Annotated in this window: 51 protein-coding genes, 2 tRNA genes and 1 pseudogene (1 of these 54 running past the window's edge); 31 read left to right on the plus strand and 23 right to left on the minus strand. The window is 41.4% G+C overall.

Annotated elements, in window-relative coordinates; all coding sequences use genetic code 11:
- The 3 genes and pseudogenes from BFP75_RS11370 to BFP75_RS11380 form a co-directional block, all read left to right on the plus strand.
- Nucleotides 1-166 (plus strand): annotated as a pseudogene (locus tag BFP75_RS11370) (IS1595 family transposase); the annotation flags it as partial.
- Nucleotides 167-209: 43 nt separating this feature from the next.
- Nucleotides 210-2,021 (plus strand): DUF885 domain-containing protein, encoded by a 1,812-nt coding sequence (locus tag BFP75_RS11375; protein WP_099545508.1) that lies wholly within the window; start codon nt 210-212, stop codon nt 2,019-2,021.
- An 18-nt stretch (nt 2,022-2,039) separates the two neighbouring features.
- On the plus strand, nt 2,040-2,462 hold the full coding sequence (locus BFP75_RS11380; RefSeq protein ID WP_123803422.1) for a hypothetical protein: 423 nt from the start codon (nt 2,040-2,042) through the stop codon (nt 2,460-2,462).
- A 91-nt stretch (nt 2,463-2,553) separates the two neighbouring features.
- Here BFP75_RS11380 and BFP75_RS11385 read toward each other — a convergent pair whose 3' ends face one another.
- Nucleotides 2,554-3,093: a DUF2911 domain-containing protein gene (locus BFP75_RS11385; RefSeq protein ID WP_099545510.1), complete on the minus strand. Its 540-nt coding sequence runs from the start codon at nt 3,091-3,093 to the stop codon at nt 2,554-2,556.
- Between the two features lie 241 nt (nt 3,094-3,334).
- Here BFP75_RS11385 and asnB point away from each other — a divergent pair, with 241 nt between their 5' ends.
- The 3 genes from asnB to BFP75_RS11400 all read left to right on the plus strand — a co-directional run bounded on the left by asnB (nt 3,335) and on the right by BFP75_RS11400 (nt 8,323).
- On the plus strand, nt 3,335-5,005 hold the full coding sequence (gene asnB / locus BFP75_RS11390; protein ID WP_099545511.1) for an asparagine synthase B: 1,671 nt from the start codon (nt 3,335-3,337) through the stop codon (nt 5,003-5,005).
- A gap of 293 nt (nt 5,006-5,298) precedes the next feature.
- Nucleotides 5,299-7,239 carry a DNA topoisomerase (ATP-hydrolyzing) subunit B gene (gyrB, locus tag BFP75_RS11395; RefSeq protein ID WP_099545512.1) on the plus strand — a complete coding sequence of 647 codons (1,941 nt, stop codon included), beginning with the start codon at nt 5,299-5,301 and terminating at the stop codon, nt 7,237-7,239.
- 70 nt (nt 7,240-7,309) lie between these two features.
- A complete protein-coding gene (locus BFP75_RS11400) occupies nt 7,310-8,323 on the plus strand; it encodes a DUF6588 family protein (RefSeq protein WP_099545513.1) in 1,014 nt (337 codons plus the stop codon).
- A gap of 125 nt (nt 8,324-8,448) precedes the next feature.
- Here the strand turns inward: BFP75_RS11400 and BFP75_RS11405 are convergent, their stop codons facing one another.
- Nucleotides 8,449-8,823, minus strand: a complete 375-nt coding sequence (locus tag BFP75_RS11405) for a hypothetical protein (RefSeq protein WP_123803424.1) — start codon at nt 8,821-8,823, stop codon at nt 8,449-8,451.
- Between the two features lie 291 nt (nt 8,824-9,114).
- On the opposite strand from BFP75_RS11405, the gene BFP75_RS11410 reads away from it, so the two are divergent.
- From BFP75_RS11410 to secDF, 3 genes are all read left to right on the plus strand, one after another.
- The gene (locus BFP75_RS11410; RefSeq protein ID WP_099545515.1) at nt 9,115-10,041 is read left to right on the plus strand and encodes a malate dehydrogenase; all 927 of its coding nucleotides are present in this window, start codon (nt 9,115-9,117) and stop codon (nt 10,039-10,041) included.
- 141 nt (nt 10,042-10,182) lie between these two features.
- Nucleotides 10,183-10,800, plus strand: coding sequence for a hypothetical protein (locus BFP75_RS11415; RefSeq protein ID WP_099545516.1), 618 nt, complete (start codon nt 10,183-10,185; stop codon nt 10,798-10,800).
- Nucleotides 10,801-10,910: 110 nt separating this feature from the next.
- Nucleotides 10,911-13,874, plus strand: coding sequence for a protein translocase subunit SecDF (secDF, locus tag BFP75_RS11420; protein ID WP_099545517.1), 2,964 nt, complete (start codon nt 10,911-10,913; stop codon nt 13,872-13,874).
- A gap of 207 nt (nt 13,875-14,081) precedes the next feature.
- Here the strand turns inward: secDF and BFP75_RS11425 are convergent, their stop codons facing one another.
- The 7 genes from BFP75_RS11425 to BFP75_RS11455 all read right to left on the minus strand — a co-directional run bounded on the left by BFP75_RS11425 (nt 14,082) and on the right by BFP75_RS11455 (nt 19,718).
- Entirely contained in the window at nt 14,082-15,302 is a 1,221-nt protein-coding gene (locus tag BFP75_RS11425) for an ATP-binding cassette domain-containing protein (protein WP_099545518.1), read from the minus strand.
- A gap of 94 nt (nt 15,303-15,396) precedes the next feature.
- A complete protein-coding gene (locus BFP75_RS11430) occupies nt 15,397-15,915 on the minus strand; it encodes a GNAT family N-acetyltransferase (RefSeq protein WP_099545519.1) in 519 nt (172 codons plus the stop codon).
- 3 nt (nt 15,916-15,918) lie between these two features.
- Nucleotides 15,919-16,410: a DUF192 domain-containing protein gene (locus BFP75_RS11435; RefSeq protein WP_099545520.1), complete on the minus strand. Its 492-nt coding sequence runs from the start codon at nt 16,408-16,410 to the stop codon at nt 15,919-15,921.
- A gap of 13 nt (nt 16,411-16,423) precedes the next feature.
- Nucleotides 16,424-17,386, minus strand: a complete 963-nt coding sequence (gene lgt / locus BFP75_RS11440; protein ID WP_099545521.1) for a prolipoprotein diacylglyceryl transferase — start codon at nt 17,384-17,386, stop codon at nt 16,424-16,426.
- Between the two features lie 88 nt (nt 17,387-17,474).
- The gene (yidD, locus tag BFP75_RS11445) at nt 17,475-17,708 is read right to left on the minus strand and encodes a membrane protein insertion efficiency factor YidD (RefSeq protein ID WP_410504085.1); all 234 of its coding nucleotides are present in this window, start codon (nt 17,706-17,708) and stop codon (nt 17,475-17,477) included.
- A gap of 101 nt (nt 17,709-17,809) precedes the next feature.
- Complete coding sequence (locus BFP75_RS11450) at nt 17,810-18,184, minus strand: DUF779 domain-containing protein (RefSeq protein WP_099545523.1); 375 nt, start codon at nt 18,182-18,184, stop codon at nt 17,810-17,812.
- 10 nt (nt 18,185-18,194) lie between these two features.
- On the minus strand, nt 18,195-19,718 hold the full coding sequence (locus tag BFP75_RS11455) for an aldehyde dehydrogenase family protein (RefSeq protein WP_099545524.1): 1,524 nt from the start codon (nt 19,716-19,718) through the stop codon (nt 18,195-18,197).
- A 204-nt stretch (nt 19,719-19,922) separates the two neighbouring features.
- On the opposite strand from BFP75_RS11455, the gene BFP75_RS11460 reads away from it, so the two are divergent.
- Entirely contained in the window at nt 19,923-20,840 is a 918-nt protein-coding gene (locus BFP75_RS11460) for an AraC family transcriptional regulator (RefSeq protein WP_099545525.1), read from the plus strand.
- 6 nt (nt 20,841-20,846) lie between these two features.
- Here the strand turns inward: BFP75_RS11460 and cysS are convergent, their stop codons facing one another.
- Together cysS and folE are read right to left on the minus strand one after the other, a co-directional pair.
- Complete coding sequence (gene cysS / locus BFP75_RS11465) at nt 20,847-22,325, minus strand: cysteine--tRNA ligase (RefSeq protein ID WP_099545526.1); 1,479 nt, start codon at nt 22,323-22,325, stop codon at nt 20,847-20,849.
- A gap of 15 nt (nt 22,326-22,340) precedes the next feature.
- Nucleotides 22,341-23,021 (minus strand): GTP cyclohydrolase I FolE, encoded by a 681-nt coding sequence (gene folE, locus BFP75_RS11470; protein WP_099545527.1) that lies wholly within the window; start codon nt 23,019-23,021, stop codon nt 22,341-22,343.
- Nucleotides 23,022-23,267: 246 nt separating this feature from the next.
- On the opposite strand from folE, the gene BFP75_RS11475 reads away from it, so the two are divergent.
- Nucleotides 23,268-24,725, plus strand: a complete 1,458-nt coding sequence (locus tag BFP75_RS11475; protein WP_099545528.1) for a T9SS type B sorting domain-containing protein — start codon at nt 23,268-23,270, stop codon at nt 24,723-24,725.
- Nucleotides 24,726-24,773: 48 nt separating this feature from the next.
- Here BFP75_RS11475 and BFP75_RS11480 read toward each other — a convergent pair whose 3' ends face one another.
- Complete coding sequence (locus tag BFP75_RS11480) at nt 24,774-26,279, minus strand: OmpP1/FadL family transporter (protein ID WP_099545529.1); 1,506 nt, start codon at nt 26,277-26,279, stop codon at nt 24,774-24,776.
- 28 nt (nt 26,280-26,307) lie between these two features.
- A complete protein-coding gene (locus BFP75_RS11485; protein ID WP_099545530.1) occupies nt 26,308-27,642 on the minus strand; it encodes a hypothetical protein in 1,335 nt (444 codons plus the stop codon).
- Nucleotides 27,643-27,737: 95 nt separating this feature from the next.
- Here BFP75_RS11485 and proS point away from each other — a divergent pair, with 95 nt between their 5' ends.
- The 4 genes from proS (at nt 27,738) to rpsT (ending at nt 29,777) form a co-directional block, all read left to right on the plus strand.
- Nucleotides 27,738-29,213 carry a proline--tRNA ligase gene (proS, locus tag BFP75_RS11490; RefSeq protein WP_099545531.1) on the plus strand — a complete coding sequence of 492 codons (1,476 nt, stop codon included), beginning with the start codon at nt 27,738-27,740 and terminating at the stop codon, nt 29,211-29,213.
- Nucleotides 29,214-29,293: 80 nt separating this feature from the next.
- A tRNA-Glu gene (locus BFP75_RS11495) sits at nt 29,294-29,365 on the plus strand.
- Nucleotides 29,366-29,403: 38 nt separating this feature from the next.
- Nucleotides 29,404-29,475 (plus strand) — tRNA-Glu (locus BFP75_RS11500).
- Between the two features lie 50 nt (nt 29,476-29,525).
- Entirely contained in the window at nt 29,526-29,777 is a 252-nt protein-coding gene (rpsT, locus tag BFP75_RS11505; protein WP_099545532.1) for a 30S ribosomal protein S20, read from the plus strand.
- A gap of 781 nt (nt 29,778-30,558) precedes the next feature.
- Here rpsT and BFP75_RS11515 read toward each other — a convergent pair.
- Nucleotides 30,559-31,200, minus strand: a complete 642-nt coding sequence (locus BFP75_RS11515; protein WP_123803426.1) for a hypothetical protein — start codon at nt 31,198-31,200, stop codon at nt 30,559-30,561.
- A gap of 122 nt (nt 31,201-31,322) precedes the next feature.
- Nucleotides 31,323-32,930 (minus strand): transcription termination factor Rho, encoded by a 1,608-nt coding sequence (gene rho / locus BFP75_RS11520; protein WP_099545535.1) that lies wholly within the window; start codon nt 32,928-32,930, stop codon nt 31,323-31,325.
- Nucleotides 32,931-33,132: 202 nt separating this feature from the next.
- On the opposite strand from rho, the gene BFP75_RS11525 reads away from it, so the two are divergent.
- On the plus strand, nt 33,133-33,543 hold the full coding sequence (locus BFP75_RS11525; RefSeq protein WP_099545536.1) for a DUF4293 domain-containing protein: 411 nt from the start codon (nt 33,133-33,135) through the stop codon (nt 33,541-33,543).
- A 52-nt stretch (nt 33,544-33,595) separates the two neighbouring features.
- Here BFP75_RS11525 and BFP75_RS11530 read toward each other — a convergent pair whose 3' ends face one another.
- A complete protein-coding gene (locus BFP75_RS11530) occupies nt 33,596-34,090 on the minus strand; it encodes a metallophosphoesterase family protein (RefSeq protein ID WP_099545537.1) in 495 nt (164 codons plus the stop codon).
- Between the two features lie 82 nt (nt 34,091-34,172).
- On the opposite strand from BFP75_RS11530, the gene truA reads away from it, so the two are divergent.
- Both truA and BFP75_RS11540 read left to right on the plus strand, forming a co-directional pair.
- Nucleotides 34,173-34,925: a tRNA pseudouridine(38-40) synthase TruA gene (gene truA / locus BFP75_RS11535; protein ID WP_099545538.1), complete on the plus strand. Its 753-nt coding sequence runs from the start codon at nt 34,173-34,175 to the stop codon at nt 34,923-34,925.
- Complete coding sequence (locus tag BFP75_RS11540) at nt 34,915-36,681, plus strand: ABC transporter ATP-binding protein (protein WP_099545539.1); 1,767 nt, start codon at nt 34,915-34,917, stop codon at nt 36,679-36,681. Before truA ends, BFP75_RS11540 begins: the two co-directional genes overlap by 11 nt.
- Nucleotides 36,682-37,128: 447 nt before the next feature.
- On the opposite strand, the gene BFP75_RS11550 is transcribed toward BFP75_RS11540, so the two are convergent.
- The 3 genes from BFP75_RS11550 to folP are packed head-to-tail and all read right to left on the minus strand — an operon-like array spanning nt 37,129 to nt 39,131.
- The gene (locus BFP75_RS11550; RefSeq protein ID WP_099545541.1) at nt 37,129-37,467 is read right to left on the minus strand and encodes a DUF3667 domain-containing protein; all 339 of its coding nucleotides are present in this window, start codon (nt 37,465-37,467) and stop codon (nt 37,129-37,131) included.
- The gene (gene cdaA, locus BFP75_RS11555) at nt 37,467-38,252 is read right to left on the minus strand and encodes a diadenylate cyclase CdaA (RefSeq protein WP_099545613.1); all 786 of its coding nucleotides are present in this window, start codon (nt 38,250-38,252) and stop codon (nt 37,467-37,469) included. Before cdaA ends, BFP75_RS11550 begins: the two co-directional genes overlap by 1 nt.
- 54 nt (nt 38,253-38,306) lie before the next feature.
- Nucleotides 38,307-39,131 carry a dihydropteroate synthase gene (gene folP / locus BFP75_RS11560; protein WP_099545542.1) on the minus strand — a complete coding sequence of 275 codons (825 nt, stop codon included), beginning with the start codon at nt 39,129-39,131 and terminating at the stop codon, nt 38,307-38,309.
- 97 nt (nt 39,132-39,228) lie between these two features.
- On the opposite strand from folP, the gene BFP75_RS11565 reads away from it, so the two are divergent.
- From BFP75_RS11565 to BFP75_RS11585, 5 genes are all read left to right on the plus strand, one after another.
- Nucleotides 39,229-39,777: a DUF1599 domain-containing protein gene (locus BFP75_RS11565; protein WP_099545543.1), complete on the plus strand. Its 549-nt coding sequence runs from the start codon at nt 39,229-39,231 to the stop codon at nt 39,775-39,777.
- Nucleotides 39,778-39,781: 4 nt separating this feature from the next.
- Complete coding sequence (locus BFP75_RS11570) at nt 39,782-40,879, plus strand: BT_3928 family protein (RefSeq protein ID WP_099545544.1); 1,098 nt, start codon at nt 39,782-39,784, stop codon at nt 40,877-40,879.
- Nucleotides 40,880-40,923: 44 nt separating this feature from the next.
- Complete coding sequence (tpiA, locus tag BFP75_RS11575; protein ID WP_099545545.1) at nt 40,924-41,673, plus strand: triose-phosphate isomerase; 750 nt, start codon at nt 40,924-40,926, stop codon at nt 41,671-41,673.
- Nucleotides 41,674-41,737: 64 nt separating this feature from the next.
- A complete protein-coding gene (prmA, locus tag BFP75_RS11580; protein WP_099545546.1) occupies nt 41,738-42,574 on the plus strand; it encodes a 50S ribosomal protein L11 methyltransferase in 837 nt (278 codons plus the stop codon).
- Between the two features lie 21 nt (nt 42,575-42,595).
- Nucleotides 42,596-42,871, plus strand: a complete 276-nt coding sequence (locus tag BFP75_RS11585) for an ATP-dependent Clp protease adaptor ClpS (protein ID WP_099545547.1) — start codon at nt 42,596-42,598, stop codon at nt 42,869-42,871.
- Nucleotides 42,872-43,205: 334 nt separating this feature from the next.
- Here the strand turns inward: BFP75_RS11585 and BFP75_RS11590 are convergent, their stop codons facing one another.
- Together BFP75_RS11590 and BFP75_RS11595 are read right to left on the minus strand one after the other, a co-directional pair.
- A complete protein-coding gene (locus BFP75_RS11590; protein WP_099545548.1) occupies nt 43,206-43,427 on the minus strand; it encodes a hypothetical protein in 222 nt (73 codons plus the stop codon).
- Between the two features lie 130 nt (nt 43,428-43,557).
- Nucleotides 43,558-44,277, minus strand: coding sequence for an NUDIX hydrolase (locus BFP75_RS11595; RefSeq protein WP_099545549.1), 720 nt, complete (start codon nt 44,275-44,277; stop codon nt 43,558-43,560).
- Nucleotides 44,278-44,690: 413 nt separating this feature from the next.
- Here BFP75_RS11595 and BFP75_RS11600 point away from each other — a divergent pair, with 413 nt between their 5' ends.
- From BFP75_RS11600 to BFP75_RS11635, 8 genes are all read left to right on the plus strand, one after another.
- The gene (locus tag BFP75_RS11600; RefSeq protein ID WP_099545550.1) at nt 44,691-46,250 is read left to right on the plus strand and encodes an alpha-N-arabinofuranosidase; all 1,560 of its coding nucleotides are present in this window, start codon (nt 44,691-44,693) and stop codon (nt 46,248-46,250) included.
- 9 nt (nt 46,251-46,259) lie between these two features.
- On the plus strand, nt 46,260-48,236 hold the full coding sequence (locus BFP75_RS11605; RefSeq protein ID WP_099545551.1) for a glycoside hydrolase family 127 protein: 1,977 nt from the start codon (nt 46,260-46,262) through the stop codon (nt 48,234-48,236).
- 18 nt (nt 48,237-48,254) lie between these two features.
- Nucleotides 48,255-49,931: a ribulokinase gene (locus BFP75_RS11610; RefSeq protein WP_099545552.1), complete on the plus strand. Its 1,677-nt coding sequence runs from the start codon at nt 48,255-48,257 to the stop codon at nt 49,929-49,931.
- Between the two features lie 2 nt (nt 49,932-49,933).
- The gene (locus BFP75_RS11615) at nt 49,934-50,635 is read left to right on the plus strand and encodes an L-ribulose-5-phosphate 4-epimerase (RefSeq protein ID WP_099545553.1); all 702 of its coding nucleotides are present in this window, start codon (nt 49,934-49,936) and stop codon (nt 50,633-50,635) included.
- Between the two features lie 29 nt (nt 50,636-50,664).
- Nucleotides 50,665-52,164, plus strand: a complete 1,500-nt coding sequence (gene araA / locus BFP75_RS11620; protein WP_410504086.1) for an L-arabinose isomerase — start codon at nt 50,665-50,667, stop codon at nt 52,162-52,164.
- Between the two features lie 12 nt (nt 52,165-52,176).
- A complete protein-coding gene (locus BFP75_RS11625) occupies nt 52,177-53,361 on the plus strand; it encodes an aldose epimerase family protein (RefSeq protein ID WP_099545555.1) in 1,185 nt (394 codons plus the stop codon).
- 24 nt (nt 53,362-53,385) lie between these two features.
- A complete protein-coding gene (locus BFP75_RS11630; RefSeq protein ID WP_099545556.1) occupies nt 53,386-55,005 on the plus strand; it encodes a sodium:solute symporter in 1,620 nt (539 codons plus the stop codon).
- A 163-nt stretch (nt 55,006-55,168) separates the two neighbouring features.
- A complete protein-coding gene (locus BFP75_RS11635) occupies nt 55,169-55,609 on the plus strand; it encodes a DsrE family protein (RefSeq protein ID WP_099545557.1) in 441 nt (146 codons plus the stop codon).
- Nucleotides 55,610-55,880: 271 nt separating this feature from the next.
- Here the strand turns inward: BFP75_RS11635 and BFP75_RS11640 are convergent, their stop codons facing one another.
- Both BFP75_RS11640 and BFP75_RS11645 read right to left on the minus strand, forming a co-directional pair.
- The gene (locus tag BFP75_RS11640) at nt 55,881-56,516 is read right to left on the minus strand and encodes an HAD family hydrolase (RefSeq protein ID WP_099545558.1); all 636 of its coding nucleotides are present in this window, start codon (nt 56,514-56,516) and stop codon (nt 55,881-55,883) included.
- Between the two features lie 49 nt (nt 56,517-56,565).
- Nucleotides 56,566-57,671, minus strand: the 3' portion of a protein-coding gene (locus tag BFP75_RS11645; RefSeq protein ID WP_099545559.1) for an alkaline phosphatase. Its footprint extends 688 nt past the window's final position; only the last 1,106 of its 1,794 coding nucleotides appear in the window; its start codon lies off the right edge, out of view — the gene reads right to left on this strand; it ends in the stop codon at nt 56,566-56,568.

Genomic DNA, 57,671 nt, shown 5'->3' on the forward strand with positions numbered 1-57,671 from the left:
GGCATGGCTTAGGGGGATGCACCACCACGTGGGGGACCTACAGGACTATCTCGACGAATATTGCTACAGGTTCAACCGCAGCTTCATGAAGGAGGGCATATTCGACAACCTGATGCTCAGGATGGTAAATACCCCGCCATGCTATATCAAAAATATTAGTGGTTAAATGCCTAAGTCAATAGATTTATATATCCTAAAATTTAAGGACAATGAACTACAAAGGAGTTATCGCAGCAATTACACTATTGTTTGCGGCTTGTACACCGGAGCACAAATCTAAAAAAAATGATATAGGTAGCATTGATAGTCTATTTGTAGCTTTTTACGATTTTCAAAATAAAATCAATCCCATAGAGGCAACAAAAGCCGGGATTGACACCTACAATGATACCATTGTCAATTATATCTCAGACAGGCATCAGGAATATCTCCGGGAATCCTATATCTCGTTTTTGTCCGAACTGGAAAAGTATCCTATATCCGAGCTTACCAAGGAAGATGCCTTGAGTGCCCGGGTAATGGAATGGGATTGCCGTATGAAATTGGAGGGGTTAAACAATTCCATTGTCACTATGGCATCTCCCATTTATAACCTGCCCAGTTTTGAACTTATGCCCTTGTTCCAGATACAGTCACTACATCTGTACGTGGCCCAGTTGGCCGGGGGCACTAGCGTACAGCCCTTCGCCACCCAGGAGGATTATGTAAATTGGTTAAACCGTTTAGAGGACTATCTCCAGTTTTTGGATACCTGTATGGAGCATATGCAGGAAGGAATGGAAAAAGAAATCGTTTTGCCTAAGGTCCTTACCCTAAAAATGCTGCCACAAATTAAGACGTTTCTTGATATTCCCCTAGAGGAGAATCTCTTCTATCAGCCGGTGCTCAATTTTCCGGAAGCGATGGATGAAGATGTCAGGGCAAGCTTGAAAAATGATTACGAACGGATGATTACTGAAAAAATTCTTCCCAAGTACCAAGAGTTGCATCAATTTTTGGAACAGGAATATCTTCCTGCCTGTAGGGATACGGATGGATTGTCCGCCTTACCGAATGGCCGTGAAACTTATAATTATTTGATTCGGTTGCACACTACTACGAAAATGACTGCTGAAGATATTCATGCCCTTGGACAGCAGGAAGTGGATCGTATTACAGGGGAAATGGAAAAGGTAAAGGATGAATTGGGTTTTAAAGGTGAATTAAAGGACTTTTTCATTGAGGTGCGTAACAAAAGGGAACTTATGCCCTTTAATGACCCAGCTGAAGTTTTGGAACATTTTAATCGTATCCATGAGCGCTTGAGCTTACAATTGGATAGTGTATTCAACCTCCGCCCCAAGGCCGGTTTTCATGTAAAGCGTACCGAAGCCTTCAGGGAGGCATCGGCCAGTGCGGAGTACGTTCCGGGTTCTAAGGACGCCAAACGGCCGGGTACCTTTTATGTGCCCATTCCCAATGTCAAAAGTTACAATGTGGTTCATGATGAAGCCCTGTTCTTACATGAGGCCATACCGGGCCATCATTATCAGTTGAGCCTACAACAGGAGAACCAAGGGCTACCAGAATTTTTACATCCTGAAAGTATGGGTGTTTTTGTGGAAGGGTGGGCCTTGTATGCGGAATCCCTAGGAAAGGAACTGGGCCTTTATGAAGACCCTTATCAATATTTTGGCATGCTCAGTATGGAAATGCACCGCGCCATTCGGTTGGTAGTGGACACTGGAATACACGCAATGGGTTGGACCCGCGAAGAGGCAATAGCTTATTCTTTGGCCCATGAAGCGGAGTCAGAGGAAGGTATTATTGCCGAAGTGGAACGATATATGGCCACACCTGGTCAGGCACTTTCCTATAAAATGGGCCAATTGAAAATATTGGAATTACGGAATAGGGCCAAAATGGAACTAGGTCCTAAATTTGATTTACGAGAGTTCCATGATCAAGTGTTGGGCACCGGAAGTTTGCCTTTAATGCTTTTGGAAGAGAAAATAAATTCTTGGATTGCGAGTTATAAGTAGAAATCCTATACCAATATTGTGAGGTACATTCCTATATTCCTATTGCTTTTGTTAGTGTTTTTCACAGGAACCGCCCAAGACGGGTTCGGAAACACTGGAAATAATAAAACCAACGATAAAACTTTAGAACTTACGGAAGTTGTAGGTGTTTGGAGCTATAGGGTGACAGGCATAAATAATGGCTATGAAGAAGGTCTTTTGATAGTTGACAAAATGGAAGGCCAGTATACGGTGCAGGTGCAATTACAAAATAGAGGGTCGCTCAATGCATATGATATTCTGGTAGAAGGTGAAGAAATGCAATTTCATGTCAACTTGGATGGTGTGGAGCGGGTTGGCGTGGTACTTGGGATAAAAGGAAAGGAACTTGAGGGACAGGTCATAACGGAAGAAGGCAGTAGGTTTTCCGTAAGAGGTACGAAACAGTTACCGGAAAATTAATAAAGGTCGATTGAAGGATATGGCCATTGGCTAAAAACTAGAAAATAAAAAAACGGACCTAAGTCCGTTTTTTTTATTGTAAAAAGTGGTATTACCATGTGATGGGAACCGCCACTCTTGTTTTGTCCCAACCCATGACCATGTGGGCACCTTTTTCAACTTCCTTAAAGGCTATGGAAAACTCTTCCAAACTTGAAGCATCGGAACCATTGGGAACCTTAATTCTTGCAACATCGCCACTTTCATCGTAAAAATAGGAACCCCATTGGTTCAAATTTTTATTTAGGATAACGGTCCATTCCTGTTCTCCTGGAATCGTGAATAAGGAATATGTCCCAGCTTTTATATCCTTGCCTCCAAAATTTACGTCTTGGTAAAAGGAAATCTCCGCCGCTTCATTGGCACCTGTTCTCCAAACTTGCCCGGTAGGGGCTAGTTCCGCCAAGGAACGGTTTTTAAGTTGAGGTCTTCCGTAGATGATTCTCACCACTTTGTCGGAAACCTTGTAATCGGTGGGGTAGGATGCCATATCCATGGGACTTTTGTCCAATCCGGAGAACTTTTGGGCGCTAAGGCCGTTTGAAAAGGATATAACAGCGATGAATAGGGATAGGGAAATAATTTTTTTCATAATCGAATTTAATTTAGTGTTTCAAAGCTAAGTACTTCACAGAGCTTATTCTTATAAAAAGTCGTTAAATTTTAACATACTTACAAAATGGTCGGGATACTTCCATTTAAAAATAAAATAGTTTATTTTTTGTATACAATAACATTATTTGATTATAAAATGTAATCATAATTATCTATTGTGTTTTATATTTTAAACAATTGGGTCATTTTTGCATCGGAATTATTATAAATAAAATAATATGTGTGGAATTGTTTGTGCATTTGATGTCAAGGAAAGTACGGAAGTATTAAGGCCTCAATTGCTGGAAATGTCTAAAAAAGTTAGGCATAGAGGACCGGATTGGAGCGGTATTTATGCGGATGAGAAGGCCATTTTGGCCCATGAGCGTTTGGCCATTGTGGATCCTGCCTCTGGAAAACAACCTCTTTTGAGTGAAGATGGAAAGTTGATTTTGGCCGCCAATGGGGAAATATATAATCATAGGGAGTTGCGTAAGCAATTTGAGGGAAAATATAATTTTAAAACCGAATCTGATTGTGAGGTCATTCTGGCACTTTACCAAGAAAAAGGGTCCCATTTCATAGATGAGATGAATGGCATTTTTGGTTTTGCTATTTATGATTCGGAAAAGGACGAATATTTTGTGGCCAGGGACCATATGGGTATCATTCCTTTGTATATGGGTTGGGACCAGAATGGAACCTTTTATGTGGCTTCGGAACTTAAGGCTCTGGAGGGCACCTGTACCAAAATAGAATTGTTTCCCCCAGGGCATTATTTGCATAGTTCCGATGGGGAATTGAAAAGATGGTACAAGCGCGATTGGATGGACTATGAAGCCGTAAAGGAAAACGAAACCAGTATCCAAGCGATCAAGGAAGCTTTGGAAGCTGCCGTGCACCGTCAGTTAATGTCCGATGTACCTTATGGCGTTTTACTGTCCGGAGGGTTGGATTCTTCCGTAACATCGGCCATTGCCAAAAAATATGCCCAAAAGAGAATAGAGTCCGGCGATACGGTGGACGCATGGTGGCCACAGCTACACTCATTTTCAGTGGGACTGGAAGGATCACCGGATTTAGCTGCCGCTCGAAAGGTGGCGGATCACATCGGCACCGTGCATCATGAAATCAAGTTTACCATACAGGAAGGTTTGGATGCCATAAGGGATGTTATCTACAACTTGGAAACCTATGACATCACAACGATTCGTGCTTCTACCCCTATGTATTTGATGGCCCGTGTAATTAAGTCCATGGGAATAAAGATGGTATTATCGGGTGAAGGAGCGGATGAGCTTTTTGGTGGCTATCTATATTTTCATAAAGCACCAAGTCCAAAGGATTTTCATGAAGAGACCGTTAGAAAGTTGGATAAACTCCATATGTATGATTGTTTAAGGGCCAACAAATCTTTGGCCGCATGGGGCATCGAGGGACGTGTACCCTTTTTGGACAAGGAATTTATGGATGTGGCCATGCGCATCAATCCAAAGGATAAAATGATCAACGGAGAGCGTATGGAGAAATGGGTGGTTAGGAAGGCCTTTGAGGAAATGCTACCCGAAAGTGTTGCTTGGAGACAAAAGGAACAATTTTCGGATGGTGTGGGTTATAGTTGGATCGATACTTTAAAGGAAATGGTGGCAAAGGAGGTTACGGATGACCAATTGGCAAATGCCAGGTTTAGGTTTCCTATACAGACACCCACAACCAAAGAAGAGTTTTACTACCGTTCCATATTCGAGGAACATTTTCCTTCTGATGCCGCTGCGTTATGCGTTCCCCAGGAACCCTCCGTGGCCTGTAGTACCAAAATTGCGTTGGAATGGGACGAAGCGTTTAAAAACATGAACGATCCCTCAGGAAGGGCCGTGGCCAAAGTACACGCGGATGCTTATGTGAAATAAGTTTTTTAAGGCAATTCTGTTTACCTGTTTCAGAGAAGCAGGGCAGTTTTTATTTTTTAATTAGTCCTTGAGAGGTGCCAACTATTGGCACCTCTTTTGTTATGGTCATTTCAGTTTTGAACCTTGTGCACTAGTTAAAAATAATTGCGCTGACCTCTTTTGTCAAATTGGTAATTTTCCACAATTTTTGTTGATAACTTGACAATGTCCAATATGGAGAAAGGGCTTATTTCATGGGGTATTCCGTATATTTGTAGGATTGCAATTTTTGAAGTAAAAACAACTTTTAATTTATGAGCGAAGAAGCAAATAAAAAGCAATATTCAGCGGATAGTATCCAAGCTTTGGAAGGAATGGAGCATGTAAGGATGCGTCCATCCATGTACATTGGCGATGTGGGTGTCCGTGGGTTGCATCACTTGGTCTATGAGGTGGTGGATAACTCCATCGATGAGGCCATGGGTGGACATTGTGATACCATAAGTGTCGTCATAAACGAGGACAATTCCATTACTACCAAGGATAACGGAAGGGGTATTCCTGTTGATTTGCATAAAAAGGAAGGTGTATCCGCGCTACAGGTCGTAATGACCAAAATTGGTGCTGGAGGCAAGTTCGATAAAGATTCCTATAAAGTATCCGGTGGTCTGCATGGTGTTGGAGTTTCCTGTGTAAATGCACTGTCCAGTCATTTAAAGGCTACGGTATACAGGGATGGTAAAATATGGGAACAGGAGTATGAAAGGGGCAAGGCGCTTTATCCCGTAAAGAGCGTTGGTGAAACTGATGATAGGGGTACGGTAGTCACTTTTAGACCGGACGAGACCATATTTACCCAGACCATTGAATATAGTTATGAAACGCTATCCAATAGGATGCGCGAACTTTCCTTTCTCAACAAAGGGGTTACCATTTCCATTACGGATAGAAGACAAAAGGATGATAAGGGAGAGTTTGTGTCGGAAACATTCTACTCCAATGAAGGGCTTAAGGAGTTTGTAAAGTTCTTGGATGGCAATAGGGAACCTTTGATTAAGAGTGTTATTTCCATGGAAGGTGAAAAGAACGATATTCCTGTGGAAGTTGCCATGGTATACAATACCAGTTATACGGAAAACCTACATTCCTACGTAAATAATATCAATACGCACGAAGGTGGTACCCATTTATCGGGTTTTAGAAGGGGGCTCACAACGACCCTTAAAAAATATGCCGATGCTTCCGGTATGTTGGACAAGCTAAAATTTGAAATTCAAGGGGATGATTTTAGGGAAGGCTTGACAGCGATCGTATCCGTTAAGGTAGCAGAACCGCAATTTGAAGGTCAAACAAAGACCAAGCTGGGTAACCGCGAAGTTTCCGCGGCGGTTAGCCAAGCCGTATCGGAGATGTTGACGGACTATTTGGAAGAACATCCAGATGATGCCAAGATAATCGTGCAAAAAGTAATCCTAGCGGCCCAAGCCAGGCATGCGGCAACCAAAGCTAGGGAGATGGTTCAGCGAAAGACCGTAATGAGCGTGGGGGGATTGCCAGGGAAATTATCGGATTGTTCAGAGCAAGACCCAACTCAATGTGAGGTATTCCTAGTAGAGGGAGATTCCGCCGGCGGAACGGCCAAGCAAGGTCGTGACAGGAATTTTCAGGCCATTCTGCCCTTGAGAGGTAAGATTCTGAACGTGGAGAAGGCCATGCAGCATAAGGTTTTTGAAAATGAGGAAATCAAGAACATTTATACGGCACTTGGCGTTACCATTGGTACCGAAGAGGACAGCAAGGCTTTGAACCTCGAAAAATTGCGTTACCATAAAGTAGTAATCATGTGTGATGCCGATGTGGATGGTAGCCACATTGAAACCTTGATTTTGACGTTCTTCTTCCGCTACATGCGTGAGTTGGTCGAAGGGGGCCATGTTTACATCGCCACACCACCACTATATTTGGTTAAAAAAGGCCAAAAAAAGCAATATGCCTGGACCGATAAGGAGCGTGATGAAATCGCAGCAAGTTTTAGTGGAGGTGTAAGCATACAACGATACAAAGGACTTGGTGAAATGAACGCTGAACAATTGTGGGACACCACTATGAACCCAGAATTCAGGACCTTACGTCAAATTACCATTGAAAATGCGACGGAGACGGATCGAATCTTTTCAATGTTGATGGGCGATGAGGTACCTCCTAGGCGGGAATTCATTGAGAAAAATGCCGTCTATGCGAACATTGACACATAAAAAAACCCTATTACACAACAAAAACCTGCGCCAAAAACGCAGGTTTTTTAGTTTTAGGAAAAATTAAAAAATGAAGAATTTACTTACATGCTTTTTACTGTGTAGTTTTAGCGCCGCTATGGCCCAGGACTTTAACGATCTTTTTGCCGCCGGTGTGGAAGATGCAGAACAATTTACCGTAGATTATTTGGAGCCGCTTTCAGAAAGTGCTATTTATAATTTTTCTACAGGATGGTACAATACGGCAGATGCCAAGCCCTTGGGCGGATTTGAAATATCCATCATCGGAAATATTACCGGCTTCAAAAATAAGTCGGATAAAAAAGCTTTTGTTTTAGATCCAAATGACTATCAGAATCTGGATTTTGTGGACAATCCCGGCATTGCCAGGGAAGTTTCTACCGCTTTGGGAGATATAAGCGGTGTAGAGGTATATGTTGAAGGACAGGTAGCGGGTGCCACTGCACGACAAACCTTTGAATTGCCTTCCGGACTTTCCGGGGAGGGCTTGGATTTTGTACCCTCTGGATACCTTCAAGGAAGTGTTGGCCTGATTAAAGGTACGGAGATAAAGGCACGGTTTTTACCCAAAATCGAATATGAGGGTGCCTCTGTGGGCTTGATTGGTTTTGGACTGCAACATGATTTCACTAAACTCCTCCCTGCGGATAAAATTTTGCCGGTCGCCATTTCTGCAGTTATAGGATATACCAAGGTGGATGGTGACTATGATCTAGAGAATTTCAATTTGGTGCAAGGAAACGACCAACGAATAGAGACGAGTATAAATACTTGGGCATTTAATGCCGTTGTTTCCACGAGACTTCCGGTAATCAATTTTTATGGCGGACTTGGCTACGTTACTGGAAAATCAGTAACGGACGTTTTGGGAACTTATATAGTGACCGCAGGACCTTTTGCTTCTCAAACGTACGAAGACCCCTTTTCCATTACCAAAAAGGTAAACGGTGTTACGGGCAATGTAGGGGCCAAGCTTAAATTGGGCTTCTTTAGGCTCAATGCCGATTATACTTTAGGCGAATTCAACACATGGACGTTTGGTGTCAATTTTGGGTTTAGATAGTCCTTAAAATAACTATGAAATAAAAAATTAATAAGCCCGGCGGATACGCCGGGCTTATTTTATACATGAAGAGCCTGCCCAGATTTCTCCGAACAGGCTCTTTCCCATGGCCCTGTGAAAATTTTCTACTCCCTAATGGCTACGTACTCGCCATTGATCTTTTCCAAAATAGTACCTTGATCGCTTTCAATAATTTTTAAACGGTCAACAGGCACATTTTCAAGTCCCCTATATTCTATGGTATAAATGTCCCCTTCCCTGTACCACTTAAAATCTGTTTGTAGGGTAATGTCGTTTCCGTTGATTTCATGATATCTACCGAGATAAACATCATTAAAAATCCACTCTTTACGGAGGGTACCTTTGGAAGAACTGTTGCTAATTTCAGTTTCGGATTGAGACCATATACCAATAATGGGGTCATTGTTCTGTTCAATGCGCGAACAATTTGCGGAAAAGATAATGGCACAAATGGCCATTAACGAGAGGAACTTTTTCATTACTAAGTAGGTTATGTTTGGATTTGGGATCCACAACTATAAACGGGGCTTCTTTTGCGATATTACTAAAAATCGATGTACGGCAACTTTTTTGCCATTTCTTCGTTGAAAGGTATCTTTTTTTAACGTTAGCTACATTTTGTCGATGTTTTTAAAAGTCAAAAGTCTGGATATATTACCGCTTTACTTCCTGTCAAATTGTTAGGAATTGAGTATTTTTGGCAAGCTAAAAAGGTATAATGAAACCTTTTGTTTTAGTATAAATAAATTAATTCATAAAAATATAGGAACATGAAAGTTACAGTAGTTGGAGCTGGAGCGGTAGGAGCCAGTTGTGCGGAGTACATTGCCATTAAGGATTTTGCTTCAGAGGTAGTCATTTTGGATATTAAGGAGGGTTTTGCAGAAGGTAAGGCGATGGATTTGATGCAAACGGCATCCTTGAACGGTTTTGATACCAAAATTACGGGAAGTACCAATGATTATTCAAAAACTGCCAACAGCGATATTGCTGTTATCACATCGGGTATTCCAAGAAAACCGGGGATGACTCGTGAGGAACTCATAGGCATAAATGCAGGAATCGTGAAGTCGGTCGCAAGTAGCCTAATCCAATATTCCCCAAATGTTATCTTGATCGTAGTTAGTAACCCAATGGACACCATGACCTATTTGGTGCATAAAACAACGGATCTGCCAAAAAACAAGATTATAGGAATGGGTGGAGCTTTGGACAGTGCCCGTTTCAAATATAGATTGGCAGAGGCTTTGGATGCGCCCATTTCAGATGTAGACGGGATGGTGATTGGAGGTCACAGCGATACCGGAATGGTTCCTTTGACCTCCCATGCTACTAGAAATAGTGTTAGGGTATCTGAGTTTTTATCCGAAGATAGATTGCAACAAGTGGCGGAAGATACCAAAGTAGGTGGTGCCACCTTGACCAAATTGTTGGGGACCAGTGCTTGGTACGCTCCCGGTGCAGCGGTATCCGCATTGGTACAGGCCATTGCCTGTGATCAAAAGAAAATGTTTCCATGTTCAGTCCTATTGGAAGGAGAATATGACCTAAATGATATTTGTATAGGCGTTCCAGTAATTTTAGGTAAAAACGGTATCGAACAGATTGTTGACATTCCTTTAAGCGATGCAGAAAAGGCCAAAATGAAGGAAAGTGCAGAAGGAGTTTCCAAAACCAATGGGTTATTGGAACTATAAATTTTAAACCTTTTTAACCCGGTATGAAAACCTTTGGAATCTTGTTCCAAAGGTTTTCTTTTTTAAAGGAATGCCACTTCGTATTGTACGTATTGTCAATTATTTACTTTCAACAATAATCTTTCTTTTTATATTTGCGCCATGAATGCAAAATGGTGCATAAGTAGTTTAATTGTAATCCTCGTTCTTTTGGGGCTCAGTCAGCCGCATAAAAGAGCTTCCAATCAGCAGATAACCCTTCAATTCACAGATGTGGAAATCGCTTCTGAAAATGGGCGTGATGAAGTGTTGTCCAACATCAAGCAAAAACTGTTGTTATTGGGTGTTGAAGGTATTGAGGTAATAGAGGATGACACCAGCCATGTAAATATTCGTTATTACAGCGATATCAATGCGAACGTTGTCAAGGAATTTCTTTCCAATGAAACCTCGAATGAATCAGGGTATAAAGATGAGCCCCCTTTTAATTTTCCAAATGAAAGTCTCCCAGAGAATTATAGCCTTGTTGTTTCAGATTTACATCAACAGGCCCATAATGGATTGAAAATTAATGGAAACCTCGTTGTGGCCCAGAAGGAGGTTCACAGGGGATTTTATTATCCGGTTCTACTGTATGCCAACACTCCAGTTGTGTTAAGACCATATACTTTGGATGAAACGGCTTTTAAGATACATCATAACATTGCAATCGCAATAGATAATACTTCACGGAACATACCAGAGGGAAGGGCAGGACCTTGTCTTCTTGGGAAAAGCTAATTTCCATACAACCTACCCAAAGGGAGAAAATTACGTTTTATTACGATAATTCCCTTGATTTTTAAATCACAAGAAAATTATAATCGACATAACTTAAATCAATTTTTAAAATGCAAAATAAAGGACTTATAAAGCTTTTTGCTTTATTATTCGGGTTAGTTAGTATCTACCAACTATCCTACACTTTCATCACCAATAAGATAGAGAAAGAAGCAGAAGTATTTGCTTCAAGCCGTATTTCTGAAGGGGAAGAGGACTATATAGCCAAACGGGAAGTTTTGGAAACCAGTTACTTGGATTCCATTGGGAACAATACCATTTTGGGCTACACCAACTACAACGAGGCCAAAAAGAAGGAGTTGAACAAAGGCCTTGATCTTAAGGGTGGTATTAACGTTACACTACAGATTTCCGTAAAGGATATCTTAAAAGGTATGGCAAACAATACTAAAAACCCTGTTTTTAATAAGGCTTTGGCCGATGCGGATGTTGCATCAAAAAATAGTGATGACACCTATATCGATCTGTTTTTCGAAGCTTTTGATAATATCAAAGGGGAAACAAAATTGGCTTCGCCTGATATTTTCGCGAACAAGGGGTTGAGCGATGAAATCAACTTTCAAATGTCCGATGATGAGGTAAAACCCATCATCCGTAGAAAAATCGATGAGTCCGTAGTTTCCGCATTCGAGGTCTTGCGTGAGCGTATTGACGGCTTTGGGGTTACCCAGCCAAACATCCAAAGGGAAGGAAATTCCGGTAGGATTTTAGTGGAACTGCCAGGTGCCAGGGATATCAATCGTGCCCAGGACCTGTTGTCCAGTACGGCACAGTTGGAGTTTTGGGAAACGTACAAACAAAGCAATCCGTCCTTTAGTACGTTCCTCATTCAGGCGAATGAAAAGTTGAAGGAGATTGTGGATGTCAAGAAGCCGGAACCGGTGAAAGAAGAGTCGGAATTGGATTCTCTTCTATCGGATGTGGCCGCTGATTCTTTGGACCTGGCCACTCAGGTTAACCCTCTTTACGAGTTGTTGATACCTGCAAACCCCGGAACGAACGCCATGTTCAGGGCGGCCATTAAGGACACGGCTACTATTGGGTCCTATTTTAGAATGCCGGAAATCAGAAGGTTATTGCCAGCGGATATCCAATTTGTAAAATTTGTTTGGGAAAGACCTGCAAGCGAGGATACGGAAGTAATCGATTTGTATGCCTTAAAGTCCAACAGGGAAGGAGTTCCTCGAATCAGTGGTGATGTGGTGAGCGATGCCCGAGCAGATTTTGACCAATTTGGTAAGCCAGCCGTTTCCATGACCATGAACACCAAAGGTGCCAAGGAATGGGAGCAATTGACAGGCGATGCCTATAACAACCAAACGGGGATTGCCATTGTTTTGGACAATAAGGTATATACTGCTCCCGGGGTTTCCAGTGGCCCCATTTCAGGTGGTCGTTCAGAAATTACAGGTAACTTTACCGTGAATGAAACAAAGGATATTTCAAATGTATTACGGGCCGGTAAACTGCCGGCTTCTGCGGAAATCATACAATCTGAAATCGTTGGTCCTTCGTTGGGTCAGGAAGCTATAGACAGTGGTTTTATGTCCTTTTTGATAGCTATGGCCATTGTATTGCTCTGGATGATCGCATACTATGGAAAGGCCGGTGCCTTTGCCGATGTTGCCTTGTTGTTGAACATTCTATTGATTTTTGGGGTTCTCACAAGTTTGAACGCCGTATTGACTTTACCGGGTATCGCAGGTATCGTTTTGACGATAGGTATGTCCGTGGATGCGAACGTGCTTATCTTTGAAAGGATAAAAGAGGAGTTGGCAAAAGGGAAGGGCAAGAGTCTGGCAGTTTCCGATGGTTTTGGAAACGCCCTTTCGTCCATTTTGGATGCCAATATTACGACCGGTCTTACGGCCATAATCCTATTTGTTTTTGGATCCGGTCCAATCAAAGGTTTTGCAACTACCTTATTGATCGGTATTCTTACTTCCTTGTTTACGGCTATATTCATCACCCGTTTATTAGTGGACTGGTATATTAGCGGTAAGGGTAGAAGCTTGGATTTCTCCACAAGTCTAACAAAAGGCCTGTTTCAGAACCTATCCATCGATTTCTTGGTAAAAAGAAAGATTTCTTACGTTCTTTCAGGTATTTTGGTTCTAGTTGGTCTGGCATCCTTGTTTTTTGGGCCTGGATTGCAACAGGGTGTGGATTTTGTGGGAGGTCGTTCCTACACGGTACGTTTTGAACAAGCCGTGAATCCGTCTGAAATCGCATCTGAATTGAACGATGTTTTTGGAAGCGGCACCAACGTTAAGACTTTTGGGGAAGTTAATCAAATAAAGATTACGACCCCTTATAAAGTAGATGTTGAAGGTATTGAGGTCGATACCGAAATTCAGGATAAATTATACACTTCCTTACAAAAATATCTACCGGATGGTACTTCCAAAGATGCCTTTGCCATAGGTAGCGAGGGTAAGTCCATAGGTATTTTACAGTCAGTCAAAGTAGGGCCTACTATTGCGGATGATATCAAAAACAATGCTTTTCTCGCAATTTTGGGATCATTGGCCGTGGTTTTCCTTTATATCTTGATACGTTTCCGTAGATGGCAATTCTCCTTGGGAGCAGTTGTGGCGGTATTCCACGACGTGTTGATTGTATTGGGTGTGTTCTCGATTTTTGGTAAAATTATGCCGTTCAACATGGAAATCGATCAGGCCTTTATTGCGGCCATTCTAACGGTTATAGGGTATTCCTTGAACGATACCGTGGTAGTGTTCGACCGTATACGTGAAATTTTGGCCGAGAGAGGCTGGAAAGGTGGGGAAAATGTCAATTCTGCAATCAACAGTACCTTGGGAAGAACCTTGAATACCTCTTTGACCACCTTGGTGGTGTTATTGGCCATCTTCATCTTTGGCGGCGAATCGTTACGAGGATTTATGTTCGCTATGATCGTGGGTGTGGTAGTAGGTACCTACTCCTCTGTGTTTATCGCGACACCCATCATGTTCGATGCCTTGAGCAAGAAAATTACCAAGGTCCTTAATTAGGGCTTTGACAACAACTAACTCGAAAAGGTCGCTACGTAATGCATAGCGGCCTTTTTTTATTGGCACGGCCAAAGGGTTTAATACTCCGAGGCTTGCCTTGAAATTAAAAATTTGTTTCCTGCGAATGCCTCGTGGGCTTGCCCCGAGGTAGTTTACTGGTATAGCTTAGTGTGCCTAGACCTAACAGGTTTTTGAAACCTGTTAGGTCTATTTTACAATGCCGATGGAACCCTTATCGGTATGTTTTAATTCAAGGATTTTCTTGGGATTCAATCCTGGTTCTTTTCTGTGGCTCACAAATAGAATCGTGGTCTTTGTTTCTTCCGCTATTTTATTGACAAGGTCTACGAGCATGCTGGCCGAAGCATCGTCCATGCCGCTGGTGGGTTCGTCCAATATTAATAATGGGGGATGTTTTACCATGGCACGAACGGTCATTACAAGGCGCTGGTCCCCGAGTGACAAATCGTTGAATTGAACGTTTCTCCGCTCCCATAAACCTAAAAGTAAAAGCCACTCCTTACAAATTCTTTTTTGCCTTTCGGTGGGTTTTATATATAACCCGATGGAATCCAATAATCCCGAAATGAGCATGTTTTCGACCGAATGTCTTCCAGAAAAGCTATCGGTCATGGCAGGGGAGAAGTAGCCAATCTTTTCCTTTATGTCCCAAACACTTTCCCCGGAACCTTTCTTCTTTCCAAAAAGGTAGATTTCCTGACCAAAAGCTTTTGGGTTATCGCCGGTTATCATGGAAAGAATCGTTGTCTTGCCGGTTCTATTGTTTCCTATCAGTTGCCAAAATTCGCCGGTTTTCACTTCCCAGTCAATATCCTTAAGGACGTGTTTTTCGCCATACGAGACGGAAACCTTTTCAAAGGTGATCAATGTCTCCCCTTTAAACGGTATTGCTTCAATGGCAGGAGGGATGCTTCCCGAAAACATAGTCGGTTCCTCGTCTACATATTGTACATCCTCCTTTAGTACCCTAAGTTGGCCATCAATGGCTTTTGCAAAATTGTGGATATTGGGAAGCATGTCAGACTTTCGGCTGGCCAATTGTATCAGCAAGGTTCCGACTGCCTTTTCTTGAAGAAGTGTTTTAAGATCATTTTGAAATGAAATATCCAAATTATCAAACGGATTGTCCAATAGGATATAGTCCGGTTTTTGTTCGAGTATATGAAAAAGTAAAGCTTTTTTTTGTTCCCCGCTTGACATGGTCTTCAGGGCCTGTCCTTTCGTGGGAAGATATTTTGTGCCATGTTTTTCCTCCTCCTGCATAAACCTTCTTACCGCCAATTGGGAAAATAGTTTTCCGGATGTATCCTTCAGGTTTATGATGTCTGAAAATTCGTTGTTTTGGAGCTTTCGAATGAGCTCTTTTTTATTGGTTTGATTATCCGTAAAAATCCCCAAATGGTTCATGCGTTTCAAATTTGGTTAATAGCTTGGTTTTTGAACATTTCTTTTTTTGAGGTAATTAGATTGCCATAAAAAATCCCTCCAAGAGGGCTTCATATTATCGGTCTATTCTAAAAATATATACAGGATTGTTCTTGTATTCCGTTCTTTTTTCCAGGTGCATACCATTGTTTATGGCTACTTTTTTGGAAGGTTCATTATCAATATGGATGATGGAAATAAGATGGTTGGCCCATCCTTTTTTGAAGGCGGTTAGCTTACATTTTCCTGCAGCTTCTGTGGCAAAGCCATTTCCCCAATATTTTGGAAGAATAGAGTATCCTATTTCGAGTTCCTGTTGGCCATCCACAATTTGTACCAGTAAGCCACACAGACCAACTAGTTCCTCTGTGTCTTTGTTTATTATGGCGAACATTCCTCCCAGATCTTTTTCATAGCGTTCAAAAACCCGGTCAAATTGTTGGGAACAGGCACTTATTGGGTCTTTGGGTAGTCCAGACCAGTATTGGGAAGATCTTGGGTCTTCATGGAAGGGCAGCCAGGCATCAAAATCGGCCATCGTTAATTTTCTGAACTTTAGCCTTTCCGTTTCCTCGCTTTCCATGGAGTAGTTCATGGGCTAAAGTCTTATGAACGAAATCCTATCCCCAATTTCAAGGGACCAAGCATCCGAAAGGCCCCCATTTACTTCCAAAACATATTTTACCGGTAATTTGGAAGATAGACCGATCTCATTATAGGGTTGGGCGTTTTTTTGGATGCTGGCTATTTTTAAATTTTCGTCTATGAAGATGATATCCAAGGGAAACTCCATATTCTTCATGTAAAAGGAATGCATGGCAACATCGGGAAAAATGAAAAACATTCCCTGGGTGGTTTCCATGCTTTTTCGGTACATGAGTCCGGTTTGGGTCTCATAATCGGTTTCCGCAATTTCAATATCCAATTGTTGTATTAAGGAATCCGATTCTTGTCTGTAGATATCCAAAGAACCTTCCTTCGTAAAGGTCACCGGGGTAGTTTTGATTACCTTTTTCGCTTCTTCCTTGCAAGAGGACAATCCAATGAATAAAACAATCGTTATGCCCAAAAAGTATCTTGAAGCGCACATATCGGTAACCGATTTATGATGTTTTTATAGGTCTGAACATGAAATAAAAGCCTAACAGGATAAAGGGAATACTCAACCATTGTCCCGTTGATAGTAAACCTAGGGATTCTTCAAAACCCCCTTGGCTTTTCTTTACAAATTCCACAAAGAAACGAACGGTCCACAATAAAATTAAAAATAAACCAAAAAGATAGCCCGGTTTGTTCTTTTTATCGGTTTTCCAATATAAATAGTATAAAAGAACGAAAACAAAAATATAACAAATCCCTTCGTAAAGCTGTGCGGGGTGTCTATAGGGTATCTCTGCCAAATATTGTGAAAATTGCGGGTCGTTTTCAATAGCATCGTAGGCGGCGTTCAAGGTTCTTTCCTTGGTTACGCCCAAGGCCTTTGACGGATGCAGGTCATCCGAATCCCGAATGAACTTCGTCGCAAATATGAAAGATTCGTCAACCTTCTTTCCATTGATTTCAGAGTTAAAGAAATTTCCAAGACGCACACAAAAGGCTCCTATGGCAACCGGAATGGTAAGTCTATCAAAAATCCAAAGCATACTGAAACCTTTATGTTTACGGGTGAACAAATAGGTGGCAACAATAATACCAATGGTTGCCCCATGGCTGGCCAGTCCCGTAAACCCGGTAAATTCATAACCATCAACGAGGCCAAAAAGAAGACTGCCCGTATCGCTCTCCCTTATTGGTAAAAGTATTTCCAGCAAATGATTTTTATAATAGGGCCAGTCATAGAAAAAGACATGCCCCAGTCTGGCTCCCAGCATGGTTCCCAAAACGGTATATACAAAAAGAGAATCTAGTTGTTCTACCGATTTTTTTTCATTTACGAATATCCTCTTCATAAGATACCAACCAATGGCAAAAGCGATGATCCAAAGCAAATTGTAATACTTTATTTGGATGGGGCCTAAATTAAAGAGGGTCTCGTTGGGATTCCAAATAATTCCTAAGAAGTACATGCGCGACGATTTAGAGGGGCTAATATACGTAAATAGGACCGATTACCTCCTACGAAATATCCTCTCGAATTTACAGTTTGTACAATTTTTAGGGTACGGGGTCATATCCTTTTCCTCCCCAGGGATTACAACTGAATATTCTTTTGACGGACAACCAGCCTCCTTTAAAAAGGCCATGCTTTTTCAATGCCTCCAAGGTATACTGGGAACATGTGGGCGAATACCTGCAAGTGGCCGGAGTATAGGGTGAAATGGCCAATTGGTAAAAACGGACCAAAAGTACAAAAGGAGCTATGAGTATTTTTTTAAACGTAAGTTTCAACAGCATGATTTTGAGGGGACAAGTTACGCATTATATCCTGTTGAAAAAGTGAAAGGCCCGTATGTTCTACAGGCCTTTTTTAAATGATATATAATTTTTAATTACTCCCCTACCCGAACAGGGGCTAAGTTTTCCGCCTCTTCCGGAGTATAAAGTCGGGATTTTATGATAAACCGAATGCCCATGGGTATTTCCAGTGAAAAGCTTGCCCCTCTACCGGGAGTTACATCGACGGTAAGTTGGGTATGTTTCCAATATTCAAATTGATCCTTTGAGATATGAAATTCACATCCCTCAATAGTTCCCAACCAAATATCGTTATCATCGATCATCAATTCGCCTTTAGGAAAGCACATGGGGGAAGAGCCGTCGCAACAACCCCCACTCTGGTGAAACATAAGATCACCGTGTTTTTCCTTGAGCTCCCTGATAACTTCGGCGGCTTTATCACTTACCAGTACCCGTTTGGTTTTCATGTTCTTTCTTTTAAAAGAATCCCATTGGCTTCTTATCGTAAGAGATAAGCATGTTCTTCGTCTGTCTGTAGTGGGCCAACATCATTTTATGGTTCTCCCTGCCTATTCCGGATTTTTTATATCCACCAAATGGGGCATGTGCGGGATAAAGGTGGTAGCAGTTTACCCAGACCCTACCTGCTTTGATGGCCCTGGAAACCGTATAGGCCTGGTGTGTATCCCTGGTCCAGACCCCGGCCCCCAGACCGTATAACGTATCATTGGCAATTTCAATGGCTTCGGCCTCATCCTTGAAGGTAGTTACACAAACGACGGGTCCAAAGATTTCCTCCTGGAACACCCTCATTTTATTGTTTCCTTTTAGCACTGTTGGCTGAATATAAAATCCGCCTTCCAAACCTTCATTGTACGCCTGTTCACCACCGGTCAACACCTCACAACCCTCTTCCTTGCCAATTTGGATATAGTTAAGGATTTTTTCAAACTGGTCGCTGGATGCCTGGGCTCCCATCATCGTGCTTGGGTCTAGGGGATGTCCCATTTTTATCGCTTTCGTTCTTTCTATAACACGTGCCATAAAGGCCTCAAAAATACTTTCCTGTACGAGCATCCTAGAGGGGCATGTACAGACTTCTCCTTGGTTAAGGGCGAACATATTGGCCCCTTCGATACACTTATCAAAGAATTCATCATCTGCGTCCATAATATTCTCAAAGAATATATTTGGGGATTTTCCACCCAATTCCAAGGTAACGGGCGTAATGTTTTTGGAGGCATATTGCATAATCAATTGTCCGGTCGTTGTTTCTCCGGTAAATGCGACCTTATTGATCCTTGAGCTTGATGCCAAGGGTTTACCTGCTTCGGCTCCAAAGCCGTTAACGACGTTAAGAACACCGGCGGGAAGAATATCCTGTATCAACTCAACAAGAACGAGTATCCCTACAGGGGTCTGTTCAGCGGGCTTTAGGACGACACAGTTACCTGCTGCCAATGCTGGGGCCAGTTTCCAAACGGCCATCAAAATAGGGAAGTTCCAAGGAATGATCTGTCCAACTACTCCCAAAGGCTCTGTAACGTTCAAGGCAACGGTATTACTGTCCAATTCACTTACGGATCCTTCTTCGGCCCTGATAACGCCGGCAAAATATCTAAAATGGTCTATGGCCAATGGTAAATCGGCTGCCCTCGTTTCGCGAATGGCCTTGCCGTTGTCCCAAGTCTCGGCTCTCGCCAAAACCTCCAAGTTTTTTTCCATGACATCGGCTATTTTTAAAAGCATATTGCTTCGTTCTGTTGCCGATGAATTGTTCCAGGAAGACGCTGCTTCCCATGCCGCATCAATGGCTTTTTCAATATCCTCCGCAGTAGATCTCGGGATTTTTGTAAATGATTTGCCGTCTACAGGCGAGGTGTTTTCAAAATACTCACCTTTTACAGGTGCAGTCCATTTTCCACCAATAAAATTCTCATATTGGTTCTTGAATGTCGGTTTTTGTAGCACGTCTTGTGCCACGGTTGCAGTGTTGCTCATATCTTAACTGTTTTAAAAATTAAAAATTGGTTCTGTGTTTTTCAGTTCTTTAAAAAAGACTCCTCTAAAATTACATATTGAAAAGTGTAATGGTCTGACGAATTCTATGAATAACATGAACAATCCTATCATTATTTATTATAATGATTTATTTAGATATAAAATTTTGTATATTCCATATTGTATGATTGATATTATTAAGGAATGTTAAAGTTGTCCGATACAATTTTGGAGGGAAGACGATTGGAAACCATGGTCGAAAACCAAACCTCCTATACGTTAAAAAATGCAGCCATGCATGTTTTTGAAACCCATGAACAAGCTGAGAAAGTGTTGTTGCAATTCAACCAACCTGTTTTGGCAAGTATGATCGAAGGGAAAAAAGTAATGCATCTTAGGGACTATGAATCGTTTGATTTTTTGCCGGGCGAGTCTCTGGTACTCCCGGCCAATGAAACCATGTGTATTGACTTTCCTGAGGCCAAATCCAAAAATCCCACACGTTGTTTGGCCATGGCCATTTCCGAAGATAAAATCAAAAATGTGCTACAGTTCATGAACGAAAGCATGACCAAGGATGACGAGAAGGAATGGAGCTTAATGGATTACAACTTCCATTTTGTGAACGATCAAGGAATTTTTCAGATTCTACAACGACTGCTTTTTCTTTTCTCCGAAAACCATCCCTCCAAGGATTTCTTTGTTGATAATATGCTACGGGAACTTATCATTCGAATTTTACAGACCAACGAGCGTAAAATATATACCAGTTCGCAGATAGCCATAAACAGTAATAACCGACTTTCCTTTGTAATCAGGTATATTCGCGAAAATTTACATGAACCTTTGAACGTTGAGGATTTAAGCAAAAAGGCCTGTATGAGCCCGTCCCATTTTCACAGGATCTTTAAAAATGAACTGGGAATTTCGCCCATTGAGTTCATCAATAACGAACGGATTAAACTGGCCACTGGATTATTGCAGGATCCGGGATTGAATATCAAGGATGTTTACATGCAATGTGGTTTTGAAAGTAGGTCTTATTTTAATCGCGTGTTCAAACATAGGCAGCAGCTCTCCCCGGGTGAGTACCAATCGCAGCTTAAAACGATACGGTACTAAGTGCGTTTATAAACTATAGGTAGTTCCCTCTTTGCCGTCTTTGAGCTGAATGCCCAAGGCTGCCAATTGATCTCTTATTTTGTCGGACGTGGCAAAATCCTTGTTTTCCCTTGCCTCTTTTCTAAGTTGAATCAACAACTCAACCACCCCGCTCAATTTTTCCGAGTCCGCACTGGAACTTTGTTTGTCCTCCAATCCCAATATGTCAAAAACGAAATTTTGCATGGTCTCTAGAAGCATTTCCTTATCGTCCTGAATAAGTGTCTCCGAGCCTTCTTTGATGAGGTTTATGTGCTTGACGGCATCAAATAGTTTGGCAATAAGTATCGGTGTGTTAAAGTCATCGTTCATGGCGTCATAACACGTCTGTCTCCATTCCTTAACATTAAAATCCGACTTGTTTCCCGTGGGTAAGGATTTTATGGACTTTATCGAGTCCATTAATTTGTTGAACCCTTTTTCCGAAGCCAATAGGGCATCGTTGCTTATATCCAAAATACTTGCATAATGGGCCTGCATCATGAAAAATCGAATCATGGGAGGGGAAAAGGGTTTGCTAAGAATGTTGTTTTCGCCAGAGAATATTTCCCCTGGAAGAATACTGTTTCCGGTGGATTTGGCCATTTTTTTGCCATTTAAGGTCAGCATGTTGGCGTGCATCCAGTATTTTACGGGCGATTGCCCATTGCTAGCTTCGGCTTGCGCTATTTCGCATTCGTGGTGCGGGAACTTTAGATCCATTCCGCCTCCATGGATATCAAAGGTTTCCCCAAGATACTTGGTGCTCATCGCCGTACATTCCAAATGCCAACCGGGAAAACCATCGCCCCAAGGTGAGGGCCATCGCATGATATGTTCTGGCTCCGCTTTTTTCCAAAGGGCAAAATCCTGTGGGCTTTTTTTATCGTCTTGGGCTGTGAGTTCGCGGGTATTGGCAATCATGTCCTCCAATTTTCTTCCGCTTAATTTACCATATTCGTTGGTCTCGTTGAACTTTACGACATCAAAATAAACGGAGCCGTTCACCTCATAGGCATAGCCTTTCTCCAGGATGTCCTTGATGATTTCAATTTGTTCAATGATATGCCCCGTTGCCGTAGGTTCTATACTGGGTGGAAGAAAATTGAATTTCTCCAAAATATTGTGAAAGTCCACGGTATATCGTTGAACGACTTCCATAGGCTCCAATTGTTCCAACCGTGCCTTCTTTGCAATTTTGTCCTCGCCATCCTCTGCATCATCGACTAGATGGCCTGCATCCGTAATATTTCGCACATACCTCACCTTGTATCCTAAATGACGGAAGTACCTGAAGATCATATCGAAAGACATGAAGGTCCTACAGTTTCCAAGATGTACGTTACTATATACCGTTGGACCGCAGACGTACATGCCTATATGGCCCTCGTTTATGGGAACAAAGGTTTCTTTTTTTCCTGTAAGTGAATTGTGGACCCTTAAAGTTTGCTCTTGGTACAATTGCATTTTATTGGGAGGGGATTAAAATTGCGTATCCATGTTTATATACTCCAAAAACTCGTTGCGAACAGCTTCTTCCTTGAATTTACCACCATATTCCGCAGTCACGGTACTACTTTCAATATCGCGGATACCCCTGGAATTTACGCAAAGATGTTTTGCATCGATGACGCATGCCACATCTTCGGTTCCAAGTACCTTTTGCAATTCCCTTACTATTTGAATATTGAGTCTTTCCTGTACCTGAGGCCTTTTGGCATAGTAATCTACGATACGGTTCATTTTAGATAGGCCTACCACGGAGCCATTGGAAATATAAGCAACGTGTGCCCTACCAACGATTGGCAATAAATGGTGTTCGCAGGTGGAGTATAGGGTGATGTTTTTTTCCACCAACATTTCCCCATATTTGTATTTGTTGTCAAATGTGGAGGAATTGGGCTTTCTATCAGGATGGAGACCTCCAAAAATTTCCTTTACGAACATTTTGGCTACCCTGTTTGGCGTGCCCTTAAGGCTGTCGTCCTCAAGATCCATTCCCAAAGTGAGCAGTATTTCCCGAACACTTCCCTTGATTCTTTCTATTTTTTCTTCATCACTTAGTATGAAGGCATCCTTTCGTAAAGGGGTTTCTTCAGATGAAGAAATGTGGTCATCTCCCAATTGTTCAAACTGTTCCTCCAATGTTCCCTCTGTTTTCATTTAAGACAAACTTTAACAAGGGGCAAAGATATACATTCTATGGCACTTTATACCATGTGGTGGTTCATTGGTACTATAAATCGATGTTAAGTTTAAGGATTTGGTTCTGTTGGTTTTGCCCCCTTTTAAGAAGGGCTTAATTGTCCGTTCATCGATTAAGTGCCCAAATAAATCGTTGAAAAATACTAAACCTTATATAAGCCAGTTATTATATACGTTAAAGTATAGTACTAGCCCCATTGAAATATGCGAACACTTCTGTTTGTAACCTGTTTATTGCTCCTGATTTATTGGGATGTCAACGCGCAGAACTCCCCTGACTGTAGAACAGCCATTCCTGTTTGTGCCGATGCTCCTATTATGGGCTTGGCCGATGGTGGCGGCGATATAGATGATTTTGATCCGGAGGTCATCCGGCAAACCGGTTGTTTGGAAAAGGGCAGTGTAAGCTCTGCGAATATAGAAAACAATACCTCTTGGTTCGTATTCAGGGCGGGTACCGGGGGTCAGGTAGGTTTTGATATTGAAGCATTGCCTTCTGGCGGGAATTCAACCCCTACCGCAGAATGGGATTTTGCGGTCTTTGGTCCGTATGACGAATTGGGCGGTCAGAATTTTTGCTCCATCATTGGTGATGGTACTTCAGAGCCCATTCGATGTAATTATGAGGTAAACAATACCAATTTTACCGGTATTGGTGTGAATCCAGAGAACGGTCAGGAAGGAGCAGCCTTTTTGGTGGGAAGCCAAAATACCTATGATGAATGGTTGGATGTACAGCCTGGGGAAATCTATTATATTCTTATCAATAATTTCAATACCAACTTTGACGGGGACCCAGAGCCTTTCATGCTAACCTTTACGGGGAATTCTGTAAATGAAAATCAAAATACGGCCTTGGATTGTACCCTAAGGGACGAATTTTTAGGTTTGGATATTATAGCTTGTGAAGGTGATCCGGATATCGTGTTGAGTGCCTTGAATTCTCCGGCAGGTTCCGATATTGCAAATGTCGAATGGACGGTAGATTACGACGACGATGGTACGGTTGATGGTATCTTGGCCGGCTCAGGTCCTTTTGGGGCCGAATTGGTAGTTACCAGTCCAAATTCCGGGCGATATTTCGCTTCGATAACTACCGCATCTGGAACTCCACCAACTGTAGCAGATTTAGGGGGTATTCTGATAACCTTCTACGGCATTCCAATTCTTGATAGGGTAGAGGTTTTAGAAACAAATTTGTCCGTTGACCCTGACGCCAACAACGTGGAGATATTTGTAGATGGGGATGGTGATTACGAGTATGCCATCAATGGAGGGGCTTTTCAAGATGATCCCGTTTTCCTGGATATTCCACCAGGAATCAATACCGTGGTAATTAACGATAAAAATGGTTGTGGCACAACGGAACCCGTTGAATTTTTGGTCGTTGGCTATCCCAAATTTTTTACGCCTAATGGGGACGCCGTTAATGACGAATGGAACGTAAAGGGAATCGAGACGCTTTCAAATCCTATTGTATATATTTTTGACAGATACGGAAAGCTTTTAAAACAGTTGGGCGCCGTAGAGGGTTGGGACGGCACTTACAATGGCAGACCCATGCCATCGACGGATTATTGGTTTCGGTTTGAATACGAAGAGGATAATGCAGGGGTATTGGTGGCAAAAACAAGACAATCGCATTTTACCCTAAAGAGATAAAAAAGGACCGATTCGTTCGGTCCTTATTCAATAATATATGTATACTGATTAAAAATTCAGGGTATAGCTCAATGTAGCATTGGTGTTTGTCCTTGTTATTATTGCTGGGGTATCCAAGCCTGTGTCAAACAGTCTTTCGTTCACATCCCTAGTAGTTCTACTAAGGGCCAAATCCAAGCGGCTGCCGCCAAAATTGAACCCGATTCCCGCGGAATAACCATTTAGGTCGTCCATAGTAACACCATTGACATAAGGGCTTTGTTCAAATCTGTAACCTCCGCGAAGGCTCACCATTCCCACACGATATTCGCCCCCCAATCTTAAAGTGGATACACTGCCCAACTCATTTGTAATTTGGTTGTTAATGGTTTGAAAATTACTGTCATTGGTAGGTCTTAACTCGGATTGCGAAAAATCCTGATATCCGTAATCCAAACTTAACAATCCGTTTTTGCCAAAGACCAAGGCCAAGCTTCCGTTTAATTTTGCAGGAGTCTTTATGGTATAGGTATCGAATAGGTTTACGATATTAAAATCTATAAAGTTGATGTCCTCATCGGCCAAATCGGAATTTATTCTTTGTGAGAAATCATCTGTAAGTCTGTACCAGGTTGGGGATTGATAACTGGCGCCCAAACGAACAAGCTCGTTCAATTTGGCAATTGCTCCTAAACTAAAGGAAAATCCATTACCTTCCGTACTTAATAAGTTATCAAATGATGTATTCTGTATCGGAGAATCCGAGTTATAACCGTTTTCAGTAAACTGGGTTAATTGGTCATATATGACATTGTGAAAATTTAAGGAAGCCCCTAGGTATAGATTATCCCTAAATTGACTGGCGGCATTCACCGTAAACTTGCTGTTGTATCCCGTTGTCGTTTTTAAAAACTCTTGGTTGACGGATGAGTAGCCTGTATTACTTATGTAATTAGTGGTAGCGTCATCTTGGCTTTCCGGATCTAACACCCCCCCATAATAACCAAGAAATGCCTGTTGGTCCCTAAATCCCTGTGATGCGCCAATATCAAGATAGGCATCTTCAATAAACTCATCCTCTTGAATCAAAATAGAGCCAAAAGGAACGCCTTGGGCAAAATTTAAAAAGTAATTATCGATACCTTGATTACTATTTCCTGTAATAAATACCTCATTTTCATAACTTTGTGCCATATCGTAATTAAAGGCCAAGGAAAACTTTTTCCAGTCGGAATTTTCATCCGTGTTATTAAAGACAAAGGCTCCACCTATTTGGTTCAAATCAATTTCATTTCGATTTGAATTCGCGGAAGTACCAAAATAATTAGCGTCGTTTTCCCTCCTAAAGTGGGTGCCGGAGAGGGTCATTAAGCTATTGTTGAAAACTGCCGAACCCGCAGGGTTTATATTAATGGCAGACATGTCTCCGCCCAGTGCCCCAAAGGCGCCACCCATGGCTTGGAATCTTGCTGTGCCAGGAAGTTCTTCCTGTCCGTAGCGGAGTACGTCAGTTATATTCTGTGCACTTCCCACTAGACAAAGGGATAGTGTTATGAAAGTGAATATTCTTTTCATTCTTGCAATTTTTTAAAAATAATAGTTATTAGTTACTGCGACCGCCTGAAGACCTACCTCCTCCAGAAGACCTACCTCCACCAGAAGATCTTGAAGAACCTCCGCCACCGGAACTTCTGTAACTACCGCCGGAGCTGCTTCTTCCAGAACTATAATTGCCTCCGGAACTGCTCCTTCCTGAGCTATAACTTCCACCGGAATTGTAGCCTCTGCTGGTACCCATACTTCTGGAGCCCCCATAAGAAGAACTACTTCTGCCAGAGCTAGACCCTCTATAGGTAGACGTTCTTGGAGTAACGGCTCTACTGGTTCTGCCTGTCATACCACTTCTATTATAGGTGGATGATGATCTTGCGGTTCCATTAGAGTAGCCATTGCTTCGGGAATTGCTATAATATCGTGGTGTGGCCCGTGTGCTCCTATTGGTTCTATAGGCCCTGTTTTGGTCTACGCTAACGGTTCTTCTGCTTAGGGAGCTACTCCTTGTATTAGAGGAACTCCTAGCGGATACGGCCCTTGAATCAGAAGTCCTGTACCTAGGTGAGGTACTCCTTGTATTTACGTTTGACCTACCGCGTAAGGCAGTTGAGCCATTATTGACGGTGTTGTAGTAACCACGTCTTGTGCGGTTGTTGGAGAAAGCATAGTCTCTACGGAAATTTCTATTGAAACCATTGCCATAGTAACCTCCCCAGCCCCAATTGCCGGCCCAGCCCCAACGGTTCCATCCATTCCAACCCCAGTTGTTCCAGCCCCAACCGTAGCCTCCCCAGCCCCAGTTGTTCCAACCCCAAGGATTGTTCCAGCCCCAGCCCCAACGGTTCCATCTGTTCCAGCCCCAATTGTTCCAGCCCCAACCGAAGCCGCCTCCCCAGCCCCAATTGTTCCACAGCCAAGGATCGTTCCAGCCCCAACCGAAGCCACCCCAGCCCAAATTGTTCCAGCCATTGTCATAAACATTTATAACAACGTTTTGGCCGTTATCGCCCCAGCCACCAAATCCTTGGTAGTCGTTTGGGCTATCGTAATAATCGGTCAATTGATCTTGCGGGATGCTATCGTTAAGGTCGTTACTGGAATAGGAATCCACGTCCGTGAATATTTCACTATCTAATATCTGGTCATATTGATCTGCTTTTTGTCCAAAATAGTCCGTAAAGGTATCTGACTCTTCTACACGTGTTGTAGGATTGTACTGCCTGTCCGGTCTACGCTCCACGGTTCTAGGTGCATCATCGGCATAGATTCCGTCGTTGTCGTAATACGAAGCTTGTTGGTATGAACCACAGGAAACCACTAGCAGTGCCAGTGAAGCTACCGTTAGGCCATATAAATATTTGGTGTGGGATGTGGAATATATCATCGTTCTAAAATTATATTGTTGAACATAGTAAAAATAACTAGTTTTACCGCATTATTTTCTTTAATAAGCACAAGTTTTGTGCCAAACTCCGAACAATGGGTAAAAATTTGACTTCTAGAAGCGAGGACTATTCCAAATGGTATAATGAATTGGTAGTTAAGGCTGATTTGGCCGAAAATTCCGGTGTAAGAGGGTGCATGGTCATAAAACCGTATGGTTATGCCATCTGGGAAAAAATGCAGGCCGGTCTTGATAAAATGTTCAAGGATACGGGGCATGAAAATGCTTATTTTCCGCTTTTTATTCCTAAATCATATTTGAGCAAGGAAGCAAGCCATGTGGAGGGCTTTGCCAAGGAATGTGCCGTTGTAACACACTATAGGTTGAAGAATGCGGAGGATGGAAGTGGTATTATCGTGGATCCAGATGCTAAATTGGAAGAGGAATTGATCGTTAGGCCCACCTCTGAAACCATTATCTGGGATACATATAGAAAATGGATCCAATCCTATAGGGATCTACCCTTGTTAATAAACCAGTGGGCCAACGTTGTCCGATGGGAAATGCGTACCCGACTTTTTCTTAGAACGGCGGAATTTCTTTGGCAGGAGGGACATACGGCACATGCCACGGAACGAGAGGCAATTGAAGAGGCTGTCCAAATGATGAACATATACGCCGAATTTGCAGAGGATTATATGGCGGTTCCCGTTATAAAAGGTGTTAAAACACCCAGTGAACGATTCGCAGGAGCCTTGGAAACCTATTGTATAGAGGCATTGATGCAGGATGGAAAGGCATTGCAGGCAGGGACGTCACATTTTCTTGGGCAAAATTTCGCAAAGGCATTCGATGTGAAATTTGCAAGTAAAGAGGGAGGAAAGGAATATGTTTGGGCCACCTCTTGGGGCGTCTCCACAAGATTAGTTGGCGCTCTTATCATGACACATTCCGATGATAATGGCCTTGTGTTACCACCAAAACTTGCTCCTATCCAAGTAGTAATCGTTCCTATTTACAAAGGATTGGAACAATTGGATGAAATCTCCGAAAAAGTAAGGCCTTTGGTCAAGGAATTAAGATCAAAGGGTATCTCCGTAAAGTATGATGATCGCGATACTCAAAAACCTGGTTTTAAATTCAACGAATATGAATTGAAAGGTGTACCTGTTCGATTGGCCATAGGGCAGCGTGATTTGGCGAATGGCACCTATGAGGTTGCCAGAAGGGATACGCTTGAAAAAAGTACGGTTCCCGTCAATGAAATTGTAGATAAAATAGAGTTCTTATTGGACGACATTCAAAAGTCAATATACAAGAAGGCATTTGAGTATAGGGAAAACCACATTACCCAGGTAGAAACGTACGAGGAATTCAAGGAAGTATTGGAGACCAAAGGAGGGTTTATATCCGCTCATTGGGATGGAACACCCGAAACGGAAGATCGCATAAAGGAGGAAACCAAAGCAACAATTCGTTGTATACCATTAGATGCTAAGGATGAGGTTGGTAGTTGTATTTTGACAGGAAAACCATCTATAAAGAGAGTGTTGTTCGCCAAGGCCTATTAAAAGATTTTAAAAAATAATATACGGGAGTTGCGATAGTAAAAAATAATTGTATTTTTGCATCCGCAATTACGTAAAGTAATGGCCCGTTCGTCTAGGGGTTAGGACGCCAGGTTTTCATCCTGGTAACAGGGGTTCGATTCCCCTACGGGCTACTGAAAATATGGGAACCTTTGTTCCGAATAAGCTTAATGGCCCGTTCGTCTAGGGGTTAGGACGCCAGGTTTTCATCCTGGTAACAGGGGTTCGATTCCCCTACGGGCTACTAGAATTAAATGGATGTTACAGTCCAATAAAAATATAATTAGTTAAAAGATGGCAAACCATAAGTCGGCATTAAAGAGAATCAGAAGGAACGAAGCGGTACGTTTACGTAATAGGTATCAGCATAAAACCACCCGTAATGCAATTAAAAAATTGCGTACGGAGGAGAACAAGAAGGATGCAGAGGCTTTGTTGCCAAGCGTAGTAAGTATGATTGATCGTTTGGCAAAACGTAATATTATCCATAGCAATAAGGCTTCTAACTTAAAAAGCAAATTGGCTAAACACGTAGCTGCTTTGTAAGCATATTTGAAAATATTGGAAAAAGCCTCCTTTAGGAGGCTTTTTTGTTTTATAGAATTTTGAGGGACATGGATTGATTGGAATTCTAACTGAAAGCTTTTCTCCTCGCCTTTATGAATCCAAATATTAAAATACCATACATTATGGCAATAAGTAATCTTAGTACTGCTCTAAGTTCATACTCAACCCATATATCGTAAGCTATATAACCAATAATGTAGAGAAATGGAAATATGATATAAAAGCTCAGTAGTGCCAAACTAACCCAAAACATAAGATTATAGGGTTGGTAGATTTTTTGGTTTAAATCCATTTTATTTCTAAAATATAAAATAATGCAAAAAATTAACGACCAAGACCCTATTGCAATGGCATAGTATAAATTGGTGTCTAGTGGGTTTTGGAATAACAAGCTTAATAAATAAGCCAATATTGTTACTATGGCCACCTTCATAATCCACTTTCTGTATTTGGGATTATCAATAAGTCCCCAATAGACTCGAAAAAAAAACCCGAAGAATATTACCGCATAAATATTATATATTATGTCATTAAAATTGCTGTATTTAAGGTTTTGAAAAAAAGATATTTCATTATAATTTCTTACTAAATAACCTAAAATTTCATTGAATAAGGTATATGCAATTATAATAGGAAAGTATTTCAAGGCAGTATCATAATACTTTCTATAGGTGGCCAATGACACAAACAAGGTAATTACATATCCAATCATGAAATAGTTTTCTTTGATAAAAGTCCACGAAGTCATGAGGCACGATTTTTAGAAATCCGTTTTAGGTGGAGGTCCACCTTGACCAAAATTGAGTGTCAAACTTTTGCCTCCCTGTAAAGAGGAAGTGGATGAAAAACTAGGTAGAATTGAGGCCTCAGACCTTTGATTTCCTTTAAGGCCTTCATCTAGTTGTTCGTTTACCCAATCTCGGATTAACTTGGCCTTTCCTTCGCTATCAATAAATATTCCTCCATAATCTTTATTTACTGTTGCGGTAGGTAATAAGAATACTGTATTTTTTTTTGGATATTTTTTACTGGTATTTCCGTAATTTCCAAAATAGATACGAAGACTATCGGCCGTAGTCCCTCCTTTTTTCGCTTCTTGTTCTACATAACCGATATACTCTTTAAGCACATTAATATCAAAAGAAACAAATTGGGTGGGTACAAATGGTTTTCCATCAGGATGGGATTCCGTTTCCATCTGCTCAATGATCCTTGCTCTTCTTTTTTTATAATTTACATAGAGGGAATCAGCTTCTACCAGGGATATTATTTGTTTGGGAGCCTCATAGGTGATTTCTTGGGCTTCCATTTCCTGACTTTCTTTTTTAGGGTTTTCTTGGCAGGCTGTGAATAAAGTCGCCAACGCCATAAAAAGTAAAAATCTACTACTAATGGTTTTCATGCGATAAGTTCTTTTAGGTTGTTGTTTTGAGGAACTCCGTTAAAGATAGGATTTTATTTGGATCAAGGGCATAAAAAAACTCCAATGGGTGGCCATTGGAGTTCTAATGAATTTAGTTTTGACTATTGGTTCATGGTCATTAAAAACTCTTCGTTGTTCTTGGTTTGCTTGAATCGTTGCTCAATGAATTCCATCGCTTCGACCGGATTCATATCCGCCAAGTATTTACGCATTATCCACATACGTTGTAGGGTGTTTTCGTCCAATAAAAGATCATCACGTCTCGTACTGGAAGAGGTTAGATCAATTGCAGGGAATATTCTTCTATTGGCAATCTTACGATCCAATTGAAGTTCCATGTTACCTGTTCCCTTGAATTCTTCGAAGATAACCTCGTCCATTTTAGAACCTGTTTCCGTAAGTGCGGTGGCAATGATGGAAAGTGACCCGCCATTTTCGATATTTCTGGCGGCCCCAAAGAATCTTTTTGGTTTGTGTAGGGCATTGGCGTCAACACCACCGCTCAGCACCTTTCCGGAGGCAGGTTGCACGGTATTGTAAGCCCTTGCCAATCTGGTAATGGAATCTAAAAGAATCACTACGTCATGACCACATTCCACCAATCTTTTTGCTTTTTCGAGAACTATGTTGGCTACCCTTACATGTTCTGATGCCTCCTTGTCAAAAGTAGAGGCCACAACCTCTCCGCGCACATTGCGTTGCATGTCAGTAACCTCTTCTGGACGTTCGTCGATAAGAAGGATGATTTGATATACTTCTGGGTGGTTTGCCGCAATACCGTTAGCAATATCCTTCAAGAGCATCGTTTTACCCGTTTTAGGTTGTGACACGATCATTCCCCTTTGTCCTTTTCCAATGGGCGAGAATAGGTCAATGATCCTAGTGGAAATGGTACTCTGCTTTTCTGCAAGATTGAATTTTTCCTTAGGGAACAATGGGGTCAAATGCTCAAAGGAAACTCTATCACGCACTACTTGTGGGTCAATGCCGTTAATTTTGTTTACTTTAATCAAAGGGAAATATTTTTCCCCTTCTTTTGGTGGCCTTACATTTCCTAAAACAGTATCCCCAGGTTTTAAACCAAATAATCTAATTTGGGATTGGGATACATAGATATCGTCAGGTGAGGATAGATAATTATAATCGGAGGATCTTAGAAAACCATAACCATCCTGCATGATGTCCAATACTCCTTCGCTTGTAATAATACTGTCGAATTCATATTCAGGTTCCTTGTACCGGTTCTTTAAATCCTTGTCAAAATTACTCTTGTCATGATTGTTGCCGCGAGTATTAGGTTGTTTTCGATTGTTTTGGTTTTTATTCTGTGCGGGATTTTTTTGGTGTTCCCGTTTTGTGTCGTTGTCGTTACTTTTTGGACGGGTTTTTGGAACCCTCTGTTCGTTGGAATTGGATTTTGGTGAATCGATGCTCTCGGCAGCCGTTTTTTCCGGTGCTTTTACGGCAGGTTTATTTTCCTCCTTATTTTCTGCCTTATTTCTGGAAATTCTGGGTTTTTTGGATTTTGGTTTGTCGGTTTCCGTGGGTGCAACTGAAGCGGCAACTTTTGGATTTGCTGCCTGTAGGTCTAAAATTTGATAGACCAAGTCCAATTTTTTTAAGGTCTTAAATTTAGGAACGTTTAGTTCTTTGGCTATTTCCTGTAGTTCAGGAAGCTTTTTTGATTTTAAATCTGAAATCTCAAACATTAAGTATATAAATAAGTTGTATGTATTTTGATAAGGATAAGAAGTGCTATAGCTCTTAAGTTAAATAGGATAAAGAGGGGAAAGGTTTCCCTTGGTAAGTGTTAAAATCATTAACGTTACAATATTACAAATTATTTTCAATATTTGATGGATAATTCTTAAAAAGACCTTTATTTTTGTGCTTTTAAGGACACCAAGTAGGATGATTCAGAGAATTCAGACCGTTTATTTAATCGTTGTGGCACTTTTATCGGGTGTTTTGCCATTCTTTGTAAACTTATGGTCAGACGCAAAAGGACAGGAAGTGTATGCCAACAATGAAATTTTGGTATCCGTTCTCTTTTATATAAATGGTGCACTTGCCTTGTGGGCTATATTTTTGTACAAGAAAAGAAAGAACCAGTTTGTGTTGAACCGGTTGAACATGATATTAAATCTTTTTTTACTAGGACTTTTCGTTTATCGGTCCCTAAATCTATCCGGAGAAACTACGGTTTCTGAGAAGGGTATTGGGATGCTGATTCCTGTATTTTCTATCGTTTTTTTAGCCCTTGCCAATAGGGCGATCAAAAAGGATGAAGATCTTGTAAAATCTGTGGATCGTTTGCGTTGAACCTAACATCTTAGTAGTATTAGTGCGAAAACCCGGGGTAGTTCCCGGGTTTTTATCTTTTTCCAAGCTCTATAACTTCTAAATCCTTGATTTCCTTTCCATCTATACAGAACCTAAGCATGGTCCTAATTTGATGAAAACCATGTTTACCGCAAGCGCCGGGATTCATGTGCAGCACTCCTAGATTCTTATCCCACATCACTTTGAGGATATGGGAGTGCCCGCAAATAAAAAGTTTGGGGGGATTTTTTTTGATTTCTTCCCGGGTGTTGACATTGTATTTTGGGGGATAGCCACCAATATGGGTAATCCAAACATCTACGTCTTCGCACATAAACCTATTGTTCAAGGGGAATTCTTTTTGGATTTGATGGTCATCAATGTTGCCAAATACGGCCCTTAGCGGTTTTATGGACGATAGCGAATCTGATACCTCAAGCGAGCCTATATCACCTGCATGCCAAATTTCATCCGCCATTGAGGCATATTTTAAGATAGTTATATCCAGATGGGAATGTGTATCGGAAAGCAACAGGATTTTGGTCATTTGCGTAATTTGTCAATAAAAAGCCTATTCCGTTAATTTTTGGTTTTAATATCTTTGTTGCCCACAAAACTAATGCATCCCTTTGAGATATTTTATTCAGTTCTCCTACTTTGGAAAGATGTACCACGGATGGCAAAACCAGCCTAACGCCATTACCGTACAAGAAGTTTTGGAAGGAGTAGTATCAAAACTCCTGAGGAATAATATTGAAATAGTGGGAGCCGGAAGAACGGATGCGGGCGTTCACGCCACGGAAATGTTCGGTCATTTTGACTGTGAACAAATTGGGGACATCAAAAATCTCGTTTACAGGATCAATGCCTTTCTACCGGATGATATTGCGGTTCAAAATATTTTCCCCGTTAAAAATGATGCCCATGCACGGTTCGATGCCATTGAAAGATCATATGAATACTGGGTCTGTAGGGAGAAGAACCCCTTTTTTAAGGACATGGCCCATTTGGTAAAGCTCCCTTTGGATATTGATTTGATGAACCATGCAGCGGGATTTTTGTTGGGTAGGCAGGATTTTGAATGTTTCTCCAAGTCAAAGTCGGATGTAAAAACATATTTATGTGAAGTTCGAAACGCCATTTGGATATCAGATGAAGGAAAACTGATTTTTAAAATTACGGCCGATCGTTTCCTCCGAAACATGGTTAGGGCCATCGTTGGAACCCTTTTGGATGTTGGGTTGGGGAAATATCCGCCAAGCCATGTTAAGGCTGTCTTAAAAAGTAGAGATCGGTCAGAGGCCGGTGTTTCGGTACCGGCAAAAGGACTATATTTGAAATCGATTAGTTATCCCAATACTATTTTTAAGAATGAGCGATAATACCGGTAACGCCTTTGATACACATCTTTTTAAACGCTTGATGAGGTATACGAGGCCATACCACATTACCTTTTTCGGCGTAGCACTTTCGGCTATTCTTTTATCTGTATTTGCCGTTCTTACCCCTATATTATTAAAGCAAATCATTGATGATGCCATTAAGGGCAGTGATGCGGATAAACTGTTTAACCTCACAATGGGAATGCTGGTTGTTTTATTGGGTCAGGTTATTTTCCAACTTCTTTTCAATTATTACGCCAATTGGTTGGGTGAATCCGTAATCAGGGACATACGAATCAATCTGTTCCAAAAAATGTTAGGCTTCAAAATGAAATATTTTGATAACTCTTCTTTGGGGGTTTTGGTTACTAGGGCCGTGGCGGATATGCAAAGGATAGGGGAAATTTTCAGTCAGGGCTTTTTTGTAATTGTGGCCGATTTGCTGAAAATGGTCGTAGCAGCGGGTGTCATGGTATACATCAACTGGAAGTTGGCCTTATTGGTATTTTTCCTGCTTCCCTTGATTCTGTATGCTACCCGACTTTTTCAGAAGGCCATGAAAGTGGCATTTACGGAGGTTAGGGCAGAGGTTTCCAACTTAAATTCCTTTGTACAGGAGCGAATTACGGGCATGAAAATCGTTCAATTGTTCACTAGGGAGGCCATTGAGAACAAGAAATTTAGGGACATCAATGAAAAACATCAAAATGCTTGGCTAAAGACGGTCTGGTATAACTCCATATTTTTTCCAATTGCTGAGATTGTTTCTTCTATCGCGGTTGGCTTGGTAGTCTGGTATGGAGCACTACAGAACGTGGCCAATATCACCAATGATGTTGCAGGTACCGTTTTTGCGTTCATTATGCTGATAGATATGCTGTTCAGGCCCCTTAGGCAGATAGCTGACAAGTTTAATACTCTACAAATGGGTATGGTGGCCGCCAACCGGGTATTCAAGATTTTGGACACCGATAGTTCCATTGAGGACAATGGAAAGGTTGAAAAGGCTGAGGTAAAGGGCACGATCCAATTTAATGATGTCCGCTTTGGGTATCTGGAGGATGAGGAAGTATTGCACGGCATCTCCTTTGAGGTAAATGCTGGTGAGACCATTGCCATTGTTGGGGCCACGGGAGCGGGCAAATCGACCATTATCAATTTGTTGAACAGGTTTTACGAAATTAGTTCGGGTACCATTTTGGTCGATGGTATTGATATAAAAGACTATACGTTGTCCTCTTTAAGATCTCATATTGCAATCGTTTTACAGGATGTTTTTTTATTTGCAGATACCATTGCCAACAATATTTCCCTTAAGAACCCTCAAATATCCGTGCAAGACATTGAAGACGCGGCCAAGGCCATTGGGGTGGATGAATTCATCGCAAGTCTGCCCAACGGATACGAATATAATGTAAAAGAACGCGGTAGCATGCTGTCCAGTGGACAACGTCAGCTCATAGCCTTCCTAAGGGCCTACGTTAGCAAACCAAGTATATTGGTGTTGGACGAGGCCACTTCTTCCATAGACACCTATTCTGAACGGTTGATACAACAGGCCACTGAAAAAATTACCCAGGGTAGAACCTCCATTGTCATCGCGCATCGATTGGCTACCATAAAAAAGGCGGATAAGATCATTGTTATGGACGGAGGCAATATCGTGGAGATAGGCACTCATAAAGACTTGTTGAAAAAAGGAGGCTATTATAGAAATCTCTACGAAGCCCAGTTCTTGGCAGAGGAAGTTGTGTAGTTGTCAAATTGAAGTTACGGGCCTAAAATCTTCTGGCTGAATAGTTCCCGTTAAAAAAAGAATTATTGGGATGATAATGGAAAGACTGAAATAAAAGATGGTAAATATCATCCAAAATATTAAGACTTTCGACCACAACTCGATTCCTTTTTCGTGTGCAATCCTTTTGATAACAAAGGCAGAATATAAATACATGAAGAGAATTGCTATGAAACTAAATTTCATGTAGAAGCTAGGTATTAAGGCCAAAATTATGAGGGATGGTATGAAAATACCCAAGGAATATTGTGCTAGTGTATACGTGAATATGACTATCCTCTCGGAGAAGTTATATTTTTTTCCCTGGAAATTCAGCCATCCGGCAATGGCCATCATCGGTATATATAAAACGAATAAAATGGCTTGGTAGTCGAGAATTGCGTCCCAGAATGTTCCTTGCCAAGCTTGTTACTGTCCCGTTCCTAAAACATCCATATCGAACTGCCCACTGTTTTTTCGCATAAAAAATACAAGAAGACCTGATAGTGTAATGGCGATTCCCAAGTAACTAATGGGGTTTAGATACTTTTTACGTATTCCTTCAATATATCCTACAATTACTGCTTCGGGTTTAGAAAAAAGATTGATAAATGTCCTAAGAAAAGTATTGTCAAGATTAAAATATCTTTCAATGATATCATACCAAAGATTCTTGACTGTAAGCCTATTCCGTATCACTTTGGCTCCGCAATCTGGACAATAACTATAGTCCGTTCTCAAGGTATTATCACAATTCTTGCATTGCATTACACCAAATCTTTCTTTAAAAGGGTTATCAATTGGGCATTGGATTCGAACAAAATGAATTCTCCATTTTTTATATAGGATATTTGTCCCGTTTCTTCACTTACTACCAAGCAGAGGGCATCCGTTTTTTCGGTTATGCCAATGGCCGCCCTATGCCTTAGGCCATATCGTAATGGAATGCTACGTTCATTGGTAACAGGTAGGATTACCCTGGTAGCCACAATATAATTGTCCACGATAACGGCAGCTCCATCATGTAGCGGACTGTTCTTGTAGAATATACTTTCTATAATAGGCTGGGTAACCTCAATGTTCATGCGGTCCCCAGTACTTTTGATAAAATCCAGTGAATTTCCCCTTTCTATGACCAAAATGGCGCCGGTTCTTGAGGCTGACATCTTTTCACAGGCCTTCACGATGGCCTCAACATCGATGCTTGTGGAATCGCCTTCCTGTTTTAAAAATTTGAAATGCCTGATAAAGTTGCGCTTATTGGCAAAATTGGTGGAACCTATCATCAGAAGGAACTTTCGTATTTCCTGTTGAAATACAATGATCAATGCAATAAGCCCCACCTGCATAAAGGCTCCTACAATGCTGCTGATCATCTGCATTCCCAAAAGCTCCGTAAGTTTCCAGAAAGCCCAAACGATAACGATACCAATGAAAATATTGATGGCCGCAGAGCCGCGCACCAATTTATAGATGTAATAGAGGAGTACGGCGACCAATACGATATCCAGGATATCCGTAATCTTAAAATCGATAAAATTTAAAAAATCCAACAAGTGCCGTTTCTGTAAAATTAACAAAAATAGATGAACAAGAACATCCAAATATTAAGCGTTCAATTGCTCGTAAATCTTGACGCACTCCATGGCTTCCCCAACGTCGTGCACCCGCAATATGGAAGCCCCTTTTTGTAGGGCCAACATATTTAAGGCCGTCGTTCCGTTCAACGCATTATGCGCATCCGTACCCAACAATTTGTATATCATTGATTTTCGGCTAACGCCTGCCAATAGGGGTCTATCGGTAACATGTAGCAAATCCAGATGGTTCAAAAGTTTATAGTTCTGTTCCAAGGTTTTGGAAAAGCCGAAACCAGGGTCAATTATGACATCCATAATTCCTTTTGAGCGGGCCACGGACAATCGCTCCGAAAAATAATGGATCATATCCTGTAGCAAATCGTCGTATATTGTCTGTTGCTGCATGGTTTTGGGGTTTCCTCGCATGTGCATCATGATGTAAGGAACGTGGTATTCTGCAATTATATCCAACATGGCCTCGTCCAAAAGTCCGGCTGAAATGTCATTGATCATGGCAGCACCTCGGTCAAGGGCTTCCTTGGCAACCACTGCTTTAAAAGTATCTATGGATATCAATGTTTCGGGAAAATTCCGCAGGACAAGTTCGAGAACGGGTAGCAATCGATTGAGCTCCTCATCGGTGTTAACCTCATGGGCCCCAGGCCTGGTGCTTTGCGCACCAAGGTCGATAAAAGTGGCTCCCAATGCGGTTATTTTATCTACCTGTTCCAAAATGTCCTTTTCATTTTTGTACTTCCCGCCATCGTAGAAAGAGTCTGGAGTAAGGTTTAGAATGCCCATTACCTTGGGAACGGTAAAATCCATGAGTTTTCCTTTACAGTTTATCGTCATAACTTTGGTTCCTCATTAAGTACAAGTTTAAGTTTAAACAAACAGTCTTGATGGTTAAAAATTTTTAAGCGAAATTTACACAAATTACAACAAGCGCATGCAAAAAACGGAAGCACAGTATAATGATGTAATCAAGGTTTGTCAAAATCTGTACGAAAAAAAAATGCTTGATTATGGATGTGCTTGGCGAATACTACGTTTACCGTCCCTCACGGACCAAATTTTTATTAAGGCCCAGCGCATACGTGGACTACAGGAAAATGCCGTGCGCAAAGTGGATGAGGGCGAAATTCCTGAATTTATTGGTATCATCAATTACGCTGTAATGGCCTTGATCCAGCTTGAGTTGGGCGTGGCGGAGCAGCCGGACCTAGACCCTGAAAAGGCTTTGGCCCTCTACAAGAAGCATACGGAGTCCACCAAGGAACTAATGCTCAATAAAAATCACGATTACGGAGAAGCTTGGCGCGATATGCGCGTGAGTTCCCTTACGGATTTAATACTTCAGAAATTGCTAAGGGTGAAGTCCATAGAGAACAACAAAGGAAAAACGTTGGTAAGCGAAGGTATCGATGCCAATTATCAAGATATGATCAACTATGCGGTTTTCGCATTAATTCATTTAGGTTTGACTGAAAATAGGTAGGGTTATGAAGTATTTAATTGGCTTTGTTCGCATATTCGTAGGGGTACTTTTTATTATAAGTGGATTCATCAAACTGAACGACCCCGTTGGTTTTTCCTTTAAACTAGAGGAATATTTTAGCCCAAGTGTTCTTAACATGCCGGTTTTTGAGCCCCATGCACTTACCATTTCATTGATAGTGGTCATTTTTGAAGTGCTTTTGGGAGTACTGCTCATACTTGGCATACAGCGAAAATTTACCTTATGGAGCCTTTTGTTGATGATTGTATTCTTTACATTTTTGACTTTCTATTCGGCATACTTCAACAAGGTTACGGATTGTGGTTGTTTTGGTGACGCCATCAAGTTGACGCCATGGGAGTCCTTTTCCAAGGATGTCCTACTACTGGTATTGATACTCCTATTATTTTATGGTAAAGAGTACATCACGCCACTATTTAGGCCATTCATCAATAAAATATTGGTTGTTTTTTCCCTTGTGGCCAGTATTGTGTATGCCTATTATGTGTTAAATCATTTACCAGTAATCGATTTTAGGCCCTATGAAATAGGAAAAAATATAGAGGAAGGTATGAGTATTCCGGAAAATGCGCCCAAACCCATATACGAATACGCTTGGAAATTTAAGGTAGATGGGGAAGAACAGGTCATTGTCACCAATGGCGATTATCCTACGGTGGAAGGAGAGTTTATAGGTGTGGAAACGGAGGAAATTCAAAAAGGGTATGAGCCTCCGGTACATGATTTTACCATTGAACAGGAAGGGGAGGATTTTGCAGGTAGTTTGTTGCAGGAGACCAAGTTGGTCATGGTCATTGCCTATGACTTAAGAAAGGCAAATCTAGAAGTCTTTTCAGATGTTAAAAAAGTAACGGAGACCGCCAAGGAAAAGGGTTATAAGGTTATAGGTATGTCGGCCTCCGGTCCGGAACAAACAGAGGTTTTGGTCGAAAAATATGATCTTGGGTTTGAATTCTACTTTACAGATCAAACGACTTTGAAAACCATTGTTAGGTCAAATCCGGGGATATTGGTCTTGGAAAAGGGTACCATAACACAAAAAGTTCATTACAACGATTTGGATGTCCTTACATTTGAATGATAATCGGAGAAGAAATAATTTAAACAAGAATAAACTATAAAGCAATGAGAAGTAAGATAGTAGCCGGAAATTGGAAAATGAACAAGAACTTGGAAGAAACTGAAGCATTATTGGTGGAATTGGCCGCTAAACTTCCGGATACAACAGCAGAGGTCATGGTGGCGCCTACTTTTGTAAACCTTGCGGCTGCCGTACATAACCTTGAAACTTCTCGAATAGAAGTGATTGCACAGAACATGCATTTTGCCGAAAGCGGTGCCTACACAGGTGAGATTTCAGCGGACATGCTTCTGAACATTGGTGTGGACACCTGTATCATAGGGCATTCTGAAAGAAGGGCCTACTTTGGTGAAACCGATGAGATATTGGCCAAAAAGGTGAAAACGGCTTTGCAAAAAGGCATTAGGGTCATGTTTTGTTTTGGTGAGGAATTGCAAGACCGAAAGTCCGGCAATCATTTTAAAGTCGTGGAAAGCCAACTGAAAAATGCACTTTTCTCTTTGGATAAAACCGACTGGAGTAAAATCATTTTGGCCTACGAGCCCGTTTGGGCCATTGGAACAGGGGAAACTGCATCTCCGGAACAAGCACAGGAAATGCATGCCTTCATTAGAAAAGTAATCGCCGAAGCCTTTGACAGTTCCGTTGCAAACAATGTTTCCATATTGTATGGTGGTAGTGTAAAGCCGGGCAATGCTGAGGAAATTTTTTCAAAACCTGATGTGGACGGTGGCCTTATAGGTGGTGCTTCCTTAGTTTCAGATGATTTTGTGGCCATCATAAAGGTCATTTAGAAATACTTCAAAATAATTTAATAAGTAAAGGGGTATCTAGGATACCCTTTTTAAATGCTAGGATATGAACACAATGATATATATGGAATATAAATTCTTGGTGGAACCTTTGCAGCCCGCTTCCGATATACTCATTGCCGAATTGGGGGAAGTAGGTTTTGAAAGTTTTGTGGAGGAGGAAACCGGTATCCTGGCATATATCCAAAAGGATGATTGGCATGTAAATATGCTGGATGGATTGTATATTTTGGAAAATCAGGGTTTTGATATTTCCTATACATTCAAGGAAATCGCCCAGGAAAATTGGAATGCCACTTGGGAGCGGAATTTCCAACCTATAATGGTAGATGACAGGTGCATGGTAAGAGCCCCTTTCCATGAACCTCTAAGTGTGGATTACGACATTATCATTGAACCTAAAATGAGTTTTGGAACCGGTCATCATGAAACCACCCACATGATGTTGCAGCACATTCTACAGTTGGACCTAAAGAACAAGACTGTTTTGGATATGGGATGTGGTACAGGCGTATTGGCAATCTTGGCATCCAAACGCGGGGCGAAACAGTTGGATGCCATTGATATAGATAATTGGTGCTACTTGAATTCCCTTGAAAACGTGGAGCGCAATGGAATCGAAAATATTGATGTATTGGAAGGGGATGCAGGGCTTTTGGGTGAACGTTCCTATGATGTCATCATAGCGAATATCAATAGAAATATTCTCTTGGAAGATATCCCAAAATATGCCGACAGTTTGATAGAGGATGGTGTACTTTTGGTAAGTGGATTTTATCTGGAGGATTTGCCGTTGATTACCAAAAAGTGCTTGGAAGTTGGTCTTCGGTTTGAAAAAAAACTGGAAAAGAACAATTGGGTTGCAGCAAAATATGTATTTTAGACTGTAGTTAAATCGAATACAATGGGCACTAAAGAAAAAATTTCCGAAGAGCTCCTTTTAGAGGAAGAGACGGTCAAGCAAAATGAAATCGTTCTATTCAACGATGATGTAAACACGTTTGACCATGTAATTGAAACGCTGATTGCGGTATGTGACCATACTCCGGAACAAGCCGAACAGTGTTCACTAATTGTTCATTATAAAGGAAAATGTACCGTCAAGACCGGGGAATATTGTGATTTGGAACCACAATGTTCTGGACTTCTAAATGCCGGACTCAGTGCAGAAATAGTGTAGCTTGCCTAGGAATTTTTTCTTGGTTATGCTATAGTACCTTTTTAAATAGAATGACAATACCCATAAGAAAGCAGACAATCATTAAAATTGGTAAAAGATATTTGATTGTTAGATCCACTGTATTATTAAATCTGTTGGAACCCTTTTTAAAAGGCAGGTGATTATTTTTCATCGGTTTATTAAATTGGCATGCAAAGAAGAATATAAGATTCCATTAAAAATAAGATTTTTGATTAAAGTATCTTATTATTGGATAATTCGTTGATTATCTACAAATTAAGTCAATAAAAAACCCCAATTATTGGGGTTTTAATATGAAATGTCAAAGAAATGTTTAAACAAGTGGGACACCGTTTAAACGTTTCTCTATTTTCTTCTTTTTCTCTGTCAACCTTTTCATGACCTCCATAAGATTGGGATCTTTGGTTTCCTTATAAACTTCGTTGATACTTAATATTAAGGTCTTAGCCTCCCTGGACGCCTCCACCCTGTCGCTGGTGGACATATTGCTCATTTTTCTGTTTTCAAATTCCTGAGCTTTTTCAAGTAAATCCATGTACGTTTTTTTTCAAAGTTAGCATAATAATCAAATTAAGCAATTCTTTGGCAATAGTAAGTAATTATGATACAATTAGATTGTTGTATTTATGATGAATTTAACTAAAATATGTGTTTTAGGGTCAAGTTCAAATCTTGAAACTAAAGCCTTCTTCCACTTTGCGATTGTATTTTTCTTCATTGAATTTGTATAGAAAGGCCCCTTTTTTTGAGGAACTCATATCCTTCTCGTCCAACTTGATAAGTATATCGAAGGAGTTGAATTTGCTTATGAAATTTCGTTTGTCCAATTTTTTTCCCATGATCGCCTCATAGAGTTTTTGAAGTTGGCGCATGGTAAATTTCTCTGGTAGGAGTTCAAAACCTATAGGCTTGCTCAAGGCCCTTCTTCGCAATCTGGCCATGGCCCTTTCTACCATAGCGTTGTGGTCGAATATTAGATTTGGGGCATCTTTCAAGGAAAACCATTGGGCAGAATTTTTTTTAATAAGTTCTTTATCATGTTTTCCAATGTCAATTAAGGCATAGTAGGCAACAGATAAGGTTCGGTAGGCAGGATCTCTATCTACTTTGCTGTATGTATACAATTGCTCCATATATATGTCATGCAGGCCCGTTAAATGGTGCAGAACCCTAATGGCTGCAATGTCCAAATCTTCCTCTTTTTTTAGAAACCCGCCTATAAGGGACCATTTTCCCTTTTCGGGTTCAAAACCTCTTTTTACCAAGAGTATTTTTAGTTCTTCTTGGTCAAATCCAAAAATGATGCAGTCCACGGCAAGTAAGACTTTGTCTTCATGATCGTAATATGCAAGTGATAGAATTTCTTTTTGGTCGGTAGTATGCAATGCTGTGGGATTGTTGGTAAATTTAAGAGCGGAATTTAGTTAAAATCAGACTATTTTCATATAAATTTTCTGTTGTAAAATCCATATTAATAAAAAATTCGACTTCTAATTGCGTTTATTGCTTAAATCAACTTGGAAAATTGAAATATCTGCTGTTTATTTACACGTGTTAAAAATACACTTTTATAAATCGATACGAAGGGTATACTCTGATGCAATTACGAATGCTGATGGAGGGCTGGGTCGGTAAAAAAGGGAATCCATATGTACAGTGTCCCAAATGCTTTTTAGGAGGGATAGCGGATTTTATTGAAGCTGAAAGGATCGAAATTATGAATGTAAAGTTGGTCCAGTTGCTTTAAGGTGTAACAATTAAAATACAGGAGTAAACGAAAAACAAATAAAAATAGGATATGAAAACACTTAAGAACTATAGTTTAACTGCCCTAATGCTTTTTTCTAGTTTAGGTATATCATTGGCCCAATCTTCAAAAAGTACCATACAAATTGGAAATATTGAAGACGCCCCAACCATAAGCAAGCATATTTACGGACATTTTGCCGAACACTTGGGAAGATGTATTTACGAAGGATTCTATGTTGGCGATAACAGTATGATACCCAATACGGAAGGAGTAAGAAACGATATTATCGATGCACTCAAAGAACTGCAGATACCCAACTTACGTTGGCCCGGTGGTTGCTTTGCCGATACCTATCATTGGAAGGACGGTATAGGACCGCAGGAGAATAGACCAACTATCGTAAATACTTGGTGGGGAGGAGTTACTGAGGACAATAGTTTTGGAACCCATAACTTTTTGAATCTTTGCAAGGTGCTCGAAACAGAGCCTTATCTCTCCGGAAACGTGGGCAGTGGAACGGTCCAGGAATTGGCGGATTGGGTACAGTACACAAACTTTAAAGGCAAAAGCCCCATGTCCGATTTACGAAGGGAGAATGGTAGGGATGAGCCATGGACCGTCAAATATTGGGGAATTGGTAATGAAGCCTGGGGTTGCGGTGGAAATATGAGTCCGGAATATTATGCGGATATCTATAATAAATATGTCACATTCATGTCCGATGCCGATGTTGAGGGAGGACTTTACAAAATTGCTTCGGGTGCCAGCAATGACGATTATAACTGGACGGAAGTACTTATGAAGAATATACCCAAGAACATGCTACAAGGAGTTGCCCTGCACCACTATTCCGTTATTGATTGGAGTGCCAAGGGTTCTGATGTGGATTTCACGGAGGACCTATATTTCAAGACCATGAAGGAATCTTGGCTGATGGAAGAATTGATCGTGAACCACACCACAATAATGGACAAATATGATAAGGAAAAGAAGGTAGATCTTATCGTGGACGAATGGGGCGGATGGTACGAGGTTGCCGAAGGTACGAACCCAGGATTCCTGTATCAGCAGAACACGATGCGGGATGCTATGATCGCCGGGATGAACCTCAATATTTTCAATAATCATGCAGATCGGGTAAAAATGGCCAATCTAGCTCAGACCGTAAATGTGTTACAAGCCGTAATTTTGACCGATAAGGAGAAAATGATTCTGACTCCTACATATCATGTGATGAACATGTACAAGGTGCATCAGGATGCCAAATTGATTCCACTTTCCTTTGAATCTCCAGACTATACCTATGAGGGAGAAAGTCTACCCGCAATCAATGCATCGGCTTCCATAGATGATGCAGGAAAAATGCATGTATCCATCGTAAACATAGATGCCCACAAGAAGAACACGGTAACCATAGATTTGAACGCCCTGGGAATTAAGAAAATCACCGGGGAAATATTGATGTCCGATAAATTACAGGACCATAATACTTTTGATAATCCCAATAAAATTGAACCCAAGGAGTATAAGGGTTTTACCTTTAAGAAAGGGGTTTTGGAAGTAGAATTGCCTCCCTTTTCCGTTATCGTATTGGAAGGAAGCAAATAATCCAAAAGCATGAAAAAGAGGAAGTATATTTTTGGCAGTCTTATTTATTGTCTTTTAATGATTTCCTGTCAAAATGAAACTAAGGAGGAGGTCACTTCTGACGAGAAAGAAGAGGTGTCCGGATATGCCATAACGCCCGTGAACATTCAACATGTTCGATTGACCGATGAATTTTGGCTTCCATGGATTCAAAAAGTTCAGGAAAAGACCATTGAGTATGCCGTTGAAAAATGTGAGGAAGAAGGTAGGTTCGATAATTTTTTGATCGCCGGTGGTAGGATGGAAGGTTCGGTACGCGGGGTGATGCCTTTTGATGATTCCGACGTGTATAAAATTATAGAGGGAGCTTCCAATTCCTTGATTAGTTCTCCCAATCCAAAATTGGAGACTTTGTTGGATTCCTTGGTGGGCATTATAAAGATTGGGCAGGAACCAGATGGGTATTTAACCACATGGCGTACCATAGACCTATCTAAACCGCCCGCTACGTGGGTAGAGGTCAAAGAAGGTAAAAGATGGGAATCGCTTGCAACAAGCCATGAGCTTTACAATGCCGGCCATATGTATGAGGCTGCCGTGGTTCATTATAAAGCTACCGGAAAACGGAATTTCTTGGATATCGCTATTAAAAATGCCGATTTAATGGTGGCTACCTTTGGTGAAGATAAAGGAAAGATAGCTGCTGTGCCAGGGCATCAGATCATAGAAACCGGACTCATAAAATTGTACGAGGTTACCGGGAAAGAAGACTACCTTGATTTAGCCAAGTATTTCTTGGATAATCGGGGAAACCCTGATAATCATGAACTTTTCGGTACCTATTCGCAGGACCACGTTCCCGTGGTAAAGCAGGACGAGGTCGTAGGGCATGCGGTTAGGGCCGTATATATGTACGCCGCCATGACGGATATTGCCGCAATCAAGAACGACTCGGCCTATCTGTGCGCTGTGGATAAGTTATGGGACAATATGGTCAGTAAGAAAATGTACATCATGGGGGGAATCGGTGCCAGGCACGACCAAGAATCTTTTGGCGAGAATTATGAACTTCCAAATTTAACGGCCTATAATGAAACCTGTGCTTCCATTGGCGATGTGTATTGGAACCATAGATTGCATAACATGACAGGTGATGTCAAGTATTTTGATGTCATAGAGCGAACCTTGTATAACGGTCTCATTTCAGGAATAGCTTTGGATGGTACACATTTCTTTTATCCAAATGCTTTGGAATCGGATGGAAAATATGAATTTAACCAAGGGGCCGCTACCAGAAAACCGTGGTTCGATTGTTCTTGTTGTCCAACAAATGTCGTACGGATTATTCCGGCCATTCCAGGTTTTATCTATTCAAAGACCGATCAAGATATCTATGTGAATTTGTATGCCTCCAATGAAGCTACCGTTGACCTGCCTGGCAATTCGGTTCAAATTATCCAAGAAACAAATTATCCATGGAACGGCAAGGTGAGCATCAATCTTAAGGGTAATGGGAATTCAGATTTTAGACTGAAACTAAGGGTGCCCGGTTGGGCACGCAATCAGGTATTGCCTAGCAATCTCTATCAATATAGAAATGAACTATCACAGCCTATCATCTTAAAAATAGATGGTGAAAATAAGAATGTGCAAATAAACAATGGATATCTTGACCTTGAGGGTTCTGAGATTGTAGGCAAAAACATTGAAGTGCAATTTCCCATGGAAGTACGTCTGGCAGAAACCTCTGATAGTGTAGCCGATAATAGGGGTAAGGTAGCTTTGGAATACGGTCCCTTGGTCTATGCTATTGAAGAGGCTGATAACAAAAATGGTTTTGATACTATTTCCGTTTCCAGTAGTGAGGATTTTTCTGTAACCATGGAAAAGGATGTTTTAGAGGGTGTGAATACCATAAGTACAAAAAGCTTTAAGGCCATTCCTTACTATGCATGGTCCAACAGAGGCGTGGGTAAAATGAAGGTTTGGTTGCCCGAAGAGAACTAAAAACAAAGTAAATAAGATTTGGAGACGTCATATGTTATAGGGTTGGATTATGGTTCGGATTCGGTTCGGGCCGTACTCATCAATACCCAAAATGGGGAAGAGCTTGCCTCGGAGGTATTTTGGTATCCAAGATGGAAAGAGCAAAAATATTGCAATCCGTCCATGAATCAGTTTAGGCAGCACCCTTTGGATCACATCGAAGGTCTGGAACATACGGTAAAGACCGTTATGGATAGGAGTAAGGTGAATCCGGTAGATGTAAAGGGAATCTGTATCGATACCACGGGCTCATCCCCGGTGCCGGTAACACAGAAGGGCACGCCGTTGGCATTGGTAGAGGGATTTTTTGAGAACCCAAATGCCATGATGGTACTTTGGAAGGACCATACGGCCATAAAAGAAGCGGAACTCATAAATGAATTGGGGGTTTCCTGGGGCGGTGAGAATTTTACCAAATACGTGGGCGGTATCTATTCTTCCGAATGGTTTTGGGCCAAAATTGCCCATGTGGTCAAAGATGATAAGGCCGTTATGGAGAATGCTTACACTTGGATGGAACATTGTGATCTTATGACCTTTTTGTTGATTGAAGACCAAAATTTGGAAACCTTTAAACGAAGTAGGTGCGCTGCTGGTCATAAGGCCATGTGGCATGAAAGCTGGGGTGGATTGCCCCCGAAGGAATTTTTGGGCAAAATCCATCCATATTTGTCGGATTTAAGGGACCGTCTTTATGAAAAGACTTATACCTCCGATGAGGTAGCCGGCACTTTAAGTCAAGAATGGGCAAATCGCTTGGGACTCACCACGGATACCGTGGTGGCCGTAGGCACTTTTGATGCACATTCCGGTGCTGTAGGAGCCAAAATTGACGAACACGCTTTGGTTCGCGTTATGGGTACTTCTACTTGTGATATCATGGTAGCAACGGACAAAGAAATAGGAGGAAATACCATTAAAGGAATTTGTGGACAGGTTGATGGTTCGGTCATACCCGGTTTTGTGGGGTTGGAAGCCGGACAGTCCGCTTTTGGAGATCTGCTGGCCTGGTTTAAGGATGTGCTCTCATGGCCCATAGACAATTTGGTTTTGACTTCGGACATTTTATCGGAAGAGCAGAAAACCGATTTAAAGAAAGAAATAGAAAGCGATTTTATTAAAAAATTATCCGATGCGGCGGAGGCTATACCTTTATCGGAAAGTATACCAATAGCTTTGGATTGGATTAATGGGCGTCGTACTCCCGATGCCGACCAAAATTTGAAAAGTGCCATTTCCAATCTTTCCTTGGGGAGTAAGGCTCCTCACATTTTTAAAGCTTTGGTGAATGCCATCTGCTTTGGTTCCAAGAAAATTGCCGACCGTTTTCAGGAAGAGGGCGTACAGATTAAGTCGGTAATAGGAATAGGTGGGGTGGCCAGAAAATCACCATTCATCATGCAAACCTTGGCAAATGTCATGAACATGCCCATAAAGGTCGCGGCCTCTGATCAGGCACCGGCTCTGGGTGCTGCAATTTATGCCGCCGTAGCATCGGGAATTTATGTCAATGTTGTTGAGGCCAGTACTTATATGGGAAGCGATTTTGAAGCGGAATATCATCCCCAACAGGCTTCGGTTGAAACATACAAACAATGGATGGCATCCTACGAAGCGTTGGGAAATTTCATCGAAACATCCATAAAATCAAAATAAATATGAGTTCAAAATACGAAGCACTTAAGCAGGAATGTTTTGAAGCGAATATAGCACTGAACAACCTGGGTCTGGTCATTTATACCTTTGGCAACGTGAGCGCTGTGGATAGGGATAATGGAGCTTTTGCAATTAAACCCAGCGGAGTGCCGTATGAGAAATTGAAACCTGAGGATATCGTAATCTTGGATTATGACAATACAATAATCGAAGGGTCAATGCGGCCTTCCTCGGATACCAAGACCCATGCCTATTTATATAAGCACTGGGAACATATTGGAGGTATAGCGCACACGCATGCGACATACTCGGTAGCCTGGGCACAGGCCCAAAAAGACATACCTATTTTCGGGACGACGCATGCGGATCACTTAACAAAGGATATTCCCTGTGCGGAACCAATGCGTGATGACCTTATCGAAGGCAACTACGAACACAATACCGGCATCCAAATATTGGACTGTTTCAAGGATCGAAACCTATCCCCTGAAGTAGTGGAAATGGTTCTGTTGGGAAACCATGGCCCTTTTGCATGGGGCAAGACCGCGGCCAAGGCCGTGTATAACAGTAAGGTTTTGGAAACGGTGGCCCAAATGGCCTATCTAACCTTACAAATAAATCCTGAAGCCCCCAGACTAAAGGATTCCCTAATTAAAAAACATTACGAACGTAAGCATGGAAAAAATGCGTACTACGGACAATAATAACTAACAACAGATTTATAATTGAATATATGGCAGAGAAGGAAATTTGGTTTGTAACGGGAAGCCAACATTTATATGGACCTGAAACACTGGATCAAGTCGTAAAAAATTCGCAGGAAATTGTTAAGGGATTGAATAGATCGGCATGTATCCCATTGAAAATTGTATACAAACCCACGGTAAAGACCCCCCAGGAAATAACGGATATTTGCTTGGAAGCCAGTTCCAATCAATCTTGTATTGGAATAATTACTTGGATGCATACTTTTTCCCCGGCAAAGATGTGGATCAAGGGACTGAGTTTTTTGAACAAGCCCCTTTGTCATTTGCATACCCAGTTCAACGCAGAAATACCTTGGGAATCCATAGATATGGATTTTATGAACCTGAACCAATCGGCTCACGGCGATCGTGAATTCGGTCATATGATGACCCGTATGCGTAAAAATAGAAAGATTGTGGTTGGACATTGGGAAACCGAAAGGGTTCAGGAAAAAATAGGGAATTGGAGTCGGGTCGCCCTTGGATGGAACGAATTTCAAAATCTGAAGGTAGCCCGTTTGGGCGATAATATGCGCGAGGTTTCTGTAACCGATGGCGATAAGGTGGAGGCCCAGTTCCGTTTTGGCTTTTCCGTAAACGGATATGACTCCTCTGATGTTGTAGACCACATAAAAAGCTTGGACCAAAAGGAGGTGGATGCCTTGGTAAAAAGCTATGAGGAAACGTATGAGTTAAGTGATTTGTTGAAGGAAGGAGGCCAACAGCGAAGCTCCTTGGTGGAAGCGGCAAAGATAGAATTGGGACTTAGGAAATTTTTGGATGAAGGCGGGTTTAAAGCCTTCACCGATACTTTTGAAAATCTTGGGGAATTAAAACAGCTTCCCGGAATAGCCACACAAAGATTAATGGCCGATGGTTATGGCTTTGGAGCGGAAGGGGATTGGAAAACATCTGCACTGCTCAGGGCAATGAAGGTCATGGCGGAAGGACTGGAAGGCGGAACTTCTTTTATGGAAGACTACACCTACCACTTTACCCCTCAAAAATCCTACGTCATGGGGTCCCACATGTTGGAGATATGTCCGTCAATAGCCGATGGTAAACCTTCCTGTGAAATACACCCGTTGGGAATCGGTGGCAAGGAAGATCCGGTACGGCTGGTCTTTAATTCGCCCTCCGGACCGGCAATCAACGTTTCCCTGGTAGATTTGGGGAATCGATTCAGGTTGATCGTGAATGAGGTGGAGGCCGTGGAACCTGAGGGTAAATTACCTAAATTACCGGTGGCCAGGGTATTATGGGACCCACATCCTAATTTGGAGGTGGCCGCTACCGCTTGGATTCTGGCAGGAGGTGCCCACCATACCATCTATACGCAGGCATTGACCACCGAATTTATGGAGGATTTTGCTGAAATGGCGGGTATTGAATTGGTTGTTATCGATAAGAACACCAACATTAGGGATTTAAAAAATCAGTTGAATGCCAACGAGGCCTATTTTCAATTGTTTAAAAATAACTTGTAAACGACTTTAACCATGAAAAAATCAACCATCATTTATTATGCATGTACATTGCTATTTTTATTTGTAGTCCATGTAAGTTGTAAGGATAAAAAGGATAAAGAAATGAAAGAAGAAACTCCAAAAGAGAACACGTCAAAACTAAGTATTACGGAAAGTGATTACGGAACGACCCAAGATGGAAAAAAGGTAAGCCAATTTTCCTTAAAAAATGATGGTGGTATTGAAGTTGATATTATCACGTATGGAGGGAGAATCACCTCTTTGAAAACCCCGGACAAGGAAGGAAACATGCAAAATGTAGTCCTAGGCTTTGATAATTTGGCCCAATATGAAAAGGACAATCCCTATTTTGGGTCGTTGATAGGACGATATGGCAACCGTATAGCCAAAGGAAAGTTCAGCATTGGAGAAGAAGCATATACTTTGGCACAAAACAATGGCGAAAATAGCTTGCATGGCGGTATTAAAGGTTTTGACAAGCAGGTTTGGGATGCAAAGGCCCAGGAAGGCGATAATACTGCTTCGTTGATTTTGACATATTTAAGTAGGGACATGGAAGAGGGTTTCCCTGGTAACTTAAGTACTACGGTAACTTATACCTTGAATAACGACAATTCTTTGGATGTGCTATATGAGGCTACGACGGACAAAGCTACCATTGTGAACCTTACCCAGCACGCCTATTTTAATTTATCGGGAGATTTTTCCAACACTATATTGGACCATGTAGTTGAAATTGACGCGGATGCATATTTACCCGTTGATAGTGGTCTGATCCCTACCGGAGAGTTGAGATCCGTTGAAGGTACCCCTTTTGATTTTAGGGAGCCCAAGACGGTAGGCAGTGATATTTCCGAAGAGAACGAACAGTTGAAATTGGGAGGCGGATATGACCATTGCTGGGTATTGAATGATCAACAGGCAGGTTTTAGAAAAGTGGCCAGTGCCTATCACCCTGCAACCGGAAGGTTTTTGGAGGTCTCCACGGATGAGCCGGGCATTCAATTCTATACCGGAAATTTCTTGGACGGCACACTTCCAGCTCCAAATAATGGAACATATGCAAAGCGAAGCGGACTTTGTTTGGAGACCCAACATTACCCAGATTCTCCAAATCAAGAGGAATTTCCTTCAGTGGTGTTGAACCCCGGGGAAAAATATGTTACCAAAACAACATTTAAATTAACGACCAAATAACGGCCAATATTAAACCAACAGATTATGCAAACACTTGATACTTTTGACTGGGTAGCTATTGTATTCTACTTTCTGATTCTCCTCGGAATCGCCGTATGGGTCATTAGAAAAAAGGAGGACAATACGGAGGATTATTTTTTGGCCGGCCGAAATATCGGCTGGTTCGTAGTGGGTGCCTCTATTTTTGCTTCCAACATTGGTTCGGAACACGTGGTGGGTCTTGCAGGGGCTGGGGCCAGCGATAAGCTCCCCATGTTGATATATGAAATCCACGCCTGGATCGTATTGATTTTGGGATGGGTATTTTTACCTTTTTATGCCCGTAGCGGTGTGTTTACCATGCCCGAGTTTTTGGAAAAACGGTTCGATGCCCGCTCTCGCTGGGTATTGTCTATCTTCTCCATTGTGGCCTATGTACTGACTAAAATATCCGTTACTATTTATGCCGGTGGGGTCGTAGTTTCTGCTTTATTGGGAATCGACTTTTGGACGGGAGCTATCGCCACGGTAATCCTAACCGGAATCTACACTGTTTTGGGTGGAATGCGAGCCGTAGTTTATACGGAAACCTTACAGGCCGTTCTTTTGGTACTGGGTGCTGCGGTCCTTACCTATTTAGGTCTTGAAAAAGTTGGGGGGTGGGGCAGTTTGGTGGAAACCGCTAAGCCGGAGTATTTGAATATGTGGCGACCACCTAGTGACCCTGATTTTCCTTGGCCATCTTTGGTGATTTCCAGTACCATCGTTGGAATTTGGTATTGGTGTACCGACCAGTACATCGTGCAAAGGGCATTGACCGCAAAAAATATAAAGGAAGGTAGAAGGGGAACCATTTTTGGGGCCGTTATGAAACTAATGCCCGTATTCCTATTCCTTATTCCGGGGGTCATTGCCCTGGCTTTAAAAATGAAGGGCGAATTACATTGGGACTCCCCGGATGAAGCATTCCCCGTATTGATGAGTAATGTGTTGCCTTCCGGTTTGCGAGGTCTAGTAGCTGCCGGTCTATTGGCTGCCTTGATGAGTTCGTTGGCCTCGGTATTTAACTCGGTATCCACATTATTCACCGTGGACATTTATAAAAAATTAAGGCCCAATACCCCAGAAAAGAAATTGGTGCGAACAGGTCAGTTGGCGACTGTGGTAGTGGTTATTATTGGTATTATTTGGATACCTATCATGGCGAATATTTCCGGGGTACTTTATGAATATTTACAGAGCGTACAATCTTATATCGCCCCACCAATAACTGCCGTGTTCCTTTTGGGTATTTTCCACAAGCGAATTAATGGTTTGGGAGCCTTTGCCACATTGATCATGGGTATCATTGTTGCTGCCATTCGAATAGTTTTGGAATTGATAAAAGAAGATTTGAATCCGGATGGATTTTTGTATAAAATGGGAAGTATGAACTTTCTGACATTTGGAGCCTGGTTCTTTTTGGCATGCGTACTTTTTGCAGTGGTAGTCAGCCTATTTGCACCTGCACCCTCTGCCGAACAGGTGGCGAACTTGACCTTTGGAACCATAAGCGAAGAGGAGAAAAGAAAAAATAAAAATAGTTACAATTGGAAGGATATCGTTATCTCTATTTTGGTCTTGGCAGTGGTGATTGGCGTAATGGTATTTTTTAATGGAAAATAGACCCGAACTTAGGAAATCGATTTATGTAGGAATATTGTAGAAAGCCAGGCTCTTGAGCTTGGCTTTCTTTCTACTAAAGTATTTTTAATATGAGAATATTCATTAGTTTAAACTTATATTCTTAGTACTTTTAGGGTGCAAAAGGAAATAAAAACCTACAATCATGAAACGTATATTAACCCTTTTTTTGTTTATTGCAGCTCTTTTCCTTGCTATTCCAGACGCATATGGTCAGAAAAAACTGGATAAGGGAACTATTGAAGACTTACAAACAACTCCCAAATACGGTTTTATACTTACAACGGAAAGGCACTTCAAAGGGGTCCTGGGCATGTATGACCTTTTGATTGAAAACGGATTAGAAATTGAGGCCTATGAGATTGTGGTAAAAGGCATGGTGGTCAAGGAACTGACCAAAGGGTCGGAGTTGGAGACCTTTTTTGAAAAGTATAAGGGAAAGGTGAAGGTCAGTGTCTGTAGTGTTGCCATGGAAAAACTGGGTGTGAAAGCAGAATCCCTTTTTGACGGTTTGGACATTACTCCAACCGCCTCCGTGCGGATGCTCCAATTGCAGGCGCTTGGTTACAATACTTTGACATACTAAGAGAAATTTGTTCTAGTTTCAGATAGTTTCCTACTAGGTTCTCATGGAATTCCTGATGCAAGTTACGTTGAATACTACTTCTGGATGGAAGAAAAGAATCCCTACTTTATAATATCTCAAAGGGCGTATGTAATAAAGCGGTTTAAATGACCCGTTTTTGTTCGAAATACATGATTTTGGGGGATGTTGGGTGTTTTATAGGTTTTCTAAACGGAAAAACCATTAAGAGAAGTACTATCTATTACTTGCCATAAAAAATGGGGGAGAACCTTTATGATAATAGAGATAATAGTTCGTTCATATGGTTAAAGATTACCCCGTTTTTTAATTGACGGTACCCTGGGTTTTGATTTGAATCGTATATAAAAACATCAAATCCACCAGAAATGGCCGCCTGTATGCCGCTATCGCTATCTTCTATCACTGCACAGTCTTTAGGATTGAATCCCATGCAACTTGCTGCATGTAAATAAATATCCGGACTTGGTTTCCAGCTTTGTATTTCGTAACAGCTGAACATTCTGTCCTGAAATTTATCAATAAGGCCGGTAGTAGTCAAATTATGACGTATCTTCTCCAAAGGCCCACTGGAAGCTACACAAAATGGAACCCTTAATTGCTTCAACAGGTTAGGTATGCCCTCTATCGGTTTAAGATCAGATTGAAAGGCCTTGAAGGTCATGGACCTGAATTCTGATTCAAATGTTACCGGTAGCGTGCTGTTGAGCTTTTTTTCTAGGTAATCCATGATGTCGTAAAAGGATTTTCCCATAAAATTTTTGAGCACGAAAGCTACATCCATGGATAAACCCATCTCTTTGGCCATGGTCACCAAAACTTTCGCGGAAATCAATTCGCTATCGACCAGTACCCCATCACAATCAAAAATGATACACTTATATTTCATATGGTTTAGGTATTGTTATAAATGGTTCCAATTGGTTTGCTAGGTGGTATCACTCTCGTTTTTTTAGCTCCATGGCCTCTAATAACTTTCCAAATACCTCGGTATTTTGATAAACCCCTTGGAATTCGTCTGAACGTGGACCATAAGCAAAAATGGGGACCATTATGCCTGTATGGTCATCCGTTGTAAAATCTCCTTCTATTGATCTTTCCATCATATTTCCTTGTGGAATGCTAAATCCCGAAGTCTCATGATCGGCGGTAATAATTACCAAGGTATCCTCATTGCTGTCTGCGAATTTTATGGCCTCTGTGATGGCCCTGTCAAAATCTATGCCTTCAGTAATAATTCCCCCCACGTCATTTAGATGACCATAGGAATCTATTTTTGCAGCTTCTACCATGAGTAGAAATGGGGTGTTTTTGGCACTTAAAAATGTGAGGGCGTCTTTTGTGGACTTCGCCAGATTGTTTCCCCTCCCTTCTCGGATGCTCTTTACATCTCCGTAGGAAAAAAAATGAGCTACCCTTTCATCGTCGCTTTCTGCAATGGCACCTGTATTGCCCATAATTTGAAAGCCCAATTTTGAGATTTCTTTTTCAATGATTGGACTACCCCCACCAATGACAAGTGATAGCTTGCTTTGCAATAAATCAGAAACAATTCCATCTACATCGGAACGATCTTTTCGGTGTGCATAAAAAGAGGCAGGTGTCGCTCCTGTAATATGGTCCGTAGTAATAAATCCCGTAATACGGCCATTTTCATGAAGAATTTCGCCAATCGAAGTTAATTTCTCATCTTGGGGGCCTACCCCAATGGCTCTATTGTTGGTTTTTGTACCAGTAGCCAGGGCAGTGGCCCCGGCGGCGGAATCCGTGGTAAAATCATCTGCCGATTGCGTTTTTAAAAGACCAATACTTTTAAGTTGTGTAAGGGTAAGACTTCCTCCGTTGGCCAGTGTCGCGGCCGATATTTGTGCAAGACCGTTACCATCTCCGATCATAAGGATAATGTTGTTTACGCGTGATTTTTTCTTGTCAGATTTGAAGGTGGGATTATAAACTTCGGAAACTGTTTCATTATAATAATTCCGATGCTCCAAGGTTTTTAAATATAAGGAGGATTCCTTGGGCATATCGGTATTTATAAAAT

The sequence above is a fragment of the Maribacter sp. 4G9 genome (assembly GCF_002742265.1).
In the GTDB taxonomy this organism is placed as follows: Bacteria; Bacteroidota; Bacteroidia; order Flavobacteriales; family Flavobacteriaceae; genus Maribacter.

Coding starts and splice junctions, on each gene's coding strand:
- rpsT (WP_099545532.1), top strand. CDS start 29,526: ATGGCAAACCATAAGTCGGCATTAAAGAGAATCAGAAGGAACGAAGCG.
- prmA (WP_099545546.1), top strand. CDS start 41,738: ATGAACACAATGATATATATGGAATATAAATTCTTGGTGGAACCTTTG.
- BFP75_RS11565 (WP_099545543.1), top strand. CDS start 39,229: ATGCAAAAAACGGAAGCACAGTATAATGATGTAATCAAGGTTTGTCAA.
- BFP75_RS11640 (WP_099545558.1), bottom strand. CDS start 56,516: ATGAAATATAAGTGTATCATTTTTGATTGTGATGGGGTACTGGTCGAT.
- BFP75_RS11625 (WP_099545555.1), top strand. CDS start 52,177: ATGAAAAAATCAACCATCATTTATTATGCATGTACATTGCTATTTTTA.
- BFP75_RS11435 (WP_099545520.1), bottom strand. CDS start 16,410: ATGTGCGCTTCAAGATACTTTTTGGGCATAACGATTGTTTTATTCATT.
- folE (WP_099545527.1), bottom strand. CDS start 23,021: ATGAAAACAGAGGGAACATTGGAGGAACAGTTTGAACAATTGGGAGAT.
- BFP75_RS11630 (WP_099545556.1), top strand. CDS start 53,386: ATGCAAACACTTGATACTTTTGACTGGGTAGCTATTGTATTCTACTTT.
- BFP75_RS11410 (WP_099545515.1), top strand. CDS start 9,115: ATGAAAGTTACAGTAGTTGGAGCTGGAGCGGTAGGAGCCAGTTGTGCG.
- BFP75_RS11530 (WP_099545537.1), bottom strand. CDS start 34,090: ATGACCAAAATCCTGTTGCTTTCCGATACACATTCCCATCTGGATATA.
- rho (WP_099545535.1), bottom strand. CDS start 32,930: ATGTTTGAGATTTCAGATTTAAAATCAAAAAAGCTTCCTGAACTACAG.
- gyrB (WP_099545512.1), top strand. CDS start 5,299: ATGAGCGAAGAAGCAAATAAAAAGCAATATTCAGCGGATAGTATCCAA.
- BFP75_RS11550 (WP_099545541.1), bottom strand. CDS start 37,467: ATGCAATGCAAGAATTGTGATAATACCTTGAGAACGGACTATAGTTAT.
- BFP75_RS11425 (WP_099545518.1), bottom strand. CDS start 15,302: ATGAACCATTTGGGGATTTTTACGGATAATCAAACCAATAAAAAAGAG.
- BFP75_RS11455 (WP_099545524.1), bottom strand. CDS start 19,718: ATGAGCAACACTGCAACCGTGGCACAAGACGTGCTACAAAAACCGACA.
- asnB (WP_099545511.1), top strand. CDS start 3,335: ATGTGTGGAATTGTTTGTGCATTTGATGTCAAGGAAAGTACGGAAGTA.
- BFP75_RS11525 (WP_099545536.1), top strand. CDS start 33,133: ATGATTCAGAGAATTCAGACCGTTTATTTAATCGTTGTGGCACTTTTA.
- BFP75_RS11615 (WP_099545553.1), top strand. CDS start 49,934: ATGAGTTCAAAATACGAAGCACTTAAGCAGGAATGTTTTGAAGCGAAT.
- cysS (WP_099545526.1), bottom strand. CDS start 22,325: ATGCAATTGTACCAAGAGCAAACTTTAAGGGTCCACAATTCACTTACA.
- BFP75_RS11515 (WP_123803426.1), bottom strand. CDS start 31,200: ATGAAAACCATTAGTAGTAGATTTTTACTTTTTATGGCGTTGGCGACT.
- secDF (WP_099545517.1), top strand. CDS start 10,911: ATGCAAAATAAAGGACTTATAAAGCTTTTTGCTTTATTATTCGGGTTA.
- BFP75_RS11635 (WP_099545557.1), top strand. CDS start 55,169: ATGAAACGTATATTAACCCTTTTTTTGTTTATTGCAGCTCTTTTCCTT.
- BFP75_RS11385 (WP_099545510.1), bottom strand. CDS start 3,093: ATGAAAAAAATTATTTCCCTATCCCTATTCATCGCTGTTATATCCTTT.
- BFP75_RS11540 (WP_099545539.1), top strand. CDS start 34,915: ATGAGCGATAATACCGGTAACGCCTTTGATACACATCTTTTTAAACGC.
- araA (WP_410504086.1), top strand. CDS start 50,665: ATGGCAGAGAAGGAAATTTGGTTTGTAACGGGAAGCCAACATTTATAT.
- BFP75_RS11590 (WP_099545548.1), bottom strand. CDS start 43,427: ATGGATTTACTTGAAAAAGCTCAGGAATTTGAAAACAGAAAAATGAGC.
- BFP75_RS11415 (WP_099545516.1), top strand. CDS start 10,183: ATGAATGCAAAATGGTGCATAAGTAGTTTAATTGTAATCCTCGTTCTT.
- BFP75_RS11605 (WP_099545551.1), top strand. CDS start 46,260: ATGAAAAAGAGGAAGTATATTTTTGGCAGTCTTATTTATTGTCTTTTA.
- BFP75_RS11405 (WP_123803424.1), bottom strand. CDS start 8,823: ATGAAAAAGTTCCTCTCGTTAATGGCCATTTGTGCCATTATCTTTTCC.
- BFP75_RS11480 (WP_099545529.1), bottom strand. CDS start 26,279: ATGAAAAGAATATTCACTTTCATAACACTATCCCTTTGTCTAGTGGGA.
- folP (WP_099545542.1), bottom strand. CDS start 39,131: ATGACGATAAACTGTAAAGGAAAACTCATGGATTTTACCGTTCCCAAG.
- BFP75_RS11485 (WP_099545530.1), bottom strand. CDS start 27,642: ATGATATATTCCACATCCCACACCAAATATTTATATGGCCTAACGGTA.
- BFP75_RS11570 (WP_099545544.1), top strand. CDS start 39,782: ATGAAGTATTTAATTGGCTTTGTTCGCATATTCGTAGGGGTACTTTTT.
- BFP75_RS11430 (WP_099545519.1), bottom strand. CDS start 15,915: ATGAACTACTCCATGGAAAGCGAGGAAACGGAAAGGCTAAAGTTCAGA.
- BFP75_RS11450 (WP_099545523.1), bottom strand. CDS start 18,184: ATGAAAACCAAACGGGTACTGGTAAGTGATAAAGCCGCCGAAGTTATC.
- lgt (WP_099545521.1), bottom strand. CDS start 17,386: ATGTACTTCTTAGGAATTATTTGGAATCCCAACGAGACCCTCTTTAAT.
- BFP75_RS11600 (WP_099545550.1), top strand. CDS start 44,691: ATGAAAACACTTAAGAACTATAGTTTAACTGCCCTAATGCTTTTTTCT.
- proS (WP_099545531.1), top strand. CDS start 27,738: ATGGGTAAAAATTTGACTTCTAGAAGCGAGGACTATTCCAAATGGTAT.
- BFP75_RS11400 (WP_099545513.1), top strand. CDS start 7,310: ATGAAGAATTTACTTACATGCTTTTTACTGTGTAGTTTTAGCGCCGCT.
- BFP75_RS11460 (WP_099545525.1), top strand. CDS start 19,923: ATGTTAAAGTTGTCCGATACAATTTTGGAGGGAAGACGATTGGAAACC.
- BFP75_RS11585 (WP_099545547.1), top strand. CDS start 42,596: ATGGGCACTAAAGAAAAAATTTCCGAAGAGCTCCTTTTAGAGGAAGAG.
- tpiA (WP_099545545.1), top strand. CDS start 40,924: ATGAGAAGTAAGATAGTAGCCGGAAATTGGAAAATGAACAAGAACTTG.
- BFP75_RS11475 (WP_099545528.1), top strand. CDS start 23,268: ATGCGAACACTTCTGTTTGTAACCTGTTTATTGCTCCTGATTTATTGG.
- BFP75_RS11375 (WP_099545508.1), top strand. CDS start 210: ATGAACTACAAAGGAGTTATCGCAGCAATTACACTATTGTTTGCGGCT.